This is a genomic window from Roseibium sp., from assembly GCF_039982295.1.
GTDB lineage: Bacteria > Pseudomonadota > Alphaproteobacteria > Rhizobiales > Stappiaceae > Roseibium.
Genome location: NZ_JBDWYP010000003.1, coordinates 115344 through 173014, shown reverse-complemented (window position 1 = coordinate 173014; position 57671 = coordinate 115344). Strand labels below are relative to the sequence as shown.

General features: G+C 55.4%; 53 protein-coding genes. 28 read left to right on the top strand and 25 right to left on the bottom strand.

Annotation, left to right across the window (positions count from 1 at the left end; translation table 11 throughout):
* Positions 1-43 precede the first annotated feature (43 nt).
* Both ABJZ52_RS00910 and ABJZ52_RS00905 read left to right on the top strand, forming a co-directional pair.
* A complete protein-coding gene (locus ABJZ52_RS00910) occupies positions 44-1075 on the top strand; it encodes a Gfo/Idh/MocA family oxidoreductase (RefSeq protein WP_348186626.1) in 1032 nt (343 codons plus the stop codon).
* Positions 1068-1742 carry a GntR family transcriptional regulator gene (locus tag ABJZ52_RS00905; RefSeq protein WP_348186628.1) on the top strand — a complete coding sequence of 225 codons (675 nt, stop codon included), beginning with the start codon at positions 1068-1070 and terminating at the stop codon, positions 1740-1742. Before ABJZ52_RS00910 ends, ABJZ52_RS00905 begins: the two co-directional genes overlap by 8 nt.
* 132 nt (positions 1743-1874) lie before the next feature.
* On the opposite strand, the gene ABJZ52_RS00900 is transcribed toward ABJZ52_RS00905, so the two are convergent.
* Positions 1875-3062, bottom strand: a complete 1188-nt coding sequence (locus ABJZ52_RS00900; RefSeq protein WP_348186630.1) for a GAK system CofD-like protein — start codon at positions 3060-3062, stop codon at positions 1875-1877.
* A gap of 294 nt (positions 3063-3356) precedes the next feature.
* On the opposite strand from ABJZ52_RS00900, the gene ABJZ52_RS00895 reads away from it, so the two are divergent.
* From ABJZ52_RS00895 to ABJZ52_RS00870, 6 genes are read left to right on the top strand one after another with little or no spacing between them, the layout of a single operon-like run.
* Positions 3357-4985 (top strand): phosphotransferase, encoded by a 1629-nt coding sequence (locus ABJZ52_RS00895; protein ID WP_348186632.1) that lies wholly within the window; start codon positions 3357-3359, stop codon positions 4983-4985.
* Positions 4978-5868 carry a GAK system ATP-grasp enzyme gene (locus ABJZ52_RS00890; protein WP_348186634.1) on the top strand — a complete coding sequence of 297 codons (891 nt, stop codon included), beginning with the start codon at positions 4978-4980 and terminating at the stop codon, positions 5866-5868. The genes ABJZ52_RS00895 and ABJZ52_RS00890 overlap by 8 nt, the downstream gene beginning before the upstream one ends.
* Positions 5865-6965, top strand: coding sequence for an HprK-related kinase B (locus tag ABJZ52_RS00885; RefSeq protein ID WP_348186636.1), 1101 nt, complete (start codon positions 5865-5867; stop codon positions 6963-6965). Before ABJZ52_RS00890 ends, ABJZ52_RS00885 begins: the two co-directional genes overlap by 4 nt.
* Positions 6962-7663, top strand: coding sequence for a histidine phosphatase family protein (locus ABJZ52_RS00880; protein ID WP_348186638.1), 702 nt, complete (start codon positions 6962-6964; stop codon positions 7661-7663). Before ABJZ52_RS00885 ends, ABJZ52_RS00880 begins: the two co-directional genes overlap by 4 nt.
* Before the next feature lie 16 nt (positions 7664-7679).
* Positions 7680-9044, top strand: coding sequence for a metallophosphoesterase (locus tag ABJZ52_RS00875; protein WP_348186640.1), 1365 nt, complete (start codon positions 7680-7682; stop codon positions 9042-9044).
* On the top strand, positions 9031-9303 hold the full coding sequence (locus ABJZ52_RS00870) for an amphi-Trp domain-containing protein (protein WP_348186642.1): 273 nt from the start codon (positions 9031-9033) through the stop codon (positions 9301-9303). Before ABJZ52_RS00875 ends, ABJZ52_RS00870 begins: the two co-directional genes overlap by 14 nt.
* Positions 9304-9422: 119 nt before the next feature.
* Here ABJZ52_RS00870 and ABJZ52_RS00865 read toward each other — a convergent pair whose 3' ends face one another.
* On the bottom strand, positions 9423-10490 hold the full coding sequence (locus ABJZ52_RS00865) for a TIGR03842 family LLM class F420-dependent oxidoreductase (protein WP_348186644.1): 1068 nt from the start codon (positions 10488-10490) through the stop codon (positions 9423-9425).
* Between the two features lie 217 nt (positions 10491-10707).
* Between ABJZ52_RS00865 and cofD the strand changes: the two genes are divergently transcribed.
* The 10 genes from cofD (at position 10708) to ABJZ52_RS00815 (ending at position 22246) form a co-directional block, all read left to right on the top strand.
* The gene (cofD, locus tag ABJZ52_RS00860; RefSeq protein ID WP_348186646.1) at positions 10708-11679 is read left to right on the top strand and encodes a 2-phospho-L-lactate transferase; all 972 of its coding nucleotides are present in this window, start codon (positions 10708-10710) and stop codon (positions 11677-11679) included.
* On the top strand, positions 11676-12344 hold the full coding sequence (gene cofC, locus ABJZ52_RS00855; protein WP_348186648.1) for a 2-phospho-L-lactate guanylyltransferase: 669 nt from the start codon (positions 11676-11678) through the stop codon (positions 12342-12344). Before cofD ends, cofC begins: the two co-directional genes overlap by 4 nt.
* Positions 12341-14722, top strand: a complete 2382-nt coding sequence (gene cofH, locus ABJZ52_RS00850) for a 5-amino-6-(D-ribitylamino)uracil--L-tyrosine 4-hydroxyphenyl transferase CofH (protein WP_348186650.1) — start codon at positions 12341-12343, stop codon at positions 14720-14722. The genes cofC and cofH overlap by 4 nt, the downstream gene beginning before the upstream one ends.
* A 32-nt stretch (positions 14723-14754) precedes the next feature.
* Positions 14755-15759 carry a glucose-6-phosphate dehydrogenase (coenzyme-F420) gene (gene fgd / locus ABJZ52_RS00845; protein WP_348186652.1) on the top strand — a complete coding sequence of 335 codons (1005 nt, stop codon included), beginning with the start codon at positions 14755-14757 and terminating at the stop codon, positions 15757-15759.
* A gap of 7 nt (positions 15760-15766) precedes the next feature.
* Positions 15767-16525, top strand: a complete 759-nt coding sequence (cofE, locus tag ABJZ52_RS00840) for a coenzyme F420-0:L-glutamate ligase (protein WP_348186654.1) — start codon at positions 15767-15769, stop codon at positions 16523-16525.
* A gap of 216 nt (positions 16526-16741) precedes the next feature.
* Complete coding sequence (locus ABJZ52_RS00835) at positions 16742-17830, top strand: ChuX/HutX family heme-like substrate-binding protein (protein WP_348186656.1); 1089 nt, start codon at positions 16742-16744, stop codon at positions 17828-17830.
* Positions 17827-18714, top strand: a complete 888-nt coding sequence (locus ABJZ52_RS00830) for an ABC transporter substrate-binding protein (protein WP_348186658.1) — start codon at positions 17827-17829, stop codon at positions 18712-18714. The genes ABJZ52_RS00835 and ABJZ52_RS00830 overlap by 4 nt, the downstream gene beginning before the upstream one ends.
* 47 nt (positions 18715-18761) lie before the next feature.
* Positions 18762-19856, top strand: a complete 1095-nt coding sequence (locus ABJZ52_RS00825; protein ID WP_348186688.1) for an iron chelate uptake ABC transporter family permease subunit — start codon at positions 18762-18764, stop codon at positions 19854-19856.
* 14 nt (positions 19857-19870) lie between these two features.
* Positions 19871-20683, top strand: a complete 813-nt coding sequence (locus ABJZ52_RS00820; RefSeq protein WP_348186660.1) for a heme ABC transporter ATP-binding protein — start codon at positions 19871-19873, stop codon at positions 20681-20683.
* 177 nt (positions 20684-20860) lie between these two features.
* Entirely contained in the window at positions 20861-22246 is a 1386-nt protein-coding gene (locus tag ABJZ52_RS00815) for a mannose-1-phosphate guanylyltransferase/mannose-6-phosphate isomerase (RefSeq protein WP_348186662.1), read from the top strand.
* A gap of 16 nt (positions 22247-22262) precedes the next feature.
* On the opposite strand, the gene ABJZ52_RS00810 is transcribed toward ABJZ52_RS00815, so the two are convergent.
* The 10 genes from ABJZ52_RS00810 to ABJZ52_RS00765 all read right to left on the bottom strand — a co-directional run bounded on the left by ABJZ52_RS00810 (position 22263) and on the right by ABJZ52_RS00765 (position 32823).
* Positions 22263-23195, bottom strand: a complete 933-nt coding sequence (locus tag ABJZ52_RS00810) for a carbohydrate kinase (protein ID WP_348186690.1) — start codon at positions 23193-23195, stop codon at positions 22263-22265.
* A gap of 4 nt (positions 23196-23199) precedes the next feature.
* The gene (locus ABJZ52_RS00805) at positions 23200-24678 is read right to left on the bottom strand and encodes a mannitol dehydrogenase family protein (protein WP_348186664.1); all 1479 of its coding nucleotides are present in this window, start codon (positions 24676-24678) and stop codon (positions 23200-23202) included.
* Positions 24679-24809: 131 nt separating this feature from the next.
* Entirely contained in the window at positions 24810-25811 is a 1002-nt protein-coding gene (locus ABJZ52_RS00800) for an ABC transporter ATP-binding protein (RefSeq protein ID WP_348186666.1), read from the bottom strand.
* Positions 25812-25822: 11 nt separating this feature from the next.
* The gene (locus ABJZ52_RS00795; RefSeq protein ID WP_348186668.1) at positions 25823-26653 is read right to left on the bottom strand and encodes a carbohydrate ABC transporter permease; all 831 of its coding nucleotides are present in this window, start codon (positions 26651-26653) and stop codon (positions 25823-25825) included.
* A 2-nt stretch (positions 26654-26655) separates the two neighbouring features.
* A complete protein-coding gene (locus ABJZ52_RS00790; protein WP_348186692.1) occupies positions 26656-27528 on the bottom strand; it encodes a sugar ABC transporter permease in 873 nt (290 codons plus the stop codon).
* A 70-nt stretch (positions 27529-27598) separates the two neighbouring features.
* Positions 27599-28909, bottom strand: coding sequence for a sugar ABC transporter substrate-binding protein (locus ABJZ52_RS00785; RefSeq protein ID WP_348186670.1), 1311 nt, complete (start codon positions 28907-28909; stop codon positions 27599-27601).
* A gap of 270 nt (positions 28910-29179) precedes the next feature.
* Complete coding sequence (locus ABJZ52_RS00780; RefSeq protein ID WP_348186672.1) at positions 29180-30136, bottom strand: sugar-binding transcriptional regulator; 957 nt, start codon at positions 30134-30136, stop codon at positions 29180-29182.
* A 21-nt stretch (positions 30137-30157) separates the two neighbouring features.
* Entirely contained in the window at positions 30158-30844 is a 687-nt protein-coding gene (locus ABJZ52_RS00775; RefSeq protein WP_348186674.1) for an HAD family hydrolase, read from the bottom strand.
* 114 nt (positions 30845-30958) lie between these two features.
* Positions 30959-32020, bottom strand: coding sequence for a sn-glycerol-3-phosphate ABC transporter ATP-binding protein UgpC (ugpC, locus tag ABJZ52_RS00770; RefSeq protein ID WP_348186676.1), 1062 nt, complete (start codon positions 32018-32020; stop codon positions 30959-30961).
* A gap of 23 nt (positions 32021-32043) precedes the next feature.
* Positions 32044-32823 (bottom strand): IclR family transcriptional regulator, encoded by a 780-nt coding sequence (locus ABJZ52_RS00765; RefSeq protein WP_348186678.1) that lies wholly within the window; start codon positions 32821-32823, stop codon positions 32044-32046.
* Positions 32824-32944: 121 nt separating this feature from the next.
* On the opposite strand from ABJZ52_RS00765, the gene ABJZ52_RS00760 reads away from it, so the two are divergent.
* The 9 genes from ABJZ52_RS00760 (at position 32945) to ABJZ52_RS00720 (ending at position 43239) form a co-directional block, all read left to right on the top strand.
* Positions 32945-34207 carry an ABC transporter substrate-binding protein gene (locus tag ABJZ52_RS00760; protein WP_348186680.1) on the top strand — a complete coding sequence of 421 codons (1263 nt, stop codon included), beginning with the start codon at positions 32945-32947 and terminating at the stop codon, positions 34205-34207.
* 87 nt (positions 34208-34294) lie between these two features.
* The gene (locus tag ABJZ52_RS00755; RefSeq protein ID WP_348186682.1) at positions 34295-35230 is read left to right on the top strand and encodes a sugar ABC transporter permease; all 936 of its coding nucleotides are present in this window, start codon (positions 34295-34297) and stop codon (positions 35228-35230) included.
* A gap of 1 nt (position 35231) precedes the next feature.
* A complete protein-coding gene (locus tag ABJZ52_RS00750; protein WP_348186684.1) occupies positions 35232-36080 on the top strand; it encodes a carbohydrate ABC transporter permease in 849 nt (282 codons plus the stop codon).
* Positions 36080-38155 carry an alpha-galactosidase gene (locus ABJZ52_RS00745; protein ID WP_348200146.1) on the top strand — a complete coding sequence of 692 codons (2076 nt, stop codon included), beginning with the start codon at positions 36080-36082 and terminating at the stop codon, positions 38153-38155. The genes ABJZ52_RS00750 and ABJZ52_RS00745 overlap by 1 nt, the downstream gene beginning before the upstream one ends.
* A gap of 39 nt (positions 38156-38194) precedes the next feature.
* A complete protein-coding gene (locus tag ABJZ52_RS00740; protein ID WP_348187321.1) occupies positions 38195-38959 on the top strand; it encodes an SDR family oxidoreductase in 765 nt (254 codons plus the stop codon).
* On the top strand, positions 38956-39879 hold the full coding sequence (locus ABJZ52_RS00735) for a 2-dehydro-3-deoxygalactonokinase (RefSeq protein WP_348187319.1): 924 nt from the start codon (positions 38956-38958) through the stop codon (positions 39877-39879). The genes ABJZ52_RS00740 and ABJZ52_RS00735 overlap by 4 nt, the downstream gene beginning before the upstream one ends.
* On the top strand, positions 39876-40490 hold the full coding sequence (locus tag ABJZ52_RS00730) for a 2-dehydro-3-deoxy-6-phosphogalactonate aldolase (RefSeq protein ID WP_348187317.1): 615 nt from the start codon (positions 39876-39878) through the stop codon (positions 40488-40490). The genes ABJZ52_RS00735 and ABJZ52_RS00730 overlap by 4 nt, the downstream gene beginning before the upstream one ends.
* Positions 40487-41326, top strand: coding sequence for an SMP-30/gluconolactonase/LRE family protein (locus ABJZ52_RS00725; protein WP_348187315.1), 840 nt, complete (start codon positions 40487-40489; stop codon positions 41324-41326). The genes ABJZ52_RS00730 and ABJZ52_RS00725 overlap by 4 nt, the downstream gene beginning before the upstream one ends.
* A gap of 11 nt (positions 41327-41337) precedes the next feature.
* Positions 41338-43239 (top strand): beta-galactosidase, encoded by a 1902-nt coding sequence (locus tag ABJZ52_RS00720; RefSeq protein WP_348187313.1) that lies wholly within the window; start codon positions 41338-41340, stop codon positions 43237-43239.
* Between the two features lie 44 nt (positions 43240-43283).
* Here ABJZ52_RS00720 and ABJZ52_RS00715 read toward each other — a convergent pair whose 3' ends face one another.
* The 7 genes from ABJZ52_RS00715 to ABJZ52_RS00685 all read right to left on the bottom strand — a co-directional run bounded on the left by ABJZ52_RS00715 (position 43284) and on the right by ABJZ52_RS00685 (position 50281).
* On the bottom strand, positions 43284-44069 hold the full coding sequence (locus ABJZ52_RS00715) for a carbon-nitrogen hydrolase family protein (protein WP_348187311.1): 786 nt from the start codon (positions 44067-44069) through the stop codon (positions 43284-43286).
* On the bottom strand, positions 44066-44872 hold the full coding sequence (locus ABJZ52_RS00710; protein ID WP_348187309.1) for an ABC transporter permease: 807 nt from the start codon (positions 44870-44872) through the stop codon (positions 44066-44068). The genes ABJZ52_RS00715 and ABJZ52_RS00710 overlap by 4 nt, the downstream gene beginning before the upstream one ends.
* Positions 44869-45723: an ABC transporter permease gene (locus tag ABJZ52_RS00705; RefSeq protein WP_348187307.1), complete on the bottom strand. Its 855-nt coding sequence runs from the start codon at positions 45721-45723 to the stop codon at positions 44869-44871. The genes ABJZ52_RS00710 and ABJZ52_RS00705 overlap by 4 nt, the downstream gene beginning before the upstream one ends.
* Before the next feature lie 3 nt (positions 45724-45726).
* Complete coding sequence (locus tag ABJZ52_RS00700; RefSeq protein ID WP_348187305.1) at positions 45727-46767, bottom strand: ABC transporter ATP-binding protein; 1041 nt, start codon at positions 46765-46767, stop codon at positions 45727-45729.
* A 69-nt stretch (positions 46768-46836) separates the two neighbouring features.
* Positions 46837-47925: an extracellular solute-binding protein gene (locus ABJZ52_RS00695; protein WP_348187303.1), complete on the bottom strand. Its 1089-nt coding sequence runs from the start codon at positions 47923-47925 to the stop codon at positions 46837-46839.
* A gap of 90 nt (positions 47926-48015) precedes the next feature.
* On the bottom strand, positions 48016-49077 hold the full coding sequence (gene speB, locus ABJZ52_RS00690) for an agmatinase (protein ID WP_348187301.1): 1062 nt from the start codon (positions 49075-49077) through the stop codon (positions 48016-48018).
* Positions 49064-50281, bottom strand: coding sequence for an aminotransferase (locus ABJZ52_RS00685; protein WP_348187300.1), 1218 nt, complete (start codon positions 50279-50281; stop codon positions 49064-49066). Before ABJZ52_RS00685 ends, speB begins: the two co-directional genes overlap by 14 nt.
* A 182-nt stretch (positions 50282-50463) precedes the next feature.
* On the opposite strand from ABJZ52_RS00685, the gene ABJZ52_RS00680 reads away from it, so the two are divergent.
* The gene (locus tag ABJZ52_RS00680; protein ID WP_348187299.1) at positions 50464-51378 is read left to right on the top strand and encodes a LysR family transcriptional regulator; all 915 of its coding nucleotides are present in this window, start codon (positions 50464-50466) and stop codon (positions 51376-51378) included.
* Positions 51379-51397: 19 nt separating this feature from the next.
* Here ABJZ52_RS00680 and bktB read toward each other — a convergent pair whose 3' ends face one another.
* The 6 genes from bktB to ABJZ52_RS00650 all read right to left on the bottom strand — a co-directional run bounded on the left by bktB (position 51398) and on the right by ABJZ52_RS00650 (position 57587).
* Positions 51398-52585 (bottom strand): beta-ketothiolase BktB, encoded by a 1188-nt coding sequence (gene bktB / locus ABJZ52_RS00675; RefSeq protein ID WP_348187297.1) that lies wholly within the window; start codon positions 52583-52585, stop codon positions 51398-51400.
* Positions 52586-52913: 328 nt separating this feature from the next.
* The gene (locus ABJZ52_RS00670; RefSeq protein WP_348187295.1) at positions 52914-53705 is read right to left on the bottom strand and encodes a response regulator transcription factor; all 792 of its coding nucleotides are present in this window, start codon (positions 53703-53705) and stop codon (positions 52914-52916) included.
* A 354-nt stretch (positions 53706-54059) separates the two neighbouring features.
* Positions 54060-55388, bottom strand: coding sequence for a flagellar protein export ATPase FliI (fliI, locus tag ABJZ52_RS00665; protein WP_348187293.1), 1329 nt, complete (start codon positions 55386-55388; stop codon positions 54060-54062).
* On the bottom strand, positions 55375-56073 hold the full coding sequence (locus ABJZ52_RS00660) for a hypothetical protein (protein WP_348187292.1): 699 nt from the start codon (positions 56071-56073) through the stop codon (positions 55375-55377). The genes fliI and ABJZ52_RS00660 overlap by 14 nt, the downstream gene beginning before the upstream one ends.
* Positions 56070-56795 carry a flagellar basal-body rod protein FlgF gene (flgF, locus tag ABJZ52_RS00655; protein ID WP_348187291.1) on the bottom strand — a complete coding sequence of 242 codons (726 nt, stop codon included), beginning with the start codon at positions 56793-56795 and terminating at the stop codon, positions 56070-56072. The genes ABJZ52_RS00660 and flgF overlap by 4 nt, the downstream gene beginning before the upstream one ends.
* Positions 56796-56798: 3 nt before the next feature.
* Positions 56799-57587, bottom strand: coding sequence for a DUF1217 domain-containing protein (locus ABJZ52_RS00650; RefSeq protein ID WP_348187289.1), 789 nt, complete (start codon positions 57585-57587; stop codon positions 56799-56801).
* Between the last annotated feature and the right edge of the window lie 84 nt (positions 57588-57671).

The following is a 57671-nucleotide window of genomic DNA, read 5'->3' as shown; positions in this document are numbered from 1 at the left end:
ATATCTGTTATGAGACGGTCATTGCCGGGGTGGAGGAGAAACTATGAGCACGAATAAGATCAGAGTGGCTTGCCTCGGGGCCGGCTACTTCGCGGGCTTCCACTATGAAGGTTGGCAACGGATCAAGCGTGCACATCTCGTTGGCGCCTGTGACCGCAACAAGGAGAAAGCGAAAGCGACCGGCCTTGCCGCCTTCACAAATCTCGAGCAAATGCTGCGCATGACAAAGCCTGACCTCCTCGACATCATCACGCCGCCCCCCTCCCACCTTGCAGCTATCGAGGCAGCGATAAAGGCCGGCGTCAAAACGGTCATTTGTCAAAAGCCATTTTGCCAGTCGTTCGACGAAGCCAAGCGAGCGACCGCCATCGCTCAAGAAGCGGGCACCAATTTGGTGATCCACGAGAATTTCAGATTTCAGCCGTGGTACCGCTGCATCAAGCAGGCGCTTGAAAACGAGCTTGTCGGAGAGCTTCAGCAGATCACATTTCGTCTGCGGACAGGAGATGGCCAGGGCCCACGCGCTTACCTTGAGCGCCAACCTTATTTCCAGACGATGCCGAAGCTCCTCATTCATGAAACCGGCGTGCATTGGATAGACACATTCCGCTTTCTGCTCGGCGAGCCGGACGCTGTCTATGCCGACCTTCGCCGTATGAACCCGGTGATCGCAGGAGAAGATGCAGGCTATTTCATTTTCGACTATGCGAACGGAGTCCGGGCACTTTTTGACGGCAATCGACTTCTCGATCACGCAGCAGAAAACTGTAGAACCACGCTCGGCGAAGCTCTCATAGAAGGCACAAAAGGAACCCTTAGTCTGTCTGGCGAGGGTCAGGTGGCATTGCGGCACTTCGGGGCGCTCGAAGAAGACATCCTTCTGCATGCGCGAGACTGGCAGGGTTTTGGTGGGGACTGCGTACGTGCGCTGATGCAGCATGTCGTAGACGGCGTGCTCGATGGCACACCGCTAGAAAACGAAGCACGTGACTATCTCAAAGTAATCGCTATAGAACAGTCTATATACGAATCCGATCAAAAAGAACAAAAGATCCGAGGACTCGATTTTGGCTGACGCTTTGAAGCAAAAATCCATCACGGCTCAGGCCGTAGAGCATATTCGCCAGCTGATATTCGACGGTGAATTACCTGCCGGCTCCGATCATCTCGAGAGTGAACTGGCTGATCGTTTGGGGATGTCCCGCACACCGGTCCGCGAGGCAACGCTTCTTTTGGCGCAACAGGGACTTCTTGAGGTCAGACCACGGAAGGGCGTCCGAATTTCGTCTCTTTCGCTCAAGGACATGGAAGAGATATACGCCGTCCTCACAGAACTGGAGAGCCTCGCTGCGGCAGAAGCAGCTGGTGCCTCTTACAACGATGAGGAACTGGCCGTCCTTGCCAAGTCAATTGATGATATGGAGACTGCGCTGAGCAATGGAAATCTCGAGGCTTGGGCCCTCGCCGACGAGACATTTCACAGTGAACTTGTTCGTCTCGGCGGCAACTCGAGAATTCTGGGCATTGTCGCCATGATGAGCAATCAGGTTCGTAGAGCGCGTGCGATTACGCTTCACATCAGGCCCGCGCCTCTCAAATCGAACGAGGACCATAGAGCTGTCTATGATGCCATTCGCCGCGGTGATGCGAAAACAGCGCATAATCGGCATCGGTCTCACCGCCAACACGCGCGCGAGGTTTTGATTGAACTGCTGAAAAAGCACCGCCTCCAACACATCTGATTTTACCCATGTGTGAAACAAGACGAGGAGCAGCTGACAGCCCTGTGCAGTGTATGTCAGTTGAAAAGCGGCTGGACTGCCGACTCGATTGGACTTGCCCCGTATGCCGACTTCTTCAGTCAACGCAATTGGTCAAGTCAGGGAAAGAAGCGCCTCGCAAACCTGATGCGGATCGTAATATGGCGCTGAAGGCTGGCTCACGAGGTCAAGGGCAACAGCCGGAATGCCAAGCCTGGCAAGGTCCTCGAGATCACGGGCATTTGTATCGTCGCTCGCATCAAGCAGGACCAGATTAAGCAGCTGATCGTTCAAGGCGTCGCTTCCCGCATCTTTCTTGAGATACCGCAACAAAATTTGAACTTTCTGCGCTACTGACAAGCCCACAGCCTCTGGGTCGTCTCCAAGGCTTGGCACAAAGACCTTGGGCACATTGCGGCTAGCAATCGCTCTGCCAACTCCCTCAGGCAGGAGATTTGCCAAGACGCTGGAATAGAAGCTGCCCGGCGGATAGCAAATCAGATCAGCCGACGTGATCAGCTTCTTGTTCCGCTTGCTCAATTTTGCTGATACCGGAGAGCGCTCAAGCGGCGACTTACTCAAGAATAAATTCGCAATCGGCACGTCTATCGGAGCTGCCTCCTTTCCGGTCAGCAAATGCTGGCCAATGACCGAACGACCATCTTCAAGATCCGCCCCCAGATGCAAATTGCCATCAACGATAGCCCGAACGACGCCCTGGACCCCGACAAGTTTCGAAACAAGAAAAATGATCGGTTCGAGCTCTTTCTGCTGGTTCAGGTAACCACCGGCGAGAATGAGGTTACCGATACTGGCGCCCCGCAAATCGAAGCGAGGCGGTCTGGACGTCTGGAACACCCCAAGCTGATGCATGATCAGCGTGCGCATCGGTCGCTCGATCGCTTTGACAAGCGGATGGGTTCCCGCGACCATCGTCTCGAGTTCAGAGGCAAGCGTCCGCTTGCCAACGCTCTTCTTGAACCGATGCGTGAAGAGCTTGAACACCTCTGGATGACCGAGGACACTCTCGTCCGCAAGAGCCATCAAGCGGCTTCGCAGATCGCCAATTGCCGGCATGTCGAAGGCTTTGCGCAATGCTTGTGAACTACCGCCGGAATCGAACGGCGTAACAAGATGTATCGAATTGAAAGTGTAGGATTTCAGCGCACGTGAGATGCCATTGAGGGCCGTCCCACCGCTGAAAAACAGGAGCCGCGGACCGAAATCAGGATTGTTCTTGTAGCGCCCAACACGCAACGGGTCGGGGAAAGAAACGCTTCGACGGATCACTAGCTCGTGCACTGGAGACAAATACCCTAAACAATGTGAGAGACGGAATAACCCAATTGAGCGCCGCTCCTTTGCTCACAACCAAAACGGTATCGATTGCGAATGCAAGATTTGCTTACCTCAATACGGGCAACGCCGCGCGCTAATAATCTTCGCGATGAGAAATCTCTGCCGCTGCCTGAGAGATGGCAGCCCGACACTGTCCCCGCAAGTCTACAGGACGCCAGGCAGTGCCCCCCGTCTCTGTCACAAAACTGTTGACTGCAAGGGATAGTGGGAGCCTTCCAACATGCCTCGGGGTCATTGATGACTAGCCTGCCAAAGTCGATCCAGGAGAACCTTCACTTCCTTTGCGCTGAAATCGACGGACAGCTTCAGCAGCTGGAAGCATTTTTCTGTATCCCGTCTGCGGCAACTGCGCGGCGTATTTTCGACCGGGCCGGCTACGCGCATAATCTGACGACACGGATCCACAGCGCCTGCATACGGCGTTTGGCAAATACCGGGAAAACCGAGCGCAATCAGATTGCATCGCGGAGCCTTGAATTTATCGCCACCGACCTTCTGCGTTTGGCCAACCTCACCCGCCAATGTTTGCGTCACGCCGAACGTATCGAGCATTTCGAGATTTTGGTTCCCGAACGCTATCCTCCGATTGTTCAGCGCGTCCGCGCAGGCGTCGCAAAAATCGAAGCAGCACTTTCAAACAATGACAGCGCCCGTGCAGTGCAAATTGGCCAGCTGAACCGCAAGGTTGCCAACGACTACCACAAGCTTTTCAAGCTCTACACCAATGAGATGCGCGCCACGAAGCATACCGCGGATCTGGCACACAGTTTGTTGGTGGCCAGTGAAATCCAGCGCATGGGGACGTCTCTCCAGACGATCAGTGAAGCGCTTATTTCAATCAACATCGGCCAGGCTGTAAATTTCGAGCGGTACTTTGCCCTCCAGGGACTTATGGCCGACTTCGAAACGAACGGCGATTACCACATTGAGGCCATCGCGGAAACGCGATCGGGAAGCGCGATATCGGCGATCACCGATAGCAACTCGCACAACGTTGCCGCTGTCTTCAAGGACGGAGAAAAACGCAAGGTCAAGGAAGAACGCGCTGGGGTAAAAAGCTGGAACTCGCTTTATCCTGGCCTCGCTCCCAAGATCCTGTCCTACGAGAAGCGCAATCAGTCCGCAGCACTGCTGATTGAACACCTGCCCGGATTGACGTTCGAACAGATCGTTCTGAACGAACCGGACGACCTTTGCGCAAAAGCCCTCAAGCAGCTTGGCACGACGTTGAAGGATGTCTGGCGCCAGACGAAGACTGACGAGTTTGCCGAACTCGGCAGCATGCAGCAGCTTTCAAAGCGCCTTGACGAGGTCTACCGCGTGCACCCGGAATTCCGCAGCACACGGAGCAACCTGGCAGGTTTCGAGAGTCCTGCATTTGAGGATCTCATCGAAAGCGCAAGAGAACGCGAAGCCGCTGTCGCGGCTCCGTTTTCAGTCTACATTCACGGCGACTTCAACATCGACAACATTATCTATGACCCCGGTGAAAACCGTATAAATTTCATTGACCTGCATCGCTCTCGCTACATGGACTATGTGCAAGATGTATCGGTCTTCATGGTCTCAAACTATCGTTTGCAAGTGCTCGACGCGCCCGCCCGCCGGCGGATCATGAAGATCTCGTGTGACTTCTATCAAATTGCCCGTCGCTTCGCTCGCAAGCAGAAGGATGAGACGTTTGATTACCGCCTGGCGTTGGGCCTCGGGCGCTCCTTTGCCAGCTCCACACGCTTCATCTTCGACAAGTCTCAGGCACGCAAAATGTTCCTCAGGTCCCGATATCTGATCGAACGCGCGCTCGCTTGTAAAACCGGCCAAGAACACAAATTCAAACTACCTGTGAAGGAGATCTTCGTTGACTGAGCCTCGTATCGGAGTGATCGGCATACCCGGAAAGTGGTCAACGGAGACACTGGCTGATGCAGTAGAAGCTCGCACCGGTTTCCGGCTGGTCATTGACATGGCTCAGGTCAGCCTCGACCTGACAACCTCGTCTCTCTGGTTCAAAGGTGTCGATCTCTGTAAGCTGGATGGCTTGATCGTTAAGAAGATCAGCGAGGAGTACAGCCCCCATACGCTTGACCGGCTCGAAATGCTCCGCGTTGCGGAAAACCGTGGCGTCAAAGTCTTCAGCGGCGCAGAGAACATCATACGCCTCGTCGACCGGCTAAGCTGCACAGTCACACTTTCAAATGCAGGCATTCCGATGCCCCCTACCTGCGTAACGGAAGACCGGGAGGCGGCATTCGCAGCGGTGAACCGCTTTGGAAGTGCCGTCTTCAAGCCGCTGTTTTCGACGAAGGCCCGCGGTATGTGCATCCTTGAAGCAAGCGCTGGCGAAGATGTTGTCCGAAAAGACATTGCCGCCTTTTCCGAGGCGCACCCCGTTATGTACATCCAGCAAAAGATGGATCTGTCCGGCCAGGATCTGGGCATGGTCTTTCTGGCTGGTGAATACCTTGGAACCTACGCCCGCGTCTCGCAGTCGAAAGCCTGGAACACAACGATCGAGAGTGGAGGCAAATACGCATCTTACTCACCAGATGATGAACTGATAGCACTGGCCCACAAGGCACAGGAGCCGTTTGGTCTGGATTTCACAACGGTTGACGTCGCTCTGACGCCTGAAGGACCGATTGTCTTCGAAGTATCGGCATTCGGCGGTTTCAAAGGCGCACTTGAGGGTGCTGGAATAGAGGCTGCAGGACTTTATGCTGACCATGCACTTAGGAAGGTCAGGTCATGAGCGAACCAAGCAGCCAAGATGTGATCGACGCTCTGCAACCCCAAGACCGATGCTCCACGCATTCTCCCATTCATCTGAAAGTGGGAAGCGTCATCGTCGAAATCCGCTCCAATTCTGAGCCAGTGCTTGCAGAGTTGCGGCAGTATTTCCTGCATGCCGTAATCCCGGGCGAGGAACCAACCCTAACTGTTCATGTTCTCGATGGTCTGGATCTTCCGTTCGACGTCGCTTGGTCTGATTGGGCCAGAGAGCCCGGCAAGACTGGTCGAAAGGATGCAGTTTCAGATCTGCCGGACGCGCGGCTTGTCCGAAAAATACGCACCGGCATGGCATTTCTGCAGTCAACAGACTGGAAGATCGCATTCGGCCCCTGCAAGGCCTATCCGAACCAGGTCATCAATTTTGTAAACACTCAGATTTTGAATCACTTCCAACAGCTAGGCTGGGTCGGCTGCCACGCGGCCGCGGTCAGTCGCGGCGAGCGAACGCTTGCAATTGCGGGCCTGTCGGGCGGCGGCAAGTCCACAACCATGCTCAAGCTCATGGAGTTGGACGGCACTCACTATGTCACAAACGACCGTTTGCTCGTGAGGAGCAACACGCCACACTCCGATGCGCTCGGCATTCCCAAGTTACCACGGATCAATCCCGGGACCATTCTGCACAACCCACGGCTTCGGGGCATGCTTTCGGCCGCTAGACAGCGCGAATTGGAAGCACTCTCCGACGAAGAGCTTTGGACACTGGAGGAAAAAAACGACCTGATGGTCGGCGAGCTCTTCGGCCCAGGACGCATCAGGCACGCCGCCTCCCTTACGCACTTTTGGGTGTTGAATTGGTCCCGTGAAGCTACCGAGCCCACGAATGTCCGCGAGGTGAAAATCGAAGATAGACCAGACTTGCTGGCAGCCATCATGAAAAGCCCGGGGCCTTTCTACCAACGGCCGAATGGCAGCTTTTGGCAAGACGACAGCCCGCTTGAACCAGAAGCCTATCTTGAAGCCTTGAAAGGCGTTGAGGTGCAGGAAGTCTCAGGCCAAATCGATTTTGACGCCCTCTTTCGATATGGCGAAAAAATCCTTGGTGCCCGGGCATGACGAGACGCCTGGCAATCCTGGTCCGTCACGGTGACTACGAGCAGCGCCCGGAAACCCCAAGCGCGCTTCAACCATTCCCGTTGACGGAAAAGGGAAAGTCGCAAGCCCATGCTGCCGGCGTAGAAATCGCTGCTCTTTGCAAAACCGGGAACTGGAAACTCTCGCCTGTCATTTCTTGCTCGCGCCAACTTCGCGCCTGGCAAACAGCCGAAACCCTGGCCCAGAGCCTTAAATCGGAACTCAATCTCCCAGCGGTCGTTGAGGAGAGTGAGGGACTTGCGGAGCGGAGCGTTGGAGCCTTGGCAAACCTGACCATTGAAGAGATTGAGGCAGTCATCGCAGCAGATCCGCGCCACAAGCCTCTGCCATACGGCTGGAAATCTCGCAGCGACTACAAGCTGCCGTTCCAAGGCGCCGAATCCCTGCAGGAAGCAGGGCAGAGAGTAACCGACTACCTCGTGTCCCAGATGACACTGCTGCAGGAGAGCGCAGCGACTGTGGCGAAAATCTTCGTTGGACATGGCGCCTCTTTCCGGCACGCCGCCCATCGTCTTGGGGTGATCGAATTTGACGACATTGCACAACTAAGCATGCACCACGCGAGACCCATTGTGCTGGAGGCCAACGACAAGATGTCATGGCGCCAGGTACATGGCGAATGGAAGAACCGGTATCCCGATGAACCAGCCACAGACTGAAGGAACGCAGGCCACCATGAAGCCTGCCCCCACACATGACCGGGACCTCCTGCCGACCATATTCGGGGCACGAGCAGCTTCGCTCGGCGTTCCTGAACGCTGTGTCCCCTGGCCGTTGGACATGCCCCACTCCGGAGGATCGACGCCCGATCAGACCGCCAAAATCCTTAAAAGTCTGAGGAGATCAGATGCGTATGGGCAATGGAAATGGCCCAAGCGGCCGGTTGTCTTCATCTCTGACCTTCATGCCGATGCCGAAAGCCTCGTCAGGTCTTTGGTCGCGGCTGGCGTTGTTCAGGGCCATGAACACAACGTGGATGACTTTGAGCTGACAGACTTCGGACGCTCATGCGTCCTCGTCATTGGAGGTGACTGTCTCGACAAAGGACCAAGCAATCTGGACCTGCTCAACAGCCTGAAAAAACTGATTGAAACAGGGGTTCGCATCAAGTTGCTTGCAGGCAATCATGACTTGCGGCTCTTGCTGGGCGTTCGCGCCTTGACGAGCGAACGATCCCCCCTGACCGAACATATGTTCATCCGTATGGGCAACAAAGTGCTGCCTCTCCTGCGTGAAGTCTACGACAAACACGTCGCGCCGACAAACGCGCTGGAGAGTGCGCCTGACCTTGAGACTTGCCGTGCTCGGATTTTTCCGAGCGAAACCTGGCAAAGATATTTTCCTGAAGCTGCGGCAGGGCACCTCGGCGAAGCAGCTATTCAAAAAGAGCTTCGTCGGCTGAAGAAAAAAATTGCGACTTTTGAGGAAGCAAGCCTGAGCGCCGGGTTGGATATGCGCATGCTGTACGCCGCCGCGATGAAATGCAGAGAATTGTTTCTGGAGCCTGATGGCTTCTATGCCTGGTTCTACGCCCGGATGCGCGCGATCTACAAAAGCGGATCCGTTCTCTTTGCGCACGCCGGACTGGACGATCGTATCTGCGCCGAGATCGATGAGAATGGTGTGAGCCACATCAACAGACTTTTCCGAGAACAGGTCTACCAAGACCCTTTCACCTTCTACTCCGGCACAGTCGCCAACATCATGCGAACCAAATACCGGGCGGTTGACAAACAGCTGTCATCAAACGGCGTCGAACGGCTTCATCGCTCCGGCATCAAGATCCTCGTCCATGGTCACGTCAATCGCGAACGCGGGCAACGACTGAAGACGATGAAAGGTTTGCTGCACATCGAAGCGGATATCACGCTGGACAGAAATTCGAGAAAGCTTGAAGGCCTCAAGGGCATTGGCACAGGGGCGACCATAATCCTGCCAAATGGAAACATTGTCGGCTTCAGCAATGACTTTCCATATGCGAAAGTGCTCACTCCCGAGATCCACATGACAAAGGCGGCGCTCCAGCATGATGGAACGTAAGGACAGATTTAAGCACGAGTCCATTCAGGACCGAAAAACCATTCAATCGCTGATCACTGCGATCAACCGGGGGATCGCGAAGGGTGAGCTGCATTTCAGCGATGACACCGGTGAAATCACGCTGAATCCTGACGGTTTGCTCAATTTGAAGGTCACCGCATCCAAGGATGAAGCGCGGTGTCGGATGGACATCCGCATATCCTGGACCAACGAAAACACCGACCTGAAAGATGCGGGAAAGCTGAAAGTGAAGTCCTGAAAATCGACTTTGACAAACGCGCACCACACAAGTGCGGTTGTCACACTTTGAACCTGACAGCGGGCGAGGCTACGTCAAACAGCCAGCGCCGCCGCCAGATCCCTTAGAGCTGCTTTCGCTTACGATGCTTCTTGAAAGCCCGGAATGATCTTCTCCGCATAATCCGCAATGATTTTCTCTTCATCGCCGCTGTCGAGATAGATATTGAACTGGGTCACACCCGCTTTCTCAAGCTCTTTCAGCTTCGCGATATGTTGATCCGCAGTGCCGAGAACGGTGAACGCGTCAACAATATCATCGGTAATGAAGTCCAGGAACGGGTTATCGCTTTGGCCGTGCTTAGAATAATCATAGCCCCGGCGTTTTTCGATGTAGGAGGTCAGGCTCGCCGGCACCAGATCTGAATCCGAACCGTACTTTTCGACAATGTCGGCCACATGATTGCCGACCATTGCCGGGAACCATTTCACCTTCTCTCTGGCATGTTCGATATCTCCAGTATACGCCGGCGCCGCCGCCATGATGCGATAACCGGACATGTCGCGTCCTGCCTCTTCTCCCGCCTTCTTGGCCTGATCCCCAAGCCACTTGCAGATACCAGGCTCAGCGATCTGCAAAATGAGGCCATCACCAACGCGTCCGGCTGTCGCCAGAGCCTTGGGGCCATATGCAGCAATCCACATCGGGGGCTCATGACCAACTGCCCATGGGAATTGCACAGGCTCGGGACATTCGCCGTATTGCGCCTCCTCACCTTTGATCAGCTTGCGCATCACATCGGTAAATTCTTCGACCCGCTTGAGCGTCGCAGGCTTTTTACCCATCACGCGCACGGCGCTGTCGCCCCGGCCGATGCCAATGTCGAACCGGTCGCCGGATTGTTTGGCAAGCGAACCGAAAAGGCTGGCGGCGACTGACCAGTCACGGCTGTTGGGATTGGTCACACAGGGACCAAAGCGCATGTGCTCTGTGTGCTCCATACACATGGCTATCGCGACATAGCTGTCACGCCAGAGAATGTGGCTATCGTAGAACCAGCAGTAAGTGAAGCCAGCGTTCTCGGCCTGCCGCACCAGTGCTTTTGCACGGTCGGCCTCCACAAAGCCCTTGAAGCAAATTCCGAATTCCATCGCGGTTTTCCCCTCGGTTTTCGCTGCCGGCACCGCTACCTGCAACGCGATTGTCATGGTGGAAATCTCCAGTGAACTGGCGTCGCCGTCAACTATTTTTGACCATTTGATAAAAAATTTTTGCCAACTCCTTGATCAAAGCTAAAAATGAGGCAATTCTCAAGGGCCACTCTCATCAGCCAAGGCGCTGCGTGGCAAGGGGACGACTGGCATCTAAAAGCATCCAATTCATGCTGGCTGCGGAAGATGCGTCTATGGAAAACAGGTGTCGTGCGTGACCAAAGATAAAATCATAGCGCTTTCCGGCGGCGTCGGCGGCGCAAAGCTCTCGCAGGGCCTGGCAGCTGAAATGAATCCGCAGGACCTGACGGTGATCATCAACACCGGCGATGATTCAGCGCACTACGGCCTGTTTGTCACGCCCGACATCGACACTCAGCTCTACACCCTTTCCGGTCGAGCCGATCTTGAGCGCGGCTGGGGACGCAAAGACGAGAGTTGGAACGCGATGAACTCATTGCGCGAGCTCGGCGAAGATATCTGGTTCAACATCGGAGACAAGGACCTCGGCACCAATCTGCTTCGGACCATGCGGCTCGCCCGTGGGGACAGGCTGACCGAAATCACCATCGACTTGGCAAAGTCATTTGGTCTGGAATGCCAGCTTTTGCCCATGTCGGACACGACCGTATCGACTCAACTTCGATGCTCAGACGGAACCTACGACTTTCACGACTGGTTTGTCGCAAAGAAGACTGAGCCAACTGTCGAAGAAGTGGTTTTCAGAGGTGCCAGCGAGGCAAGCATGACGGCAGAAGTCGCGAGCGCTCTGGGCGACCCCAAACTTGCTGCAATCATCGTATGCCCCTCCAACCCCTACCTCTCCATCGATCCTATTCTGGCTGTGCCAGGGCTTCGTCAGGCACTCATCGATAGTCCCGCGCCTGTAATTGGCGTCACCCCGGTCGTCGGCGGCGAAGCGATCAAAGGCCCGACGGCATCGATGATGCGAGGCTTTGGTTTCCCCGTGAAGGCTTCGACTGCAGCAGCGGCACATGCTGATATTTATGATGGCTATTTGATCGATGAGCGAGATTCCGACGATGCATCAGATTTCCAGGCGATCGGCGGCGGCCTCCCCGTAGCGCTCGCAGACACCATGATGGTCGATATGACTGCCAAGCGTCGACTTGCACGCGCTGCGTTGGATTTCGCCCAACGCCTTCAAAGCGAGCATGCGCCGTGACGATCTGGGCACTCATTCCAGTAAAACCTTTCGCAGACGCCAAGTCGCGGCTTTCAAGTGTTTTGACACCAAACCAGCGTGCACAACTCGCGCAGGCAATGTTTCGAGACACGCTCGCCGCCACAGCGCTCGCAAAAGGCCTGGACGGCATAGCCGTTGTGACAAAGGATCCTGTTGCTGCCGAGATCGCGAGATCGATTGGTGCCCGCGTCATCCAGGATCAAACACAGGACCTGAACAGTGCCCTGACAACCGCCAGGGTCGCGCTACAAAAACAGCTTGGCGCCATCAACCTCATCATTATCCCTGCCGACCTACCCGCACTTAAAGCGAGTGATATCGAGGGGCTTGTTGAGGCACACCGCACGCCAACACAGATCATTCTATCTCCTGACCACGAAGGGGATGGCACGAACATGCTCCTGACAGGTTCTCAAACAGATTTCCCCTATGCGTTTGGCGCAGCAAGCTATCAACGTCATTTGAGCCTGTCCAAGGATCTGGGGTATGAGGCTACAACCTTCAAAAGCGCTCGTGTGAGCGCTGATCTCGACAATCCATCCGACATTGGCAGAATTTGGCAGTATGAACCAGGTCAGCATACCAAGCAGGTACTCGAAGCCTTCTGCCTCAGCAGCCTTTGGCCTCTCAAGGAGGTGTCATGATTCACTCGCTCCACGATGATCTGGACCTTGAGGCATTGATTGCGGAAACGGACATCCAAAGCCTCATGCATCGCGCCCGTACCAGGCGTGACGCGGCATTTGGGTCCCTCGTAACCTACTCGCCCAAAGTTTTTATTCCGCTGACGATGGCCTGCCGGGATGTCTGCCACTACTGCACCTTCGCCAAACCGTTGAAAGCAGGACAGAAGGTTTTTCTGTCGCCTGAGGAAGTGCTTGATCTCGCCAGGAAGGGAGAAAAGGCCGGTTGTCAGGAAGCATTGTTCACGCTGGGAGAGAAACCGGAGCTGCGTTACCGGTCGGCAAGGGAAGCTCTCGACGAGCTCGGCTTTGAAACCACTGTTGACTACCTGGCCTACGTGGCCGGCCTCGTCAGAGACCAGACCAACCTTTTGCCTCACCTCAATCCGGGTACGCTGACGACTGCAGAATTCGAAAAACTCAGACCGACAGCAGCATCCATGGGCATGATGCTTGAAACGACCTCACAGCGCCTGTCAGCGCGCGGCGGCCCTCATTTCGGCAGCCCTGACAAGGAACCAGCAGCAAGACTTGCCGCCCTTGAAGCTGCAGGAAAAGCGCGGGTTCCTTTCACCACTGGCCTGCTGATCGGGATCGGCGAAACGCGGCAGGAAACCGTCGAGGCTCTTCTGGCCATTCGGGATACACACTCGAAATTTGGGCACATTCAAGAAGTCATCATACAAAACTTCCTGCCCAAGCCAGACACCAAGATGCGCGCATTCCCGCCAGCCGACCCAATCGAACATCAGTGGGCGATCGCAGTGGCACGCCTCATCTTGCCGATGGAAATCAGCATCCAGGCTCCACCCAATCTCGCGGCCGGCACTGGTGAGGAACTTCTTCAGGCCGGTATAAATGATTGGGGTGGCGTCTCACCCGTCACCATCGACCACGTCAATCCCGAGGCCCCCTGGCCGAGCGTCGAGAAACTCGCCAAGATCACTGCAAGCGAGGGTAAAACACTGGCCCCGCGCTTGACGGTCTATCCTGCCTTCATCCACCGGGCTGATGATTGGATCGCGCCCCTAATGGCTAGATCCGTCCTGAGGGGATCAGATGGCGACGGACTCGCTTTTGAAGGTTCATGGACGCCAGGTTCGCATCAAAAACTGCCAGAGGTTCGCAAAGGCGGCAGCGTCGATCCCGAAATCCAGGCGATACTGAACCTCGCGCCCGGAACAATCTTGACTGAAGAGCAGATTGTCCGGTTGTTTTCTGCGCGCGGTGACAGTTTCCACGCAGTCTGTGTGCATGCAGATCAGCTGCGCCAAGCGACAAATGGCGACCGCGTGCACTACGTCGTGACCCGGAACATCAACTATACGAATGTCTGCACTTACGGATGCACCTTCTGTGCATTTTCAAAGGGCAAGACGCATGAAGAACTCCGAGGTCCAGCTTACGATCTCGATATGGAAGAGTTTTCAAGGCGTGTTGCGGAAGCATGGGCCCGAGGCGGAACCGAAATCTGCCTGCAGGGAGGCATCCATCCTGGCTACACGGGTAAAACCTACCTGGACCTTTTGCGGCATGCGAAACAAGCTGCTCCAGATATTCATATCCACGCTTTCTCGCCTTTGGAAATCTGGCAAGGTGCGGCAACTCTAAATCTGTCGCTTACAGACTATCTTATGAAACTGAAGGAGGCTGGACTTTCGTCCTTGCCCGGAACAGCCGCCGAAATCCTCGATGATGAAGTTCGAATAAAGATTGCGCCGGACAAAATCACGACGGATCAATGGTTCCAGGTCATGAGTGCGGCTCATTCAATTGGCCTGAAGAGCACTTCGACAATCATGTATGGCCACATCGAACAGCCGAAACACTGGGCGAGACACCTTCTGCGTCTTCGCGCTCATCAACTCGATCACGGCGGCTTCACAGAATTCGTCCCGCTCCCGTTCGTTGCGCTGGAGGCGCCAATCTACCTGCGCGGTCAGTCCAGAAAAGGCCCCACCTGGCGGGAGGCGGTCTTAATGCATGCCATTGCCCGCATCGCACTGTACGGTGCAATCGATCACATTCAGGTCTCATGGGTCAAAATGGGGCCAGAAGGCGCTGCCGTCTGCCTAAACTCTGGCGCAGATGATATGGGCGGCACCTTGATGAACGAGAGTATCACGCGTGCAGCCGGCGCCGTTCATGGGCAAGAATTTGCCCCATGGCAGATGGAGGACCTGATTCATTCAGTCGGCCGCAAACCATTTCAGCGCTCAACCGTATATGGCCATGTATCAGAGGAGCGTCGGCAACGCGCGATGCAAGCCGCGCCGCTTCAGGACATGACCAACACCCCATTCAAGGCACGCAAGCAACGCAACCGCTTGAACGCCTGACCAGACAAAACGATTACAGCAAAGGGATCGCAATGCTGCGCATTGGATACAAGGCTTCCGCCGAACAGTTTCGGCCCCACGAATTGATGGAGTTTGCAATCCTGGCCGAGGAAGTCGGCTTGGACAGTGCCTTTATTTCCGATCATTTTCAGCCTTGGCGGCACACGGGCGGCCACGCCCCGCACGCTCTCGTCTGGCTTGGAGCAGTCGGAGCAAGAACCAGCCGCATCGCACTGGGCACCTCGGTTCTGACCCCGACCTTCCGCCATCATCCGTCGATGATTGCCCAGAGCTTTGGCACGTTGGGCTCGATGTTTCCCGACCGCATTATCCTTGGCATAGGAACCGGCGAAGGTCTTAACGAGGTTCCTGCCATTGGCTGTGAGTGGCCGGAACGGAAGGAACGCTTTGCCCGGCTGCGCGAAGCCGTTCGGCTGATCCGCAAGCTATGGACCGAAGAGCGGGTAAGCTTCGAGGGAGACTACTACAAGACCGAGAGCGCAACGATTTATGACAGACCGGAAAACCCGGTGCCGATCTATGTTGCCGCAGCCGGTCCAATGATCGCAAAATATGCTGGCCGTTTCGGCGATGGCTTCATCTGCACCTCTGGCAAGGCTCCAGCACTATACTCAGAAACGCTCATTCCGAACCTGGAAGCGGGGATTACCCAACAAGAACGACAAGCGTCAGATGTCGACCGCATGATTGAAGTGAAACTGTCTTTCGATACCGATCTGGATCGCGCCAAGGAAGACACTCGTTTCTGGGGTGCTCTGGCTTTGACTCAGGAACAGAAGATGACCGTGGAAGATCCTCTGGAAATGGAAAAGCTGGCCGACAGCCTCTCATCCGATCAAACCGCGAGTCGCTGGATTGTAACGGCAGATGCCGACGAAGTTGTTGAGCGATTGAAGCCCTACGTCGATCTCGGTTTCAACCATTTCGTCTTTCATGCTCCAGGGCCAGATCAGACGCGCTTCCTGAAGCAATTTGCGGCAGACGTCCTGCCCCGACTGCGGAACGCTTACGGCTAACAGCATCATGGCCCAACTGACACTCACGACGCTCGATGATTTTCCGCTGGTCAATCCGGGCGACGACCTTGCCAAACTTATTGCCGAGGGGCTCCTGTGTCAGAACGTTGTGCTCGGTAGTGGGGACGTCGTTGTCGTCGCCCAGAAGGTCGTGTCGAAAGCGGAGGGCCGCTTTCTCAATCTGGCCGATATCACACCTGGCCAGGAAGCTCTCAATCTTGCAGAGGAAACTGATAAAGACCCGCGACTCGTGCAAGCCATTTTGGATGAGAGCACCGAAGTTGTTCGCAAGCGAAAAGGCGTTCTTGTGGTTCGCCACCGATGCGGTTGGGTCATGGCGCAGGCCGGCATTGATCAATCTAACGTCGAGGGCAGTGAAAACGGCGCACTGCTGCTTTTGCCGATTGATCCTGATGCGTCTGCCGCTCGCCTGAGAGCCGCGCTATTGGAGCGGTTCAACGTTCCTCTCGGCGTCGTCATCGCTGACAGCTTCGGCAGACCATTTCGCAACGGCACAACCGGCATAGCCATTGGCGCAGCAGGCGTGACGAGCTTTATGGACATCCGGGGTGAAAAGGATCTCTATGGACGAGAACTGAAGGTTTCAACGGTCGCTCACGCCGACGAACTCGCCTCAGCTGCATCTCTTTTGATGGGTCAGGGAAACGAGGGCTGCCCTGTGGTTCTACTGCAGGGGCTCGCGCCTTCAAACGAGGTGCCAGCAGCATCCCTCATAAGACCATTGGAAGATGACCTCTTCCGCTAGTTTCCCTTGTCTTTGAACTAAAAAGTCGCCAATCACTCGGCGAATACGCACTCTCAAAACCCGTTTTGTTTTTCAGAACGACCACCCGAAAAGCCCACTCTTCAGGGTGGCGCAGCGCACTTTCAGTCAGGCGCAATACATGAGTTTTATACTCAGCTATTGATGCCCCTCAATAATATGAATATAGAAATCATATTATTGATTGAAGGCGAAGCTATGACCGAACAGTTTTCGAAAACCGGCCAAAAGCGGGACTGCGCGCAGATCCGTCGCATGAGAGAACAACACTCAAACATGCGGGACCGGGATTTGGCCAACATGCTCGAAATCTCGGAGGCAGAGCTTCTGGCCGCGTTCTGCGGCCATGGTGTGCGTCGCATTGAGGCGAACTTTGACATTCTCTTCAATGGCCTCAAGGAAGTCGGTGAAGTGATGGCACTGACGCGGAACGAAAGTGCCGTGCATGAGAAGATTGGTCCATTTGAGAAGTTCGTGAATGGCAAACGCGCAGCATTGATGCTCGGTGAACAGATCGACATGCGAATGTTCCCAGCTGTTTGGGCCCACGGCTTCGCCGTTGAACGACAGGACGGCGAGAACCTGCGCAGATCTCTCCAATTCTTTGATGCGACAGGAGAAGCTCTATTCAAGGTTCACGCTCGGCCGAAAACAAATCTCGAAGGCTGGAACAACCTAATCGACAAGCTCCTGCTTTCGGATCAAGACGCAGGAATCGAATTCGAGGAAAAAGCTCACTCAGAAACTGATCGCAAACCAGCGTCGTCAGAAGTCGGAGAGACGCTTCGGCAGCGTTGGCAAGAGCTCACGGATCCGCATCAATTCCATGGAATGCTGAAAGACCTGGACTTGCATCGCCTAAGCGCTCTGGAAGTAGCCGGGCATCAATGGGCCTGGAAGCTCGATGAAAGCGCGGTTTCTGCAATGCTGCACCTGGCTTCAAATGAAGCGCTGCCGATTATGTGTTTTGTCGGCAACAAGGGCTGCATCCAAATCCACTCCGGTGCAATTAAAACAGTTATGGACAAGGGGCCTTGGATCAACGTGCTTGATCCAAACTTTCACCTTCACTTGCGCACCGATCACATTGCCAGCGTCTGGGCTGTACGCAAGCCCGCAGACATAGAACACGTGACGTCGATTGAAGCCTATGACGAGAACGACAACCTGGTCATTCAATTTTTTGGCGTCAGGACAGAAGGCTCGGTCGAGCGCTCGGAATGGCGGGATCTGATCGAAAGGCTTCCTCAGGTTTCAACCAACACCACAATCGGAGTTGCCTCATGAGCTTCAGATCCACATTCTCGGGCCGCTTTGTGTCTCTCCTTGCAACAGCGTTTTTGGGCAGCCACCTTGCTCTGCAAGGTGTGGCACTTGCCGAACAGGCAGCGTCAGAACGCATCGTAGCCATCGGAGGGTCCGTGACCGAGATCGTCTATGCGCTTGGTGAAGAGGATCGCCTTGTCGCCCGAGACACAACCAGCACCTTCCCTCCAGAAGCAACTGAACTTCCGGATGTCGGCTATATACGGGCGTTATCGCCTGAAGGGGTCTTGTCGGTATCACCCGACATGATCCTTATGCTTGATGGAGCCGGACCGCCTGAGACGCTGGAGCTATTGGCAAAATCCGGAATTCCAATCGTCAGCATTCCGGAGGACTATTCGGGCGAAGGAATAATCCAAAAGGTGCAAGCAGTCGGTGAAGCCCTTGGCGTTAAGGAAAAAGCAGAGGCCTTGAATGACAGCCTGAGACACGCACTCACGACGGCGGAAGAGGGAAATGCAGACCGAACCAAAGACTTCAAGGTTCTATTCGTGCTATCTGCCAAGGGCGGCAGAATCCTGGCATCGGGCGACGAAACCGCGGCAAGCGGGATTCTCAAGTTAGCCGGTGCGAAAAATGCGACGAAAGGCTTTACCGGGTACAAGCAGCTGACCGATGAGGCCATTCTGGAGGCTGCGCCAGACGTGATCCTCATGATGAGCAATGGAAGAGATCATGGCACCTCGGCACAGACATTATTTGACCACCCGGCGGTTGCGCTAACTCCCGCTGGCGAACACAAACGGCTTATCCAGATGCTGGGAAACTACCTCTTGGGGTTTGGCCCCCGCACGCCGGAGGTCATTCATGAGCTCGGCGCAAAGTTGACCGAGTTCGGTGGCTGATACGCGACATGACCGAGATTTCGCTCAAACGGCCGGACGCAAACCGGATGACTGCGGCAATTGCAGATATACAACCGACCGGAATGCGGGATCTACTCGCGCGGCAGGTCATTTTCGCTCTTGTCGTCGTTCTTGTGCTCGCCATATCTGCAAGCCTGTCGATTGGGCCGATTAGAATTCCAATCCTTGATGTCGCACAGAGCTATCTCTTGAATCTGTTCAATGGCGCAGAGGAAACTCCTGTAGGCATAAACCTGCGAGACTGGATCGTACTGAGTGAAATTCGGCTGCCCAGAACGCTCCTCGGAGCGCTTGTCGGCTCTGCCCTCGCCGTTTCTGGTGCCGTAATGCAAGGTCTTTTCAGGAACCCCTTAGCGGACCCGGGCATCGTCGGCGTTTCCGCCGGAGCGGGCCTCGGCGCAGCAAGCCTCATCGTCCTTGGCGGAACAACTCTTGCCCCGATCGTCTCGATCTTTGGGATCTACGCTCTCCCCCTTGCAGCCTTTGGCGGCGGTCTTTGCTCTACATGGCTGCTCTATCGAATAGGCACTCGAGGCGGCATCACCTCCGTAGCCACGCTGCTTCTGGCGGGCATCGCTCTTGGTGCATTTGCAGGCGCGATCACAGGGCTTCTTATCTATGTGGCCGATGACCAGCAACTCAGAGACCTGACTTTCTGGGGATTGGGCTCCCTCGCCGGCGCTTCCTGGGAAAAGGTTTTTGCAGCTGCGCCACTAATTTGCGCGACCCTTTTTCTGTTACCAGTTCTTGCAAATGGTTTGAACGCATTGATGCTTGGAGAAGCTGCAGCAGGCCACTTGGGCATTCGCGTTCAGCGTCTTAAAAACATCAGTATCATCATGGTCGCAGCAGCTTCCGGAGCGTCGGTTGCGGTAAGCGGCGGAATTGGATTCGTGGGTATTATCGTCCCTCATCTTCTTAGACTGACCATAGGTCCCGACCATCGCTACCTTTTGCCCGCTTCAGCCCTTTTAGGAGCGAGCTTTCTCATCGCGACAGACACAATAAGTCGAACAATCGTTGCTCCGGCTGAATTACCCATCGGTATTCTGACTGCATTCATGGGTGCACCGTTCTTCCTTTGGCTCCTGCTTCGCAAACGCGGCCTGAGTAGCTTTTGATGGAGAACACAGCCTTGAAGCCTCAAGAAAAAGCTGGAAGCCTTGAGGCACTTGACCTTGAGGTAGGGTATGATCGAGCTCCGATCATCAAAGGTCTCAGTTTTGCGGCTGAGCCAGGGCTCTTTCATACCATCCTAGGCCCGAACGGCTCAGGCAAGAGCACACTCTTGAAGGCACTAACCGGAGAACTCCCCTACTCTGGCAGTGTCACGCTTAATGGCGAGAACCTGAGCACCATCAGGCCGGAAACATTGGCTTTGCGACGAGGCGTACTACCCCAGCATACAGTTCTCGCCTTTCCGCTCACTGTTGCCGAGGTCGTCAGTCTTGGTGTCCTACGCAATGACACTGTGGGAACAGCAACGCAGCGACGCAACCGTATCATCGACGCACTTGGCATGGTTGACCTGGAGGGATTTGAGAACAGGCAGTATCAGTCGCTCTCCGGCGGAGAACAGCAGCGTGTGCAGCTCGCCCGTGTCCTATGCCAGGTTTGGCGTCCTGTCGCAGAGGACGGTAGCCGCCGCTGGCTCTTTCTCGATGAGCCTGTATCCAGCCTGGATATCAAGCACCAAATCCAGATCATGAACATTGCCGCCGACTATGCTCGACGCGGCGGTGGTGTCTTGGCGGTGATGCATGACCTCAATCTCACGGCCAGCTTTGCCGACACCGTCATGGTCATTCGAAACGGTGAACTGAAGATCATGGGAAGCGTGGCCGCCGTCTACAAGGACGAAATTCTCTCTGATGCCTACGACTACGACATTCAGGTATCTCATGTAGATGGGCGCAGCGCACCAATCGTTCTCGCGCGGCATGGCTAGCAATCCATCTCGGCGTACCGGCGAAAGAAACCTAAAAGCGTGCAGTTCAAGGGAGTGCATTGGCCAAGCGCTTCTGTCTGAGGCTAAGATTTGGGATATGTTTCAGCTTTGCTTTTTCGCCTCGATGCCCCCATAAAGACAGCTCTAAAATCGCAGCTTTTTGGATGATAAATTGTAATGATTTTTCCCTGTATTTTGTCCGGAGGCATCGGCTCGCGGCTTTGGCCTCTTTCGCGTAAGGACCGGCCAAAACAATTCCTGCCCATTTTCAATGGTGAAAGCCTTTTCCAGAAAACCATCAAGCGCGTTCAGGGAGAAGCCTTTGGCGCACCGATTGTGATCGGAAACAACAACCATCGCTTTCTGATGGGTGAGCAGCTTGCGGAAACAGGTGTCGAGGCGGACACCATTCTTCTCGAACCAATGGGTCGCAACACGGCCGCACCGACCGCCATGGCAGCTCTTCTTGCTGGCGAAAGAGATCCCGAGACGCTTGTTCTTCTACTCCCCTCAGATCATCTGATCGGCGAGGAGGAAGTCTTCCGGAAGGCGGTTGGGAACGCGTCAGGCGCCGCCCGTTCCGGACAAATCGTGACTTTCGGCATTACCCCGCATGAGCCGAATACGGGGTATGGTTATATTCGGCTTGAGGATGGCGCCGCTCCAGTCAGAAAGGTTGCGGCCTTTGTCGAAAAGCCCGACCTTTTGACAGCAAAAAAGTTTCTTGCAGATCACAACTACGTCTGGAACGCGGGGATCTTTCTTTATTCCGCAAAAGCGATGATCGAAGCATTTGAAACACACCAGCCTCAGTTGATGGCCGATATTCGAGCGGCTCTGGCAACGCGCTCAAGAGATCTAGATTTCACGCGTCTGAGTGAAGACGCTTTTGCCAAGATCGAAAGTATCTCGATCGACTACGCGATCATGGAAAAGGCACCCAATATCTCTTGTGTCCCCATGGCCCCACAGTGGGATGATCTAGGGTCATGGTCCGCAATCTGGGATGTTCTCGAAAAAGATCCAGAAGGCAACAGTGGCCTTGGCGATACACGGTTCCTCGGATCGCAGAATTGTCTCGCCTATGCCGACGACGGTCTGGTGTCGGTAATAGGCCTTTCCGACGTTCTTGTTATTTCAACACGCGACAGCGTCCTTGTCGCCCACAAGGACAAGGCCCAGGATGTAAAGAAGATTGTAGAGGCCCTGGAGAATGAAGGGCGAGAAGAGGTCAACGCCCACCCCCGCACCTACAAGCCTTGGGGCTGGACCGAACGCATCAATTCCGGCGACAGATTTTCTGTCCAATCAATGATGATCAAGCCAGGAAAAGGCCTCACCCTTCAGAGCCACCTGCACCGTGCCGAACATTGGGTCGTCGTCTCTGGAACCGTTGAGATCACCATCGAAGGAAAAGCCGAATTGCTCACGGAGAACCAGTCGGCATTTGTTCCCCTTGGGGCCCAGCACAAGTTGTACAATCCCGGCAAGATCCCCGTACGAATGATCGAGGTTCAGTCAGGAACCTATCTGGATGCCGACGACATCCTGCGTCATTCGTGAGAATTCAAACCTGAATTTAGACGAGAAGCTCATCACGTCGCGGCGGGTTCGCCCCTGCCCGCGAAACGGTAATTGCCGCCGTCTGCGCCCCCAGTGCCAGCGCCTTTGCAAGCGTGCCTTCAGACACCTGCGCGATGGTGTCCCGCTGAAGAGCACCGCTCTCTTGCAATATGGCCAAAACGCCTGCGTTGAAAGTATCACCAGCTCCAACCGTATCGACCACTCGCACTGAAAGGCCCGGCACGGATACATCAAGACCAGAAGCTGTGAAACCGACAGCTCCTTTTGTGCCTCGTGTGACCAAGACGACAGACACTCCCAAGCCCATAATAGCCTGAGACTTTTCCCGAAGAGACTGAGGTCCGGGCAAAATCCAGTCGAGATCTTCGTCTGAGACTTTGACGATATCGGCGCTCCGCAACATCCGATCAAGCCGCTGACGATAACGAGCATCGTCACGGATGAAACCCGGCCTGATGTTGGGATCGATCATGATGACCTTTTGCCGAGCGTACCGTACCAGCAAATCCGCATAGGCATCGGCGCAGGGCTCGACGGCCAAGCTGATACCGCCAAAAAACAGCGCTTCGACCGCAGGGGTTAGCTCAGGAATGTCTGGGGAATCGAGCATTCGACCCGCCGAATTTTCATCATAAAACGTATAGGTTGCCTGCCCCTCATCTAGTTGAACAAAAGCTAGAGTGGTCGGTAGGTCGCTACGAATGGAGGGTGTCGCATCGACAGAACTTGCCGCAAGAGCCTGCTCTAACTGCACTCCGAAGAGATCTGTCGAAAGGCCGGTCAGCATGCCGGTTTTAATTTCTAGTCGTCCCAACGCAATCGCCGTATTGAAAACGGCGCCACCCGGATGAGGAACAAATGCTGTTTGCCCGGAAGCGCTCTTCTCCGGGATCATGTCAATAAGCGCTTCACCGCAGCAGAGGATCATGATCTCAATGGCTTCCTTCACTGAGATAGGCTTGGAGGGTCTTGCGCGTACCGCGCTCCCAAAGGCTATTCAGCTGTCGTTCGAACGCCTTTGCGAAGACATCGTTGCGGCCGAGGTCTCCGAAAACATCGTCAAGCGCGAGGAATGCCGTAGGGTTTTCTTTCGAACGTATTGCGGCACCGCGCAGCTGTTCGGCGCGCTCATCTTCCAGAATGACGCCACTGCCTGAAAGTACACTTTCCGCGCAGTAACGGCACCAGAAGGCAACCTCTAACGCAAGCCCTTCGATCAAGCGACCTGCGTGAAGCGCATCCGCGATCGTAGGCAGTATGAACTTCGGTTGCCGATTCGAACCGTCCAAGCAAAGCCGTGCCACCGTGTCCCCAATTTCCGGATTTGCAAACCGCGAAACACAGGTCTCGAGATACTCATCGAAATCGATTCCGGGTATGGGCGGAACGACCGGAATCACATCCGTGCGCGCCAACTTCTTGAACCAACCCGTGATGTCAGGGTCTGCCATCGCTTCATGAACAAAATGATAGCCAAGCAACGCAGATGGATAGGCGATCGCCGCATGACCGCCGTTCAAAATTCGAAGCTTCATCAACTCATACGGGGCGACATCGTCGACAAATTGAACACCAACAGCCTCCAGAGACGGGCGGCCGGCCGGAAACCGGTCCTCCATCACCCACTGGCGAAAAGGTTCGCAGGCAACCGGAGCATCATCCTGGATCTCGAATTTCTGAGCGACAAGTCCCACTTCGCGCGCTGAGGTGGCCGGCGTGATACAATCGACCATACTGCTCGGAAATGCGACATTCGCCTCGATCCAGCCTGCAAGATCGGGAACCATTTGCTTTGCCAATCCGACAACGGTCTGGCGTGCGACATGTCCGTTTTCAGGCAGGTTGTCGCAAGACAAGATTGTGAATGGCTCGAGGCCACTGTCCTTGCGCAGGCCCAATGCGACGATCAAAATGCCAAATATCGTTTGCGGTGCTTCAGGGTTTCCGACATCACCTTGGATCTCGTGATGGGATAGATCAAGCAGTCCGGTTTTTGCGTCGACATAGTACCCTCCCTCAGTAATCGTCAGCGAGACGATCCGTATTTCCGGGCGAATGAGAGTGGCAATAAGCGCAGCCGGATCGATGTCCGCAAAGTCCGTCATGACACCTGTCACACGAGCACTCAGACCGTTCGGTTCCAGCTCCACCACCGTCGTCAACCAGTCTTGCCCGGCGAGACGATCTCTCATCGCCTTGTCGTAACTCTTGACGCCAGCGCCAATGATCGCCCAGTCGTGGTCGAGGCCCTTGTTGAACAGCCGGTCCAGATAGACGGCCTGATGCGCACGATGGAAATTGCCGACACCAACATGCACGATGCCCGGAGACAGCTGATCCCGGGTATACAGCGGAGTGCTGACACTTTCACCCAGGTCGGACAGGGTGGACAGAGACAATTTTGTTGTCACATTCGCCTCTTACAGATTTACTGGCATTTGAATTCGCCTGAGGGCGAAATTACAGAAGAAGGGGCTGCGTGGATACGTCACGCTCCCAAATCAGCTTGTGCGAAAACACGACGCGCAGGCAGCGCCTGTGCTTATCGAATGGTTATTCCGTCCGCATCAAAACGATGAAGATGTTCCGGCATCGGCGTAACGTGGACAATGTCGCCATGGTGAACGCCTGCCTCTCCCTGAACACGAACGGTCAGTGGGGCGAGCCCATCTACGTGTACGTAGAGGAAGGTGTCAGACCCAAGGTGCTCGGCAACGCCGACCTTGCCCATCCAGGTTCCGGAAGTTCCCGAAAGGCTTAGATGCTCCGGGCGAATACCGATGCAATGCGCGCCGTGTTTCTCGGCTTCCTCGCCTTCAACAAAATTCATCTTGGGCGAGCCAATAAAACCGGCGACGAACTTGTTTGCCGGCGCACGGTACAAGGCCAGCGGGGATCCCACTTGCTCAATCCGGCCAGCCTGCAACACGACGATCTTGTCCGCCATTGTCATCGCTTCGACCTGATCGTGCGTCACATAGACCATCGTCGTTTTCAGGGATTGGTGCAGTTCCGATATTTCCAGCCTCATGTTGACGCGCAATGCTGCGTCGAGATTGGACAGCGGCTCGTCAAACAGAAATGCAGACGGCTCACGAACGATTGCTCGACCAATTGCGACACGCTGGCGCTGACCGCCAGAAAGTTGGCCAGGACGGCGGTCCAGGTAATCGGTCAGGTTCAAGATCGCAGCTGCTGACGAAACACGCCGCTCCTGTTCTGCAGGATCAATTTTGGCCATCTTCAGCGGGAAGGAGATATTCTTGCGAACGGACATATGCGGATAGAGAGCGTAGGACTGGAACACCATGGCCAGTCCTCGCTTTGCAGGGGCCACTTCTGTCGCGTCCTTGCCATCGATCTCGATATGCCCGTCCGTGACGTCTTCGAGGCCTGCGATCAACCGCAACAACGTTGACTTGCCACATCCCGACGGACCAACGAAAACGACGAATTCTCCGTCTTCAATATCCAGGTCCAAGGGGCGAATGACTTCGACATCGCCAAAGGCCTTGGTGACTTGTTTGAGAGATATCTTGCCCATGGTCAGATTTCCTATTTCACAGCGCCAAAGGTCAGGCCACGTACCAGCTGCTTCTGACTGAACCAGCCAAGAATCAGGATCGGAGCGATGGCCAATGTCGAGGCAGCCGATAGCTTTGCGTAGAAGAGACCTTCCGGGCTGGAATAGCTCGCAATGAAGGCAGTGAGCGGAGCGGCTTTCGCCGCCGTCAGATTGAGAGTCCAGAACGCCTCGTTCCAGGCAAGAATGACGTTCAGGAGGAGCGTCGAGGCGATGCCCGGAACAGCCATGGGGGTGAGGACGTGGACGACCTCGTTCCAGAGCGTCGCTCCGTCCATACGTGCCGCTTCCAGGATCTCTCCAGGAATTTCCTTGAAGTAGGTGAACAGCATCCAGACAATGATCGGAAGATTGATCAGCGTGAGAACGATCACCAGTCCCAGTCGCGTGTCGAGGAGACCGAAGTCACGGAACAACAGGTAAATCGGAATCAGGACCCCTACTGGAGGCAGCATTTTGGTGGACAACATCCACATCAGGACGTCTTTGGTCCGCTTGCCCGGAACAAAGGCCATAGACCAAGCTGCAGGAATTGCAATTGCAAGGCCTAGCAGGGTCGAGCCAAGTGAGATGATCACCGAGTTCATGAAGTGCAGAAAGTAATCTGACCGCTCATTGACTTCGGTGTAGTTCTCCAGGGTCCAGTCGAACAGCAGGAAGGAAGGAGGCGATGCGATGGCCTCTGCCTCGGTCTTGAAGCTTGTCAGGACGGTCCAGAGAATCGGGAAGAAGATGGTCAAGCCGATTGCCCAGGCAACAAGTGTGACGACAAACTTTCGTTGATTGGAAACGCGCCGCGCCATGATCAAGCCTCCAGGTTCTTGCCGATCATCCTCATCAGGAAGATCGCAACGATGTTGGCGAGAATGACAGCAATGATGCCGCCGGCCGAGCCGCCCCCGACGTCGAACTGCAACAGCGACTGTGCGTAGACGAGATAGGTGATGTTGGTAGACGCATAGCCTGGTCCGCCATTGGTCGTAACCAGGATCTCGGCGAAAACGGACAAGAGGAAAATTGTCTGGATCAGGACAACAACCGTGATCGCGCGAGACATGTGCGGGAGCACGATATAGATGAACCGACTGCCAAAATTGGCGCCATCCATTTTGGACGCTTCAAGCTGCTCCTGATCGAGTGACTGTAGCGCGGTGAGAAGAATAAGCGTCGCAAAAGGCAACCATTGCCAGGCGACGATCAGAATGATCGAAAACAGCGGTGCATGAGCGAGAAAGTCAAAAGGCTCCAGTCCCACGCCCTTGGCCATATGCGCGAAGAGGCCATTGACCGGGTTCATGAACATGTTCTTCCAGACCAGCGCCGACACTGTCGGCATCACGAAGAAAGGCGCAATCACCAGAATACGAACGATGCCCTGGCCCCAAAATGGTTGGTCCAGAAGCAATGCGAGAGCCGTCCCACCAACGATCGTGATGAAGAGCACTCCAACGACCAGCAGAATAGTGTTGGTCAGCGCCTCAAAAAACGCCGGGTCCGTCAGAAAAAACTCGTAGTTGGTGAAGCCGATGAACTCTTCCATTCCCGGCATCAAAAGATTGTAGCTCAGGAAAGAAAAGTAGACGGTCATGGAGAGCGGAACGATCATCCAACCGAGCAGCAAAAGCACAGCAGGAGAAATCATGAACCGCGCCGCGGCACGAGAATGAGCGGTAGCCATTGGTCCAGCCAGTTCAGTACGGAAAAGGCGAGACCGATCCGTCATGGACCGGTCTCAAGTCAGGCATCGATTACTTGATGTAACCAGACTTCTTCATTGTGCGCTCGGTGATCGCCTGAGCGTTTGCGAGGGCTTCATCTGCGGTGACGTTTCCAGCGAGTGCCGCCGCAAAAGCCTGTCCAACCGCCGTTGCAATGCCCTGGAATTCAGGAATTGCGACGAACTGGACGCCCACGTAAGGCACCGGATCAACCGTCGGGTTGGTCGGATCTGCCGAGTTGATGCTATCAAGCGTCATCTTGGCAAAAGGCACCTTCTGATATTCCGGGTTCTCGTAAAGCGAAGTCCGGGTTCCAGGAGGTACATTCGCCCAGCCTTCCTTCTCTGCCACGAGCTCGAGGTATTCCTTGGAAGTCGCCCAGTCGATGAATTTCTTGGCAGCTTCTTCCTTCTGAGTTCCAGCCGGGATAGCCAGAGACCATGCCCAGAGCCAGTTGCCACGCTTGCCAAGACCATTGTCCGGAGCAAGTGCGAAGCCAACCTGATCGGCAACAGTGCTGTCGGCAGGGTTGGTCACGAAGGAGGCAGCCACAGTGGCATCAATCCACATACCGCACTTGCCGGTCTGGAACAGCGACAGGTTCTCGTTGAAGCCGTTAGAAGATGCTCCTGGAGGTCCTGCGTCTTCCATCAGATCGAGATAGAAGTTGAGAGTGCTCTTCCAGGCCTCTCCGTCGAACTGAGGCGTCCAGTTTTCGTCGAACCAACGCGCGCCGAACGAGTTCGCTGTTGCGGTCAAGAACGCCATGTTCTCGCCCCAGCCCGCCTTGCCGCGCAGACAGATGCCGTAGACTTCATTGTCCTTGTCGGTCATGGCACGTGCGGCCTTGCCGATGAATTCCCATGTGGGCGCATCCGGCATTTCAAGACCGGCCTTCTCCATCAGGTCCTTCCGGTACATGACCATCGAGCTTTCACCGTAGAACGGTGCCGCGTAGAGCTCACCGTCGATCGTCAGACCACCACGGATCGCCGGAAGAATGTCGTCGACATCATATTCGGCAGGAAGATCGTTTAGAGAAACAAGCCAGCCCTGCTTGCCCCAGATCGGCACTTCATATGTGCCGATCGTCATCACATCGAACTGTCCACCCTTGGTCGCAATATCCGTTGTGACGCGCTGACGCAGCACGTTTTCTTCCATCGTGAGCCATTCCAGCTCGATGTCCGGATTTTGCGCCGTGAAGTCATCGGCCAGCTTCTGCATGCGGATCATGTCGCCGTTGTTGACCGTTGCGATGGTCAGCTTTTCGGCAAGCACAGGCGAAGCTACGAGCGTCAGTGCTGTCGCACCCAAGAGGGCACGTGAAAAAAGGGTCATAATTTCCTCCCAAAGCTCAAACTGAGCATTTGCTAATTAGGCGAGCAAATATTCACAAAAGAGTCGCGAGACGTCAAGCTGCAGCGCAACGTCACAGCGAAACTTTCGTTGCTGCAATGCAAAAAAAGACGAAGAATCAAATAATTAATCTTTAGGAACTTTGCCCAACAATGAGAGTGACATGACCTCAACGCCAGAAATTTCGCCCAAAGCGTGAGCAAAGGCGAGCGCACAATTTTTAATCAGCGCCGAATGACCCGCTGGGGAGTCTCAACGAGCCAAAAGAAGTTCGGCCGTCGCTTCATTGGTGATCAGCCCGTTGACGAGGTGGCCAGCCAAAGCACCTAGGATGGCATCCACCTTGAGATCTCCGGCCGCTATTCCGACAATGGGCTTTTCGCTAAATGGAACCAATGGCGCACTCGCGACCCTGCTATTGGTCAAGCCTTCGATGAGCTGACCATCGCCGTCGAATACCCAGCTGGTTATTTCCCCTGCAGCCCCTGCTGCGTTCAGCGCGTCGAGCTCCGAGCGGTCGATAAACCCGTCAATGAAAAGTGGAGCGGTTTCATCCATGTTGCCGATGCCAACGAAGGTAACATCTGCCTTCTTGGAGAGTTCGAGGATGTTATGAACCGGCTCTTGATTGTGCAGCAGTGTTCGCTCTTCCGTCGATCTCGCGAACACCGGCAAAGGCATGGGGTAGTGGCGGGCATTGATCCGGTCTGCCATCCGAATAATGACGTTGTAGGCTGATGCCGAACCATCGGAATTCATATTGCCCAGCAGCGAAACAATTCGGTGTTGCGGGCAATCCATAGCCGGTAGTTGATCTACCGACGCCCTGAGCGCTCGGCCAGTTCCAAACGCAATCACCTTGGGCTCCGTCGCCTTGAGGTGCCGCTCCATCTCTGTTGCCGCCGCCTGCGCGAGACCGATGATGGAAAGCGGGTTCACGGGATCACTTGGAACAACCTCGCACATCTTGAGACCGAAACGGTCCTTCATCTTTTCTGCGAGTTCCATGCAATGCGCGATCGGGTGATCAAGGCGAACCTTGATCAATCGTTCGCTTACCGCCAGGGACACAAGTCTCTGGGCCGTCTGCCTCGAGATCCCGAGCTTGCGGGCGATCTCGTCCTGCGTATTCCCGGCAACATAGTAGAGCCAACCCGCACGTGCTGCGTCATCGAGACGAGTAGGGTCGTTTTCTGTCTTAGTCGCCATTAATCAGCCTTGAGCCTGCAATCAAACTGCCATCAACTTTGGCGCCATAGCAAAAAAACGAGACCAAGTGTCAAAAAACGGCGCAGGTGGCTGGATCTTAACATTCTTGGCGTCGCTCTCCGAAAGGTGACTTCCACCTACAAAGTGCCAGACTTCCATCCCTGCAGCGCGCGCAGCCTGAAGTCCTGGAACGCTGTCCTCAATCACCAGACAAGCCTCAGGCGAAACGCCGAGAGAAGCTGCAGCGTGCAAAAAAAGGTCCGGCTCCGGCTTGCCGCGTTCAACTTCAGAGGCAGTAAAAACACGGTCATCGAAAAAGCGACGCAGGCCGGTAATCGCAAGTGAACGTGCAACGCGTTCCGGACTACTGCTTGTTGCGACGCAGTTTTTGACGCCAAGGTTTTCGATCACACTTTGGACACCCTCAACGGGATGAAGCTCCCGCTCGAAAGCCTCAAGCAAGCTAGACCTGTAGCTAGTTTCGAAATCCGCAGGTAAGTCCACTTCAAAATCGCTGCGTATGCTGGCCGCAACTTTTGGAAAGCTACGACCAAGGAAATGGGTTTTGAAATAGGTCCAATTGACCTTTACACCCAATTGATCCAGTGACGCCATCAACACCCGGGCGCTGATGATTTCACTATCGATCAGGACGCCATCACAATCGAAGATGACCGCGTCAATGTCTTTTGAAAGTTGAAAGCACATGACGGCCTTATAGCCGTTTTTGCGCCCGGTTTCAGAAATCTCGCATTCAACTGGAATGAAATAGATAGGGCGCGGACTTGGTGCGCCCGTCTCTGAGCACCAGTTCGCCCGCCACTAGCGAAGACGTTTCTCGGTTTCCGGATCAAACAGAAAAAGAGCGTCCTCAGCCAGTGATGGCAAGACCCTGGCGCCTGATGCGGGAGCCTCTATGCCTTTCGTCTCGACCACCACACGTTCGCCTGTTGGACAGATTAAATAGGTATAGGCGACCCCACCTAATTGCTCGGTCAGATCCACCTCGGCACCGGTCTCAGAGGCCGCAATTGTGATGTCCTGTGGACGTATCCCGACGGTCACCGGTGTCCCTTCACTGGGCAGCGCGACGTCCGTCTTAAAGGCTTTGTTGCCGAAGGCCGGCACAACAACTGCGCCGGATGATGCCAGGCCTTCAACGAAGTTCATGCTCGGAGAGCCAATAAAGCCGGCAACAAATTTGTTGTCCGGATTGGCATAGAGCTCCATCGGCGAACCAACCTGTTCGATATGACCGGCCCGCAAAACGACGATCTTGTCCGCGAGTGTCATGGCCTCAACCTGATCATGGGTCACATAGATCATGGTTGCGCCGATATCCTTGTGCAGACGAGCAATCTCAACTCGCATGTCGACCCGAAGCTCGGCGTCAAGATTGGAGAGGGGCTCATCGAACAGGAAAACTTCTGGCCCTCGCACAATGGCTCGCCCAATCGCGACACGTTGACGTTGACCGCCAGACAGTGCCTTCGGCTTTCGCTTCAGGTATTGGTCGAGCTTCAGAATCCGGCTGGCTTCGGACACCTTGGCTTCGATTTCCGTCTTCGGATGCCCAGTCATTTTGAGGCCGAAGCTCATGTTTTCTTCCACGGTCATATGCGGATAGAGCGCATAGGTCTGAAATACCATTGCCACGCCACGGTCCGCGGGATCAACAGCGGTGACATCACGCCCGCCGATTGCGATCTTCCCGTCCGTGGTTTCTTCGAGCCCCGCGATCATCCGCAACAACGTCGACTTGCCGCAACCAGAAGGCCCGACAAAAACGCAAAACTCGCCGTGTTCAACGGTCAGGTCCACTCCATGAACGACTTCGAGATCGCCGTATTTCTTCACTGCCTTGGTCAGCGTCACACCTGACATGGGATAAAGGCTCCTTGAATGATTTAGCCGGGAAATTGCCAGTTCGCGGCGGCCGCGGCGGTCTTGGCTGCGGTTTCCAACAGGACGGGGCGAAAGCTCTCAAGATGTTTCAGGGACTTGCGCTGGGTTGACGTCGTGACAGAGAGCGCGCCGAGGGGACGTCCAGATACCGAGAGGATTGGCGTTGCTATACAAATAATACCAGGCTCGTGCTCTTCCCGGTCGAATGCAACGCCATCTTTCCGGATATCGGCAAGCTCACTGCGCATCTCTTCTGAAGAAGTCAACGTATTGGGCGTGTAGCGGTAGAAAGACTGCTTTTCCAGAACCTGCGAGAGATCCGGTTCGTCAAGAAACGCCATCATCGCCTTGCCGACGCCGGTGCAATAACAAGGACCGACCTTGCCTGCCTGGGAAAACATCTCGATCGGAGACGCAGCATTGCGCTTGTCGACGTAAAGAACCTGCCCATTGTCGAGCTGCGCCAAATGGACAGTTTCGCCTGCAGTCTTCGCCAGCTCTTCGATGAATGGCCTTGCGATCGGAGCAAGTGAACTCTGCTTCCAGGCCGCATGAGCAAGGCGCACGAGGCGTATGCCGAGAGAGTAGGTTTGCTGATGATCGTCATAAGCCAGCATGCCCTGGCTCACCAGAGTTTGCAGCAGCCGGTAAAGAGTGGCCTTCGGGTGAACGCTGTCTGAAAGCACTTCGGTGAACCGGACCGGCCGGCCCATGGCAGCGACCTGGTCAAGAACGGCTAACGCTTTGCCAACCGTGCCGTCTCCCCCGTCCTGCTTGTTCATCACGTCCTCCGATGGTCCTTGTTGTCGCCCAAGGCCTGTTGACAAACCTAACCCAGTCAAAGCAAGGTATCAATATACAAAACTTAGTTCCAAATATTGGAACATTCCATGGGAGGAAGTGATGCATACCATGCTGAAGATGACAGCGGCGGCGTTAGCCATTGTCGCAGCGAACACAGGCTCAACATTTGCGGCAGACCTGAGCGGAGATTTTAAAATCTTCCTCGACACATCCAACCCGGCGCCGCGGGCAACGATGGAAAAGATGATCGGCGATTTCCAGGCCCTTCATCCGGATCTGAACATCGAAACCACCGTCATCGATCGGGAAGCGTACAAGACGCAGATCCGCAACTTCCTGACAGCCAACTCTCCAGACGTCGCCACCTGGTATGCAGCCAACCGCATGCGCCCATATGTTGAAGCGGGGCTTTTCGAGGACGTGTCCGACCTTTGGGCCGAGCCTGCTATCGCAGACAATCTCGCCTCGACCAAAGGCGCAATGACGATTGACGGCAAGCAGTGGGGTGTTCCCTACACCTACTATCAGTGGGGTGTTTACTACCGGAAAGACATCTTCGACGAACTCGGCCTGTCTGAACCCACAAACTGGGAAGAAGAAAAAGCCAACTGTCAAAAGATCATCGATTCCGGCCGCAAGTGCTACACGATTGGCTCGAAGTTCCTTTGGACCGCCGGCGGCTGGTTCGATTACATGAACATGCGCACAAACGGTTTCGACTTCCATATGGATCTGCTGACAGGTCAGGCCTCCTGGGAAAGCGACGAGGTCCGCAAGACGTTCGCCAACTGGCGCGAGCTGATCGATATGGGCGCATTCATCGACAACCACGCCTCATACAGCTGGCAGGAGGCGCTGCCGTTCATGGTCAAGGGCGACGCCACCGCCTACCTGATGGGCAACTTCGCAGTTGCACCGCTGCGCGATGCCGGCCTGACCGATGATCAGCTGGATTTCTACCAGTTCGTGGAAATCAACCCGGGTGTTGAATTGGCTGAAGACGCTCCGACCGATACGTTCCACATCCCGTCGAACGCCACCAACAAGGAAGCTGCTCGTGAATTCCTGCGCTACGTCGCCTCTGCAGACGTTCAGACCTGGATCAACGATGGCAAGAACCTTGGCCAGCTGCCGGTGAACGCTCAGTCGAGCGTGGACAAGGACAAGTTCCTGGAACAGGGCTTTGAAATGCTGTCCACCAACTCTCCTGGCGGAGTTGCCCAGTTCTTTGATCGCGACGCTCCGGCTGAAATGGCGAAAGTCGCCATGGAAGGCTTGCAGGAATTCATGGTGAAGCCGGACAATCTCGACAAGATCCTGAAGCGCCTCGAACGCGCTCGTGGCCGGATCTACAAGAACTGATCTTCACGCAAAAACACGAAAAGAGGGGCGCAGCTTGCGCCCCTCCCCCCATCTTCTATCGACACGTGCTAGGTAAAGAGGCAGGCCATGGCTGATGCAGGCGCACCGGCAGTTTCACGGCAAGACAAGCCCGTAAAGAACTCCTGGTGGCACAAGAACCAGCAGACCATGACGCCCTGGCTGTTTCTGGCTCCCGGAATTCTGTTCTTCCTCTTTTACGTGATCTTTCCGATCTACCAGTCCTTCAGCCTGTCATTCTACTCTTGGGATGGGCTCGGCGAAGCAGAATATGTCGGCGTCTACAACTACGAAGAGCTTTATTGGGATGATGCATTCTACACATCCCTGCGCAACAATCTGATCTGGCTTGTGATGTACCTGCTCGCAATTCCAGCCGGATTGTTCATCGCACTTTTCCTCAATCAGACGGTTACCGGTATCCGGCTCTACAAATCCCTGTTCTTTTTTCCCTTTGTGATCAGCCAGGTCGTTGTTGGCCTGGTCTTTACCTGGTTCTACGACCCTACATTCGGCCTGCTCAACTACATGCTGGGAAGTGTCGGCATTCCGCCAATCAATGTTCTAGGCGACGAGAACTTTGTGACCTACGGCATCATCGTCGCCGGCCTTTGGCCGCAGACAGCCTATTGCATGATCCTTTATCTAACCGGCCTCAACGCTGTCGATCCGGAACAGATTGAAGCCGGACGACTGGATGGTGCCAAGGGTCTGCGCATGCTCTGGTACATCATCATCCCGCAGCTAAGGCCCGCGACCTTCATTGCTTTTGTAGTCACGATTATCGGCGCCTTGAGATCCTTCGACCTGATCTCGGTGATGACCAACGGCGGCCCATACGGCGAAAGCCGCGTGCTCAGCTTCTACATGTTCGAGGTCGCCCTCTCCGAATACGGTTTCCGAATGGGCTATGGCGCGTCGATCGCCGTCGTTCTGTTTCTCATCATGCTGGTTTTCATCGCCTACTTCCTGTGGTCGATGTACCAAGAAGAAAAGGCGCGCTGAGATGTTCCCGACCCCGATCGAGCGCACCTCACGCTCCTGGCAACTCTCCTATCAGACACTTTTGCCCCTCGCCCTGTTCCTGTGGCTTCTCCCACTGATCGCCGTCGCCATTTTCTCGTTCAAGCCCGCTTCCGATTTCGCCAATGCCAACTACTGGGGCTGGCCATCATCCTTTGAGGGCTTCACAAACTACGCGCTGGTCTTCACCGGATCGGACATGCCGCAATATCTGCTGAACTCGGTGCTTATTACGATCCCGACCGTCATTGGGGCCGTCGCACTTTCCTGCATGACCGGTTTCGCGCTTGGCGTTTACAAGTTTAAGGCCAACATCTGGATCTTCTTCATGTTCGTGGCCGGCAATTTCGTGCCGTTCCAGATCCTCATGGTCCCGGTTCGCGATCTCACACTTCAAATGGGTCTCTACAACACAATCACCGGTCTGGTGCTCTTTCACATCGCCTTTCAGACCGGTTTTTGCACACTGTTCATGCGCAATTTCATTCGGGCTCTGCCATTTGAATTGATCGAAGCCGCGCGCGTCGAGGGCGTCGCTGAGTGGCGGATCTTCTGGTACATCGTACTCCCGCTGATGAAGCCTGCCATCGCAGCACTATCTGTGCTGATTTTCACCTTCATCTGGAACGATTACTTCTGGGCAGTGGTACTTACACAGGGTGTTGAAAGTCAGCCAGTCACCGCGGGCATCACCTCCTTCAACGCACAGTACCGCGCTGCCTATCACCTGATGAGTGCAGGATCGATTGTCGCTGCGCTTCCGCCGGTGGCCATGTTCTTTCTGATGCAAAAGCATTTCATCGCAGGCCTCACGCTTGGAGCCGTGAAGTAATGCAGACTTGGCATTTGCGTGATCGCCGACAGAGTTTCGTCCTGGCATCGACCGACGACGCACTCCCCATAATTGTTTACTGGGGAGCTTCTCTAGGTTTGGGCGAGGACCTGGAAGAGCTCGCCTCAGCCCACCAGGGTGACGTTACCGGCGGAATGCTTGACGTTCTTCCTCCCTTGAGCGTGTCGCCTGAGAGTGCCTCAGGATTTGCCGGTCAGCCTGGCATCGAGGCTCGAACATCTGAGGGGCTTCAGGTCCTGCCGCAGTTCAGGTTTCAGAACGAGGTGACATCGACGGCATCCGATCTGCAGATTCTTTATCGCGATGATGCCAACGGCCTGACCCTCAAACTTGCTTTCCATCTGAACGAACAAACGTCGGTGATCACGGCGCATAGTGAGCTGGAATCTGACGAGGACATCGCCCTCAATTGGCTCGCCGCACCGGCATTTCCCTGTTCTGCGCGCACAGATCACATGCTCGAATTCTCCGGACGCTGGTGTTCGGAATTTCAGACCGAAAAGCTGCGTTTTGCGACAGGCGCCAGAGAAAGAACCAACCGCACGGGGCGAACCGACCACACTCATTTCCCCGGTCTGATCGTTCTTGAGGAAGGAACCCAAAACTCCTCGGGCGAGGCCTTTGGATTCCACTATGGCTGGTCTGGCGGCCATACAATGGTCGCAGAGGAACTCGCCGACGGACGTCGCCAGCTACAATTCGGCCACGCAAAGGGAACACAGAGCAAAGGCCGCAACTTCAGCTCTGCGCCACTCTATGCGACATTCTCGGCAAATGGCCTCAACCAGATTGCGGTTGCGTTTCAACAGCACGCCCGCAAGTGGATCGTTCCCAACACCAAGCTCCCCCGACCTGTTCATTATAACTGCTGGGAAGCAGTCTACTTTGACCACGACATCAACGAGCTGAAAGACATTGCGAGCCGTGCAGCCGCGCTCGGCGCAGAGCGCTTTGTACTCGATGATGGCTGGTTCGGAAAAAGAGATGACGACACCAGTTCTCTTGGGGACTGGCAGATTGATCCCCGAAAGTATCCAGATGGCCTGACACCGCTGGTTGCGCACGTCCGCTCTCTGGATATGGAGTTTGGCCTATGGTTCGAACCGGAAATGGTCAACGCAAACAGCGACCTCTTCCGCAAACACCCTGACTGGATCCTCGGCCCTGCTGACCAGCCACGCGGTCGGCAACAGCTCGTGCTGGATATTCGCAAGAAAGAGGTTGAGGATCACCTTTACAACGGCATTTCGGAAATTCTGGGCGCCAATGAAATCAGCTACGTGAAATGGGATCACAACCGCGTCTTGCCGATTGCCGACGCGGCCCAAACAGACGCTGTCTACCGCTTGTTTGACCGGCTCTGCGAAGCCTTTCCGCAAGTTGAGTTTGAAAGTTGCGCCTCCGGCGGCGGCCGAATTGATTTCGGGATCCTTCGACGCACTCAACGCGTATGGCTGTCTGACAGCAACGACGCGATTGAGCGCCAGAAAATTCAACATAACGCGGCATTGTTCCTGCCCGCGAGCATAACTGGCAGTCACGTAGGTCCGCACCGTTGCCACACCTCCGGTCGTACACTCGACATCAGGCTTCGGGCCTGGACTGCGGCCCAACGGCACATGGGCTTCGAATTGGACCCGAGAGAACTTACAGAAGAAGAAGCGGGCATCCTTGCCGAGACAACAAACTGGTGGAAGGACAATCGCGACTGGATGATGAACGCGGACATTCTGCGTCTGGACACATCGGATCCTGCCGAAATTGCCGAGCTTCACAGGTCTGCATCCAGAGACCGTTTTGTCGTTTTCTCGGCGCTTCTGAGCCCTTCTGACCAGATAGTGCCCCACCCCTTGAGACTAACGGGTTTGGACGCTGATGTTCGTTACTGCGTAAGTTTAAAAAACCGTGCAGACGTCGCCGTGCTGTCCCGTGGTGACTGCGCGCTGAAGACTGTCGACCTGACCCTTTCCGGGCAGTATCTCATGCAACATGGGCTTAACCTTCCCTGGAGGTTCCCGGAAAGCATGTGGGTCGTTGAAGGACAGCGGCTATGACAATGACCTACTCAATTTATCCTATAAGGACGGACAACTATGCCCGCGACATTTCCTGACCTGAAGAACGCATCTGTTTTCATCACCGGTGGCGGGTCTGGCATCGGCGCCGCATTGACTGGTGGCTTTCTAGCTCAAGGTGCCAAAGTCGCCTTTGTGCAGCGATCGGACGCAACTGCATTCTGCGACGACATGGAGAAGGTTCATGGCAACCGGCCACTTTTTATTCCGTGCGACATCTCGGATATTCCCGCGCTGAAGGCAGCAATGGACACGGCTGCCGCGCAGCATGGCCCAATTACCGTATTGGTAAACAACGCCGCCAATGATCAAAGGCATACGACCGAGGAAGTCACAGAGGAATATTGGGACTGGTGCCAATCCATCAATTTGAAACCCTACTTCTTCGCCTGTCAACACGCAGTGTCCGGGATGCGAACTGCCGGGGGTGGCTCGATCATCAATTTTTCCTCAATCTCTTACATGATGGGAAATGCCGGCTACCCTGGATACACAACCGCAAATTCCGGCATCAACGGAATGAGCAGAAGCCTCGCGCGCGAATTCGGTCCCGAGAAGATCCGCGTAAACGCGTTGGCTCCCGGCTGGGTCCTGACGCAAAAGCAAAAGGACAAATGGGTTACACCTGAAGCTCTGAGCGCTCATCTGGACCGGCAATGCCTGAAGGACGAAATTGCGCCAGAAGACATTGTAGACCCCGTGCTTTTTCTAGCGTCCAGTTCCAGCCGCATGATGACCGGTCAGGCCCTTGTGGTTGACGGCGGCGTCGTGGTGACCGGATGAACCAGGCCAGTCAAATTGATTGGATTGCCGTCGACTGGGGCACGACAAATCTACGTGTTTGGCTGATGAGCTCAGCCAACGAAGTCCTGGCGCAATACCAATCTGCAAAAGGCATGGGAACTCTTGCAAAGGAACAGTTCGAACCAGCTCTCCTTCAGCTGATTGAACAGGACCTGGATCCCGACAAGAAGACCGATGTCGTGGTCTGCGGCATGGCCGGCTCAAGGCAGGGTTGGGCTGAAGCGCCGTACCTGACAACCCCTTGCCCACCTCCTTCCGTCAATCAGGCGACACATGTAGCGGGAACCGATCCGAGATTATCGGTCTACCTTCTGCCCGGAGTGAAACAGACCGACCCTGAAGACGTCATGCGCGGAGAAGAAACGCAAATTGCCGGCTTTCTCAGCGATACTCCTTCCTACAACGGCATGGTCTGCCTCCCGGGAACTCATACGAAATGGGCTTCCATTAGCCATGGTGAGATACGTTCTTTTCAAACGTTCATGACCGGCGAACTTTTCAGTTTGTTGTCGCAAAAATCGGTTTTAAGGCACGGCATAGAGGCCGGCGAACTTGATCTGAAAGAATTCAGGCAAGCTCTACATCAAATTGCCGAAGAGCCGAGTTCCCTGGCAGCTGTGCTGTTTGGCATTCGGGCGAAGGGCCTCATTGCCGATCTTTCACCAACGCAAGCCTTCAGTCGCCTATCGGGTCTTTTGGTCGGAGCAGAGCTTGCAGCACTCGGCCTTGGCGCCAAGACGGCAGGCCCGGTTGTCATCCTGGGTGAGGACCGTATTGCCCAGGCCTATAAGGTCGGTCTGGACGCCTTGGGACTTTCAGGCACATGTGTCTCTGCAGAGAGGGTAACCATGCGCGGTTTGATCCTCGCCCATGCCTCGTTTAAGGAAGCCGCACAATGACTCGTCCTCTTATTGCCATTCTGCGCGGCATCACACCGGCGGACGCGCTGAGCATCACGGAAGCCTTGATCACCGAAGGCATCACTCAGATCGAAGTGCCGTTGAACTCTCCAGATCCTCTGGATAGCATTGCTCTGATGTCCAGGGAGTTTGGCCAAACCGCGAAGATTGGTGCCGGCACGGTTCTGAGCCCGGAGGCTGTTCAGCAAGTCCGTGACGCGGCAGGAACACTGATCGTGTCACCCGATTGCAATCCAGAGGTTATACGCGCCACGAAGAAAGCAGGAATGGCCTCTTTTCCCGGAGTCATGACACCGAGCGAGTGTTTTACGGCGCTTCGCAATGGTGCGGACGGATTAAAGCTCTTCCCTGCCAGCCTGATCGGCCCGTCTGGTCTGAAGGCCATGCGTGCCGTCCTGCCCAAAGACACAGAGACCTATGCCGTCGGCGGCGCAGGTCCGGACAATTTCAAGGATTGGATTGCCGCAGGCATCACTGGCTTCGGGATAGGCACGGCGCTCTACGCACCAGGCTTTTCCAAGTCCGAGGTCACAGCCCGCGCGCAAGCCATTGTCACCGCCTACGACAAAGGCCGAGAACAAAGCACATGACCGAAATCTTCGACACCCGCGTTTGCAAACTTGGTGAAGGACCGCTCTGGCATCCTGAGCGCGCACAACTCTTCTGGTTCGACATTCTGGGAAACCGCATGCTTTCCCGCAAGAACGGCCAGGATCAAGAGTGGCACTTTGAGGAAAATGTTTCTGCATCGGGATGGATCGATGAAGACCGTCTGCTGATCGCCAGCGAGACCAAACTGTTCGAGTTCAACCTGACGACTGAAAGTTCTCAGGTGCTCTGTGCGCTTGAAGCGGACGATCCTGCAACCCGGTCCAACGATGGCCGAACGGATCCCTATGGTGGCTTCTGGATCGGCACAATGGACAAGAACGCGGAACCCGGCAGTGGTGCAATTTACCGCTTCTACCGAGGGGAGCTTCGCAAACTTTTTCCCGACATCACGATCCCAAACGCGATCTGCTTCGCCCCCGACGGATCACGGGCCTACTTTGCCGATACCGCGGTCCAAACCATTTGGCAGATCGGGATGGACCAATCGGGATGGCCTTCTGGAGAACCCGAAGTTTTCCTGGACCTCTCTGGCGAGGACATCAATCCTGATGGCGCAGTCATCGATACTGCGGGGAACCTGTGGAACGCTCAATGGGGCGCGCACAGGGTGGCCTGCTACGACCCACAGGGAAATTTCCTTGAGGCAATAAAGTTCGAGGCAGAACAGATCTCGTGCCCCGCATTCGGTGGCGCCGATCTAACGACCCTCTTCGCCACGTCGGCGGCGATCGGCTTGTCCGGAAACGTCGAAGGCAAAACCTATCTGTCCCAGACAAGCGCCCGGGGCCAAAAAGAACATCGCGTCACGCTTTGAGATCAAGTCCCATGAAACGCACGCTAGGCACCTGCTACTATCCGGAACACTGGCCGGAGGAAATCTGGGAGGCTGATGCCCGACGCATGGCGCAAGTCGGGTTGACTTGGGTACGGATTGGCGAGTTCGCCTGGAGTCGCATTGAACCGGAGCCCGGAAATCTCAACTGGGATTGGCTCGATCGCGCCATCGAGATTTTGGCGAGCGCTGGCCTCAAGGTCGTTCTTGGCACGCCGACTGCGACACCACCCCGCTGGATGCTTCATCGTCATCCGGACATGCTCGCAGTTGATGCTCATGGCAATCCACGCAAGTTCGGCTCACGACGTCATTATTGCTTTTCGCACGAAGGCTACGCTCACGAGTGCGACCGGATCGTGCAGCTGATGGCTGAGCGCTATGGCAACAACCCTCATGTCGGCGCCTGGCAAACCGACAATGAGTACAGCTGCCACGACACAACCCTGTCTTATTCCCAGGCTGCGAGCGAGGCCTTCCGCACATGGCTGAAAGAGCGATATGGCTCAGCAGACGCCCTCAACCGCGCCTGGGGCAATGTGTTCTGGTCGATGGACTATGAAAGCTTCGAAGACATTGACCTTCCGAACCTGACTGTCACGGAAGCGAACCCCGCGCACGTGCTCGCATTCCGCCGTTTCAGCTCCGATCAGGTGGTTCGTTTCAATCGTCGACAAGCCGAAATCCTGCGGAAGCACTCCAGCGCGCCCATCAGCCACAACTTCATGGGTCGTACGACCGATTTCGACCACTTCAAGGTCGGTGACGATCTCGAGATAGCAACCTGGGACAGCTACCCGATGGGCTTTCTCGAAGACCGAGTTGAGGCCAACGCAGAGCACAAGCGCAACTATGCGCGACAAGGTGATCCCGACTTTCAGGCATTTCATCACGACCTCTATCGTGCTGTGGGCAAGGGACGCTGGTGGGTCATGGAGCAACAGCCAGGTCCCGTGAATTGGGCGCCCTACAATCCCGCCCCACTCCCGGGCATGGTTCGTTTATGGACCTGGGAAGCCTTTGCGCATGGTGCAGAAGCTGTTTGTTACTTTCGCTGGCGACAGGCGCCTTTCGCCCAGGAGCAAATGCATGCAGGGCTTCTGAGGCCAGACAGCGCGGCAGCTCCAGGTCTCGAAGAAACAATACAGGTTGCTCGGGAGATAGCAGATGCCCCAGACGCGTCGGCCCCATCAGCACAGGTCGGACTGATTTTCGACTACGACGCCGACTTCGCCTGGACCACCCAACCACATGGCGAAGGCTCAAGCTACTTCCAGCTTGTCTTCGACACCTACCGGGCGCTGCGCAAACTGGGACTTTCAATCGACATACTGCCGCCAACGGCCAGGGATTTTTCAGACTACAAACTTGTGACCGCCCCGGGGCTTATGCATATACCCGAGGCGTTGAAACGGGCGTTGTGTGAAACAGACGCAACAGTTGTTCTTGGACCAAGGGCCGGCGCACGAGGCCCGGAGATGGAAATACCCGTGCCGCTACCTCCTGACCTTCCCGGGCTGGACGTTACAGTCTCGCGGGTCGAGAGCATCCGTCCTGACATGCCCATGGCCCTGAGCGGGGACGGCAACGTCGTCGGCTATCGAGAAGAACTGGAAACCTCTGCAGACAAAATACTGCAGCTCAAGGATGGGCCTCCCGTTGCTGTGGCAAATGGCAATCTGGTCTACATGGCCGGGTGGGGCGACCAGACTGCACTCAATCAGCTGTTTTCAAGCCTCTGCAACACGCTTGAGATCAAGACGGAGCTCTTGCCGGAAGGGGTTCGTATTCGCGACACCGCGACCGAGCGTTTCTGGTTCAACTATCGCGCCGAGCCAGTTGAAACACCTGTTGGCGTCATCCCCGCTGCGGATCTGCTGCGACAGGCGCTTTAACTTTCAAACCGGCGGTAGTAGATCCCAGCGGCAGCAATTGCATGTCAGACGTCGTCTAAAACGACCAGCTCGTCAAGATACGGGTTTTGTTCCCTGCTGTGCTCGTAGGCCTGAGGCTTGATGTCCGCGAAGAGAAGCCCTGCTTTCATTGACGCACTGGCAAGCAGCGCTCCATCGGGCGCTGCAACGCAAGAGCAGCCCTGATAGGCAAAGTTCTGATCAGCTCCGCAATGGTTCGCGTAGGCAATGAAAATCTGATTTTCGAATGCCCTTACAGGTACAACAGAACCTGCAATGAAAGAACCTGCCGAGCTCTTCGGGAGTGCCGTTGGAACCAAAACAAGATCGGCACCCCTCATGACAAGGTCGCGGGTCCGTTCGGGAAACTCGACATCAAAGCAGACGAGAAATCCGAGCTTGAGCCCCTCGAATTCAACAATCGCCGAGGCCGCTTCACCAGGTCGGAACAAACCCTTTTCATAGTCGCCGTAAAGTTGGATCTTTGAATATCCGGTTCTCGATCCATCCGGAGCAAGGAAGACTGCCTCATTGAAAATGTGATCGCCCTCCTTGAGCGCGATGCCGACAACCATTGCCAACCCAAGCTTTTGAGCGAGATCGCTCAACCGCACGAGCACCGGACTGTCATTCATGCCCTCAGCCGTTGAAGCGATCAGCGCACCCGCGCCATAGCCAGTAACGGCAAGTTCAGGAAAGACAAGAATGCGCGCGCCTTCCTCGGCGGCTGCGCCTGCAGAGCGTTCGAGCTCGGAAAGACGCTCTTCCTGGTCGCTGATCGCTGCATCCATCTGGCAAACGGCGATCTTCATGTCTTGTCGCCTTCGCTCCAGGCCCCAAGCAGCTTGGGCAAATCTCCAAACCGCGCAACGAGGCCAAAGACACAGACGGCGACCAGAACAAAGAAAAGCGAAACAGCCGCCATCGTCGGCGTATAGCCGTACCGGAGCGCGTTGAAAATCTTGATGGGGATCGTCTCAAGGGTGAAGCCTACAGTCATATAGGCGACGATGTATTCATTCAGAGACAGAACGAAGGCAAACGCAAAGCCTGAAATGACATAGGGCCGGATCATCGGAAATATGATCGTCCGGGCGAGCGTCCGGTCATCGGCTCCCATGGTCATTCCCGCTTCAATGATTTCGCGGTCAACTGTCGCGAAGCCAAGCGTAATGGTCACAAGGGGCAAGCTGACGAAGAAAATGCCGTGGCTAATCACAACGGTCCAGGGCTGACCATAGTAGCCAGTAGTCGCCCAGAAACTCAGCGCTCCAAGAGCCGTGATCACCGGCGGCAAAATGAACGGTGCAAACCCGAGAACCTCCACGACCCGCGCCCATGGAGCCACCCTGCGCCACAAAAACCATGCCAAAGGCAAGGCAATCGCGACACTGATCGAGGCGGCGATCAAGGCAACAGAGACTGAGTGAAACAGCGCGGAACGCCAGCCTTCATCCGAGAAGACCTGCCAATACCAGTCGAGCGAAAATCCCTTTGGGGGGAAGGAAAGCGTTTTCTTTTCATTGAAGGCGACGCCCCCGATCACCACAATCGGCAGAATGAGGAACATAGCCAGGCAGGTACAGAAGGTCCGGGATAACCAGGTGAGATTCATGACCCACCTCCCCTGCGATTGATCTGACCAGAGATCGCAACGAGCACGAGACTTGCAAAGACGAGGAACACAGCCATGGCCGCTGCAAATGGCATGTTCGATTGGTAGATAGCCTGGTCAGTCACCAGAACAGACAGCGTCCAGTGCTGCGGCCTTCCAAGAAGCTGCGGCAGAAGATAGGCGCCGAGGGCAAAGATGAAAACGATGATGAATGTCGCCAGCAAGGTTTTGCGCATGGCCGGCAGAACCACGTTTAAAAAGCCGCGCACAGGCGACGCACCCAACGTTCGGGCAGCCTCCATGAGAGACGGATCCAGACGGGAGAAAGCCGGGTAAAGCACCAGAACCGTATAAGGAAATGCCTGATACACAAGGCCGGTCAAAACGGCCGCAAAGCTCGGCGTCCAGGCCACCGGCTTGTCCATCAGACCAAGCCAGACAAACAGATTGGAAAGGCCAGCCGTGCGGCTGAGCAATGTCGACCAGGCAAATCCGATGATAACTTCAGAAAGAGACAGCACACCAAGGAGCCCAATCAGCCAAATCACCTGTGCTCGCCGGGACTGGCGCGTCAGGCGGTAGGTGAAGGGCACACCAAGGCAAAGGCAGCAAATCGACACGAGAGCTGCAAGGCAGAGAGAAAATACAAGCATCTCTCCAAAGAACGGCGAAAGAAAACGTGCGTAATTGGCGAGCGTGAATGACGGCTCGTAAAAGCCGCCTTGAACCCGCTTGAAGAAGGACACCATCACCATCAAACCGAAGGGAATGACGAAAAAGATCCCAAGCATCAGTGTAGGAAAGGCGATCGGCAAATAGTCAGTCAGTTTCTGCGGAGCTGCGCGGCGCATCGCCTAAGCCTCCTGTTTGTCGAAGACGACACAGGCTTCGGCTGGAATGGTCACCGACACCTCATCGCCAATCCGGCAGTCAGGGTGCGCTTTCGGACTTGTAGATGCAATGATCCGTTCCGATCCTGCAGTTAGGTGGAACTCGACGCTCGCCCCCATTTCGCGCACGAAGCTGACCGTCGCCCTGATTGAACCGGCATCTCGTGGCCCGACAACAACATCCTCCGGACGAACCGAAACCTGCCGCGTTTCGCCCAGAGGCAGATCCAGACCAGAGATCAACCCTGCAGAACAGTCTGCACCACCCTGCACGCCTCGAAACGTCAGAAGGTTGGCCTGCCCAAGGAAGTCGGCGACGAATGGATTGGCCGGCTTTCGGTACATATCGATCGGAGGTGCCATTTGCTGGATACGCCCCGCGGACATGACCACGATCTCATCCGACATGCTCATTGCTTCGCGCTGATCATGGGTCACCACGATGGTGGTGATGCCTAGCCTCTGCTGCAGTTGCCGCAGTTCAACCTGCATTGCCTCGCGCAACTTTGCATCCAGCGCAGAGAGCGGTTCATCCAAAAGGAAAAGCCTGGGTGAAACAGCCAGCGCGCGGGCAATCGCCACTCTTTGACGCTGTCCACCCGATAGTTGTGTAATCGAGCGATCCGTAACACCCGGCAGCTGAACCATGTCCAGCAACTCACTCACACGGGCACCAATCTCGGCCTTGCTGCGCCCACGTATCGCCAATGGATAGGCAATATTCTCGCCAACCGAAAGATGAGGAAACAGGGCAAGGGATTGAAACACCATGCCGAGATCGCGCTTGTGCGCGGGTACGTCGTTGAGACGCTCGCCATTCAGGACAATCTCGCCCGAAGTCGGGTCTTCAAGACCAGCGATCATGCGCATCAAGGTCGTCTTGCCGCATCCAGAGGGCCCCAACAAACAGACGAAGGTTCCCTCAGGCACGGTCAGGGATACGCCATCGACGGCAGACACTGATCCGAAACGCTTGCAGACATCGGTAAGTGCGAGACCAGCCATGTGAGATTTCCAAACTTTCAGAACCAAGACAAATCCGGCCGCGTAGCCGCGGCCGGATCAAGTTTTACGTTAGCCGACAATCAGCTCAGTCCACTTCTGGTTAAGCCAATCAGCCTTGGACGTATAAAGATCGTAGCGAGGAATGATCGGATCGATCGATGAAGAGACAGACGCGAACTCCTCATCAGTCAGCGCAAGGACATCCCGCTTGAGCGTCGGAGCTGTACCAACCTTGAGCGACATCAGAGATTGCATTTCCGGGCGCGTCATGAAGTCAATGAAGGCATGCGCCTCATCGGCCTTGTCGGACGCACGTGACAGGGCCCAACATCCGCTATCGAGAATACCGCCTTCTTTGGGGAAGGTGGAGCGTACCGGGAAGCCGTCGGCTGCGGCCAGACCGGTCACATCGTGATAGTATTGGCCCATCGGTATCTCGCCGGACTTGAGAGCCTGCTCGAACTGGGCTTCGTCGCGATACCAAAGCTGAACGTTCGGCTTCAGTTCGGCGAGCTTGTCCATGACCTTCAGGATGCCTTCCTCGGTGTCGAGGATACCGGTGCCGCCGAAGAAGGTCTTGGCCGTGACTTCAAGCAGGAAGGAATTGGACACCAACGCAAGAAGGCCGAGTTTGCCTTCATTGCCAGGATCCCACATGAACGCCCAGCTTTCCGGCGCTTCCGGATAGGCTTCTGTGTTGGAGACAAGGTTGACATACCAGGCAACAGCGCCGACGCCAGCAACCCGGCCGTCCGGATACTTGTTGAGGAACTGCGGCAGCACGTCACCGGCATTGGTGATCTTGGACATGTCAATCGGCGCCCAGAGCTCGGTCGACTGGCCCTTGAGCATTGCAACCTGGGACATCATGGAAAGATCGGCCGGGGCAGCACCGGCACGCGCCGCCTGCTCCAGCTGCACAAGCCAGGCTTCGCCGGTAGGCTCAGCAACGGATTCGACCGCAATACCGGTTTCCTCGGTGAACTTCGGAAAGATGTGCTTGTCAAAGCTGTCCTTGAAGTAGCCGCCGTAGACGCCAACTTTGAGCGAGCTTTCCTGAGCCCGCAGGACGGACGGCATCGCCAGCATCGAAACACCAGCGGACGAAGCGGCCAGGAAGGACCGCCGAGAGAATGTTGAACGAATATCTTTAGTCATGTCAGTTCCCCTATTGTCATGGCGGGCGATCCCAAAAACTGCCGCCAGTATTAAATTCGGCATCTGTCTCTTGTCGAACAGATCTGCCGATCAGTTTCCTCCGGCCTCGGGACGTAACCCTGGGCTGAAAACCATCAACGAAAGGATTTCGAACAGCATTTGGGCGCCGGCATGCGCAGTGTTCGTGGTGCTGTCGTATTGTGGCGCGACTTCTACAACATCGCCGCCAACCAGATTGACACCCTTGAGCGCCCTGAGAATTTCCTGGGCTTCACGTGTGGTCAGGCCGCCGATCTCAGGCGTCCCCGTTCCCGGTGCGTAGGCCGGGTCAAGACTATCGATGTCAAAGGAAAGATAGACCGGACCATCACCAACCTTGGCGCGCGCCATCTCGGCAATTCGAGCACATCCAAGTTCAGAGATCTTTTCTGCGTGAATGACATCCATGCCCGATGCCTTCGAGAATTCCCAAAGGTACTCCGAAGACCCCCGAATACCGATCTGAATGGTTCGATCTGGATCAAGCACTCCATCAAGTACCGCTTGGCGGAAAGGGCCGCCATGATGAAAGCGGCTGCCATCGAAAGGTCCTGCAGTGTCGCAGTGTGCATCGATATGGATCATGCCGACAGGCTGGTTTTGAGCAACCGCGCGCAAGATCGGGAGCGTCATTGAATGGTCGCCGCCAACGGACAAGGGAACAACACCTGCGGCAACGATTTTCGCCACCACCGCCTCAATGTCTTCATGCGACTGTTCAAGATCAAACCGGCTACGGAAGGGCACATCGCCCACATCCGCTACGTTCAAATCCCGGGCAGGCATACAGTCCAGAACATGGTTATAGGGCCCCACCCGCTCGATCGTCCGCAGCGCACGTGGCCCAAAACGGCATCCGTTTCGATTGGTGATGCCGAGATCCATTGGCACACCGATCAGGGCGACGTCGAGATCAGAGAAATCCGGCGCAGACCAATCCATGGGTCGATAAGCGACGTCAAGGAACGTCGGAATACCTGCGTAAGGAGCAACCCTCGTCCCCTTCTCATCGAATAGTTTCGACACAACCTTTTGAAAGGACGGATCATAGATCGCAGTCTCATTCTGGCCGCCGAATTTCTCGCGCAGTGCATCCAGTTTAGGCTTGTTCATTCTTTTTCCTCCACACGTCCGCTCCTGCAAAAGGAGCCGCTGCAGTCAGTGCGTCAAAGCGTTGTCCAAGGTCAGCAATTGCCTCGACACCGACATTGGCAAAGGCAACCCGCAGGTGTCGTTCCTGCCCGGGGCCAAAGTAACCGCCTGGCAACGCCAGAACGCCACATTGGCGCGCGAGCGCTTCGGCAACTTGCGTCGACGCAACGCCTTCAAAGGGATGGCGGACATAGGCAAAATAGGCGCCGATCTGATCGATCTCCCAGCCATCTGCGCAGCGCATCGTCTCGGCAAACGCCCCAATGCGCTGCTGGATCGTCTCAAGGGCTCCAGACCGCCACTGGCGCAGATTTTCGATCGCCCAAGGCAAAGCCATCTGGGCAGCACGCGCTGGACAGATCTGCACGCAGTCCAAGATTTTGCCGACCTGACTAATGACCGCCTCGCCCGCCACGATCGCGCCAAGCCGATGCCCCGGAATCGCGTAGGCTTTTGAGAAACTGTAGAGGCTAATCACCGTTTCCTGCCAATTTTCAGACGTGAAAAGCCGGTGAGGCGGCATGTCTTTCGAAATGAAATCGCGGTAGGTTTCATCGACTACCAGCCAGATACCCCTGTCGGCGCAGAGCTTTTGGAAGGCACCAACCACACCAGCCGGATACATTGCGCCGGTCGGATTATTTGGTGTTACCAGGACAATTGCCCTGACTTTCTCGTCGATGAGATCAGCCGCCGCCACAGGGTCGGGCACGAAACCTGCCTCATGGGACAGAGGCAACGGCCGTGCCTCGATGCCCAGCATGTCCAGGGTCATTTTGTGATTGAAGTACCACGGCGCAGGAAGCAGGATCGCCTCGTCGCTTTTTGCAAGCGCCATCATCGTCACAAAGAAAGCCTGATTGCAGCCTGCGGTGATTGCCGTGTTTCCGCCCCCCAAGTCAGCGCCATAAATTGACGAAACGTCGCGTGCGTAGGCCGACCGCAGAGACATGTCACCAAAGATATCACCGTAGCGCGTCGCTTCGGGTGACCGCGCAGCATCCGAAATACGGTCCAGAAACGCCTGGGGAGGTGGGTCGCCCGGCACAGCCTGGCTCAAGCTGACGATCGGCCCCAAACTGCCATCGTAGCCATTGAGCCAACCCTGCGCCTCCGGAATGGGGGGCGTGGCGGTATCCAATAGATTGGAGTTGAGACTGTTCATTCGGCTCTGGACGTCTTCGCAGTTAAACATCGGTCGGCGTATTGCTGGTGCCGTGCAACGCTTGCCGTCGCCCAATCGCTAGGCATGCGCATTTCCACGCCATAAGACCCAAATCACTTAGCTTGAAAAATAGCGTTCTATCAAACATAACATTTGGAATTATCCATATAAGAGGTTCATATATGCGCCCTTCTGGTAGCGATCTTAGACTTTTGCAGGTGTTTGACGCAGTCGTTCGAAACGGCGGTTTTTCAGCTGCTGAAGTTGAATTGAATCTCAGCCAGTCCACCATCAGCAATCACATGACAGCGCTTGAACAGCGACTGGGTGTTACCCTTTGTCAAAGAGGGCGGCGCGGCTTCCGGTTGACAGAGCAGGGTCAGCGCGTTCACGAAGCGGCTTGCCGTCTGGAGTCTTCACTTCTCGACTTTTCCGCGGATGTTGGCGCGCTCAGGGGAAAGCTTGCCGGCGAACTTCGGCTCGGCATTCTCGACGCCATCGCGGAAGATCCCGGAAACAGATTACCTGAAGCCTTGGCACTGTTCAAAAGCCTCGCGCCTGAGGTCAAAATCCTGATCGCTCAGGAACGCCCACAAGACCTGCAGCAAAAAATTCTGGACGGCACCTATCACTGCGGAATCGGCGTCTCGATTGCGGCCGTAGACGGCGTCGAGGAAATGCCTTTGCATGAAGAAGCCCACGGACTCTATTGCGGAAAAAGCCACCCTCTTTTTCAAGTGCCGGATGACCAGATCACAAACGAAACAATCCACGCCATGCCCTTCGTTCAACGCGGCTATTGGCGCAAGGAAGACAAGCAGCAACATGGACCAGGGCGAATTGAAGCGACCGTTTTCCAGATTGAGCCGCAACTTCTGCTCATTCGCTCGGGCGCATACCTCGGGTTTCTGCCGCACCACTACGCATCAAAATGGTGCGAGGCCGGCAAGCTAAGGCATCTCGTACCAGATGATTTCGGCTACACGTGCCGCTTCTTTCTCATGACGGCCAAAGACGCCCGAAGAACGCAGGTCGTCTCGACCTTTCTGGAAACCGTCGAGAAAACCTGGCTCTTGCAGGACAAGGAGACGTGCTGAGTACATGTCTCCTTTCTGGTCACGCCCCCATACGTTCGATGATCACCGCAATGCCCTGTCCACCACCGATACACATGGTGGCCAACCCATAGCGACCTCCTGTGCGACGCAGCTCATAAGCAAGCTTCACGAGAATGATTGCCCCGGAGGCTCCGACCGGATGGCCCAGCGCAACTGCCCCGCCATTCGGATTTACCTTTTCAGCAGGTAGCCCCAATTCCTGAGATACGGCGCAAGCTTGCGCCGCGAAGGCTTCGTTGGACTCGATGATGTCGAGATCACTCACTGATAGACCAGCCCGCCTCAGCGCCTGTCGTGTCGCCGGGATCGGGCCTAAACCCATGACTTCTGGCGCAACCCCACCAAGTCCATAAGAAACAATTCGCGCCAACGGCTGAGCGCCACGATCTTGTGCCACGTCCTCGTCCATCAGCACAACTGCGGCGGCACCATCGTTGATGCCGCTGGCATTGCCGGCGGTCACAGTTCCATCCCTACGAAATGCCGGACGGAGCTTGGCCATATCTTCGATCGAGACGCCTTCGCGCACATGTTCGTCTGTGTCGAATACCACCTCGGAGCGCCCCCTGCGGACAGTGATCGGCAGAATCTGATCCTTGAAATGGCCTTGCGCAATCGCTGCTGCAGCGCGTCGATGGGACTCGACCGCGAAAGCGTCTTGAACAGCCCGGTCGATCTCGTCGCGCGCTGCAATATTTTCAGCGGTGATACCCATATGGCCATTGCCGAAGGGATCATTCAGCGCGCCGATCATCATGTCGACAGCTGTCACGTCTCCCATTTTCTGTCCGAAACGGCTCGCGCTGACCAATTGCCCGGAGCGGCTCATGTTTTCGGCCCCGCCCGCCAAAACAATTTCTGAATTTCCAAGCAGGATCTGCTCCGCGGCTGAAACGACCGCTTGCAGACCGGATCCACACAGGCGGTTCAGTGTCAGCGCCGGCGATGTCTCGGGAACACCGGCACGGATCGCAACGACCCGACTGAGGTACATGTCTTCGGGTGCGGTATGGATCACATTTCCGAAAACGGATTGCCCCACATCCGCTCCCTCGCACCCGGCCCTGGATATGGCCTCGCGAGCGACAGCCGCCCCCAACTCACAAGGCGACACACTTGCCAGAGACCCGCCGAAGTCACCAATTGCAGTGCGAACGCCGGATGCGATCACGACATTTCTCGACATGTGAAAATCCTCATCTGGAAGCCAGCTTGCCCAAGACGGGCAAACTTCTTGATCGGTAAAATCAAGTATATGAGGTAATTTTGCAAAACAGGCCTGTTCATTCCAGACCTGACGCAACGCGAATTAGACCAAAGTTGAAGAGCCCCGGAAAAGTCGGCGTACCTGCTAGGAACAGGGCCTACCGGTTGGCGCGAGAGCCTCGACCAAAGGACGGCAATTTCACATGGAGATCGACACGGTTAGCGAGAAGCCAGCCCCATACATGATCCAACAAGGCGATCGTATCAAGAGACACCGCCTTAAGCCGCCAAAGTAGCAAACCGGATAGTCAGCTGTTTACGAGTTCCAGCTTCTTGTTTGAGGATGTCTTCATCTCTTTAATGGGTGCCCATGCGACAGGCGCGACCTTCTTGCCATCCGCTAGCTTCGGAGCACCTTGAGTTGGCTGTCCAGCCTTGAGCATGTAACCGATGTAACGCGTAGATTCGACCGGATCGTAGCCGAGACGAATTCTCAGCTTCTTGCGAAGTTTTGAGATATGGCTCTCAACGACGCATTCGTCGACTTCTTCATTCATGACGCCATACACAGCGTTGAAAAGCTGGCTCTTGGTCACCCTGCGTCCCGTGTTACGAACGAGGTATTCCAGAATTCTGCGCTCTCTGCGAGGCAGCATCATATCCTCACCACCAACGATCGGATCACGGCCATCGAAGAAGACCTGAATAGGCCCGCTTTCGACTTTTTCGTCTTCAGCGAGTGTCCGCCTGCGAATTGCCCCGACACGTGCCAGTATTTCCTTGACGTGCACCGGCTTGCGCAGGACATCATCGACACCAGCTGTGAAAAAATCGAGTGTGGTTTCGAGGCTGGGTTTATCTTCCAAAACAATGATCGGAGTGTCCGCACATCTGTTGCGAATGAGGCCAGGAAAGGTTCCCCGCGCCTCGCCAGCCCCAATCAGAAACCCCTCAACGGCCTCCAGATCGCTGCCAGGCGCGACCGCCAGCCAATCATCCAATTCCTCTGCGTGAAGTTCAAGCGTAGCAAAACCTTCCCGCTCAAACGCAGAGGCGTATCCTGATGTAACTATTTCCCGCTCATCAACTAAAACAAACACGGTGCCCACTCCAGAATTTTCCCGATGTAATTACTACTAATTGGCAGAATTACGGCCGTCAACACTCGGAAACAGGTCAGAAACAGTTATCGATAATCATCAAATACAAGAGATTTACACAAAAAGTCAGATACGCATAAAATCAACAGGTTTATTTTCGATATATTACGAAACAAATAAATCTAAAATTTGAAATCATTTCATAAGTATTATTATAAACTGAAAAACTACATACAACATACTGACGATCACGCAATATGACAATTCGAATTTTCTGAATATCTTCGCACGCAGAACAGCCAACCCGCTTGGCGGATTGGCTCTGAAACCCAGCAAACTTTCTTTCGTGAAGCGTTAGCCGGACATGGACAATGCTTGCGCCAGCTCATTAAACGGATCACCATCTTCAACTTGTTCTGGCAACTGCCGCAGCGCTTCGTAAATTTTGGGAACAAGATCACATGCCCTGTCCAGGCCGGCATTCATCCCTGCTTGGTAACCGCCAAGCATTCGCAGATCGCGTGTTTCCTCATAATCTGAAATCATGCCCTTCAACCTGTGGATCAACTCGCGCTGCTCGGCAGTCCAGGCGCGTTGTGCAAGCCGCGAAGTCGACCTCAAGATATCGACTGGCGGATAGCGCCCCGCGTCGGCAATTGCGCGATCCAGAACGATATGTCCATCCAGCAAACCACGGATAGCGTCGGAGACCGGGTCATTGTGATCATCGCCATCCACCAGGACGGAGACAATTGCGGTGATACTACCGCTCCCCTCCGCCCCGGGACCCGCTCGCTCCAGAAGCTTGGCAAGATCAGAAAAGACACTTGGCGTAAACCCACGCGCAACTGGCGGCTCACCCGCAGCCATGGCCACATCCCGTGCGGCATGCGCGAAGCGCGTCGCGCTGTCGACGATCAAAAGAACTGACTGCCCCAGCGATCGATAATATTCGGCAACACTCATGGCCGTTTTGGGCGCAAGGCGCCGCATCATGGCACTTTCATCACCCGTGGCAGCAACCACGACGGACCGCTCCAGGGCATCGCCGAGCACATCATCTATAAACTCACGAACTTCGCGGCCGCGCTCGCCGACCAGCCCGACAACCACCGTGTCAAACTCTCCAAACCCTGCGAGCATTCCCAGCATCGTCGATTTGCCTACGCCCGATCCAGCGAAGATACCAACTCTCTGGCCCACACAAATCGGGGTGAAAAGATCGAGGACGCGAATGCCAGTTCGCACCGGCTTTTCGATCCTTCCTCGCTCCATCGGAGCTGGCGGCTCACGATCAAGCAGCCAAGCTTCGGGACCATAGGCAAGCGCGCCCTTATCATCCACGGCTTTGCCCAGCGCATTTACCACCCGGCCACGCCAACTCTCATGAGGGTGAATGGCCAGACCGCCCATCCGGTAGGCCCGGCATCCGATACCAATATCATTCGACCGATCAAAGGGCTTAACGACGACATCCTGCTCATCAAGAAGGATGATCTCACCCTTTCGGCAGACGTCACGTCCCTCGAAAACCACGAGATCCCCGAGGCAGACCGACTTGGAGAGACCTTTCACACGGAGCGAATCTGCAGAGACGTGTGTCACCCGCCCGCCGATCCGCACTGGTCCGATCTCCGTTTCAGCAGCAGCGATGGAAAGAGAAAGCCGATCAAGACTGTTCATGTGCCACCAAGGTTTCGTGGCGTTCCTGAAGCGCTTTCAGCACGTCGATCGGCAACCGATTGGACGAATGCGCGGCGATCGCCTCAAGTTGTTCCCCGGTTGGCATCTTCTCCCTCGTGGCAAGGGGTGCAACGTCGCCTTCGCTCTCCGTTGAGATCAAAGTCGCCGAGAGCCGCGTCAAATCCAGCGGGCCGGCTTGCGCGCTCGCCGTTGCCGCTCCGACTTCTGCGCCGAGAACATTCGAACTGCTGTTCTCAGGCTTCTTTGGTGGAACCGGTCGCGGAGGTGTATCCGTGTTGGACGCCATCGTCTGGCTAGGACGCAGAACATCTCCAGCTTCCTGCAACGCCGGGTCCGCAGCAAAATGCGTTTCAGCCGCTTGACCAACCATGGAATAGGCCGTCATGCCTGCCAGACCAAGCGGCCCGCCCAAAGCAAGCCCATACAGAGCGTTACCAGCAAATCTTGCGCCTTCAGACATTTGGTCACCCGTGACGGAACGATAAATCTCCGACACGCCCGGGATATGCTGCAAAGGGTTGAGAATATCGAGCAAGTCCGAAAACCCCAGCGGACGCTCACTTCCGCCGCCCTCACGAACCTCATTCGCGGGCCGAGACGCCGGCACGGGAACGCGCGCAGCTGCCCCCGGCTCAGTGAGGGCAACCCCCTGAACCAAACTCATGAGGTTTCTCCAAGTTCACGGATGGCGGTTTCTTGGGTTTGATTGCTCGCATCGATCATGCTGGTCGCGCTCTCGAAGGCCCGCGTGATCATGATCAGTTTCGTCATCTCACGAATGGGATTGATGTTGGCGCCTTCGACGTAGCCCTGCCGAATGCCATTCGTCGTGAAATCCTGAACAGGTCTGGCCGGCTTGTCTGGCACGACGCCAGAGTTGTCAGTTCTTGTCAGCTGCGCATCATCGTCGATCAGAAACAGGCCAATCGCACCAGCACCACCGTCTCCCTGGAGGATCTCTCCAGTCTGATCTATGTGCGGAGCTCCACCTTCCGGGTCGAGAAGAATTGGCAATCCTCCCGCATCCAGAACGTCATAGCCATTGACCGTTTTCAGCGCGCCATTGGCGTCCATCTCCATGCGCCCGTCTCTCGTGTAGGCAACACCTTCGGGTGTGCGGATCGCGAACCAGGCCTCTCCCTCGATGACAACGTCAAGCGGATTGTCCGTCTTCGTCAGACCACCAAACTGGCGTGAGATGAACATCTCGCCGGTCGAGGCATAGGCAACCTTGTCTTGCCCGGCCTTGGAAACCAGCTCGGAAAATTTGATCTCATCGGCACGATACCCGGATGTATTCATATTGGAGATGTTGCGAGAAACCGTCTCGAGACGGTTTGACAGGGCAACCTGCGCAGACAAAGCAACGTAAAGGGCGGATTGCATGGATCAGGATCCCCCCAATTTCAGGCTTTGAATGCTCGCCAACAGGCTTTCGCCAATGCTGATGGTCGTCGATGTACCGTTTGATATCTGCAGGTTGGGAACAGTGTCCAGGTTGGTACCGTTCTCAAGGTCATAAAGCGCGGAAAAACGCTGTAGCAATTCATCCACATACTCAGGATCCCCAAGCTGCTCGAAATCGATCTTTTCAGAGATGTATTCGGCCTGCTTGTCGATGTCCGACATTGCGAATTCGTCCGGCAAGCCGAGAGCGGTATAGACGGTTTCAGCGAGTGCCTGGTCTGCCAGAACGTCGTAAGCCGAGCTGATATCCGCAGCCTTTCGACTGAAATAGAGCGCCAACCGCACGCCTGCATTTGACTCGCCCTCACTCTCTTCCAAAGTCTGGCGGGCGTAGTTCTCCACCGTGCCTTCCTGCGCCTTGGAAAAGACGGTGGCGGTATCACCGTATCTGGCAAAATTGAAGGTCTCTGCAAAATTGACGTATCGATCATCCGCCAACTGATTGGCAAAGGCGGTGGTTTCATCCACCCCTTCCTCGAGCACCTTTCGCATGAAAGCCTTTGCGTAGGTCATCTCTTCGAGACCATGAGCTTTCATGGCGAACGCGAAGATACGATCATCTTCGAGAAAGTCATCGATGGAATCGATGTTCTCGATGTTCTCTAGATAGTAAGCGGTCTCCCGTTCCACAGTCGGTTCCTGTGCAACGATTTCTAGTGAACGGTCTATATTGCTCGAGACGAGCTGATACTGAAGCAATGTACTGATCATCGGTCATCTTCTTCATGCCGGAACGGAATTGAACGAACTCTTGCTCATTGAGCTTGTGTCAGGCTGACCCACCCCAATCGGCAC

Coding starts and splice junctions, on each gene's coding strand:
- ABJZ52_RS00910 (WP_348186626.1), top strand. CDS start 44: ATGAGCACGAATAAGATCAGAGTGGCTTGCCTCGGGGCCGGCTACTTC.
- ABJZ52_RS00895 (WP_348186632.1), top strand. CDS start 3,357: ATGACTAGCCTGCCAAAGTCGATCCAGGAGAACCTTCACTTCCTTTGC.
- ABJZ52_RS00885 (WP_348186636.1), top strand. CDS start 5,865: ATGAGCGAACCAAGCAGCCAAGATGTGATCGACGCTCTGCAACCCCAA.
- ABJZ52_RS00880 (WP_348186638.1), top strand. CDS start 6,962: ATGACGAGACGCCTGGCAATCCTGGTCCGTCACGGTGACTACGAGCAG.
- ABJZ52_RS00875 (WP_348186640.1), top strand. CDS start 7,680: ATGAAGCCTGCCCCCACACATGACCGGGACCTCCTGCCGACCATATTC.
- ABJZ52_RS00870 (WP_348186642.1), top strand. CDS start 9,031: ATGATGGAACGTAAGGACAGATTTAAGCACGAGTCCATTCAGGACCGA.
- ABJZ52_RS00865 (WP_348186644.1), bottom strand. CDS start 10,490: ATGACAATCGCGTTGCAGGTAGCGGTGCCGGCAGCGAAAACCGAGGGG.
- cofH (WP_348186650.1), top strand. CDS start 12,341: ATGATTCACTCGCTCCACGATGATCTGGACCTTGAGGCATTGATTGCG.
- fgd (WP_348186652.1), top strand. CDS start 14,755: ATGCTGCGCATTGGATACAAGGCTTCCGCCGAACAGTTTCGGCCCCAC.
- cofE (WP_348186654.1), top strand. CDS start 15,767: ATGGCCCAACTGACACTCACGACGCTCGATGATTTTCCGCTGGTCAAT.
- ABJZ52_RS00835 (WP_348186656.1), top strand. CDS start 16,742: ATGACCGAACAGTTTTCGAAAACCGGCCAAAAGCGGGACTGCGCGCAG.
- ABJZ52_RS00830 (WP_348186658.1), top strand. CDS start 17,827: ATGAGCTTCAGATCCACATTCTCGGGCCGCTTTGTGTCTCTCCTTGCA.
- ABJZ52_RS00825 (WP_348186688.1), top strand. CDS start 18,762: ATGACTGCGGCAATTGCAGATATACAACCGACCGGAATGCGGGATCTA.
- ABJZ52_RS00815 (WP_348186662.1), top strand. CDS start 20,861: ATGATTTTTCCCTGTATTTTGTCCGGAGGCATCGGCTCGCGGCTTTGG.
- ABJZ52_RS00810 (WP_348186690.1), bottom strand. CDS start 23,195: ATGATCCTCTGCTGCGGTGAAGCGCTTATTGACATGATCCCGGAGAAG.
- ABJZ52_RS00800 (WP_348186666.1), bottom strand. CDS start 25,811: ATGGGCAAGATATCTCTCAAACAAGTCACCAAGGCCTTTGGCGATGTC.
- ABJZ52_RS00795 (WP_348186668.1), bottom strand. CDS start 26,653: ATGGCGCGGCGCGTTTCCAATCAACGAAAGTTTGTCGTCACACTTGTT.
- ABJZ52_RS00790 (WP_348186692.1), bottom strand. CDS start 27,528: ATGGCTACCGCTCATTCTCGTGCCGCGGCGCGGTTCATGATTTCTCCT.
- ABJZ52_RS00785 (WP_348186670.1), bottom strand. CDS start 28,909: ATGACCCTTTTTTCACGTGCCCTCTTGGGTGCGACAGCACTGACGCTC.
- ABJZ52_RS00780 (WP_348186672.1), bottom strand. CDS start 30,136: ATGGCGACTAAGACAGAAAACGACCCTACTCGTCTCGATGACGCAGCA.
- ABJZ52_RS00775 (WP_348186674.1), bottom strand. CDS start 30,844: ATGTGCTTTCAACTTTCAAAAGACATTGACGCGGTCATCTTCGATTGT.
- ugpC (WP_348186676.1), bottom strand. CDS start 32,020: ATGTCAGGTGTGACGCTGACCAAGGCAGTGAAGAAATACGGCGATCTC.
- ABJZ52_RS00765 (WP_348186678.1), bottom strand. CDS start 32,823: ATGAACAAGCAGGACGGGGGAGACGGCACGGTTGGCAAAGCGTTAGCC.
- ABJZ52_RS00760 (WP_348186680.1), top strand. CDS start 32,945: ATGCATACCATGCTGAAGATGACAGCGGCGGCGTTAGCCATTGTCGCA.
- ABJZ52_RS00755 (WP_348186682.1), top strand. CDS start 34,295: ATGGCTGATGCAGGCGCACCGGCAGTTTCACGGCAAGACAAGCCCGTA.
- ABJZ52_RS00750 (WP_348186684.1), top strand. CDS start 35,232: ATGTTCCCGACCCCGATCGAGCGCACCTCACGCTCCTGGCAACTCTCC.
- ABJZ52_RS00745 (WP_348200146.1), top strand. CDS start 36,080: ATGCAGACTTGGCATTTGCGTGATCGCCGACAGAGTTTCGTCCTGGCA.
- ABJZ52_RS00740 (WP_348187321.1), top strand. CDS start 38,195: ATGCCCGCGACATTTCCTGACCTGAAGAACGCATCTGTTTTCATCACC.
- ABJZ52_RS00735 (WP_348187319.1), top strand. CDS start 38,956: ATGAACCAGGCCAGTCAAATTGATTGGATTGCCGTCGACTGGGGCACG.
- ABJZ52_RS00730 (WP_348187317.1), top strand. CDS start 39,876: ATGACTCGTCCTCTTATTGCCATTCTGCGCGGCATCACACCGGCGGAC.
- ABJZ52_RS00725 (WP_348187315.1), top strand. CDS start 40,487: ATGACCGAAATCTTCGACACCCGCGTTTGCAAACTTGGTGAAGGACCG.
- ABJZ52_RS00720 (WP_348187313.1), top strand. CDS start 41,338: ATGAAACGCACGCTAGGCACCTGCTACTATCCGGAACACTGGCCGGAG.
- ABJZ52_RS00715 (WP_348187311.1), bottom strand. CDS start 44,069: ATGAAGATCGCCGTTTGCCAGATGGATGCAGCGATCAGCGACCAGGAA.
- ABJZ52_RS00710 (WP_348187309.1), bottom strand. CDS start 44,872: ATGAATCTCACCTGGTTATCCCGGACCTTCTGTACCTGCCTGGCTATG.
- ABJZ52_RS00705 (WP_348187307.1), bottom strand. CDS start 45,723: ATGCGCCGCGCAGCTCCGCAGAAACTGACTGACTATTTGCCGATCGCC.
- ABJZ52_RS00700 (WP_348187305.1), bottom strand. CDS start 46,767: ATGGCTGGTCTCGCACTTACCGATGTCTGCAAGCGTTTCGGATCAGTG.
- ABJZ52_RS00695 (WP_348187303.1), bottom strand. CDS start 47,925: ATGACTAAAGATATTCGTTCAACATTCTCTCGGCGGTCCTTCCTGGCC.
- speB (WP_348187301.1), bottom strand. CDS start 49,077: ATGAACAAGCCTAAACTGGATGCACTGCGCGAGAAATTCGGCGGCCAG.
- ABJZ52_RS00685 (WP_348187300.1), bottom strand. CDS start 50,281: ATGAACAGTCTCAACTCCAATCTATTGGATACCGCCACGCCCCCCATT.
- ABJZ52_RS00680 (WP_348187299.1), top strand. CDS start 50,464: ATGCGCCCTTCTGGTAGCGATCTTAGACTTTTGCAGGTGTTTGACGCA.
- bktB (WP_348187297.1), bottom strand. CDS start 52,585: ATGTCGAGAAATGTCGTGATCGCATCCGGCGTTCGCACTGCAATTGGT.
- fliI (WP_348187293.1), bottom strand. CDS start 55,388: ATGAACAGTCTTGATCGGCTTTCTCTTTCCATCGCTGCTGCTGAAACG.
- ABJZ52_RS00660 (WP_348187292.1), bottom strand. CDS start 56,073: ATGAGTTTGGTTCAGGGGGTTGCCCTCACTGAGCCGGGGGCAGCTGCG.
- flgF (WP_348187291.1), bottom strand. CDS start 56,795: ATGCAATCCGCCCTTTACGTTGCTTTGTCTGCGCAGGTTGCCCTGTCA.
- ABJZ52_RS00650 (WP_348187289.1), bottom strand. CDS start 57,587: ATGATCAGTACATTGCTTCAGTATCAGCTCGTCTCGAGCAATATAGAC.